The 55,768-nt window shown below is 67.7% G+C and carries 51 protein-coding genes (2 of these 51 only partly in view); 31 read left to right on the forward strand and 20 right to left on the reverse strand.

Annotation, left to right across the window (positions count from 1 at the left end; translation table 11 throughout):
• Positions 1 to 864, reverse strand: partial view of a DUF3422 family protein gene (locus AC1DW0_RS06125; RefSeq protein ID WP_056196325.1) — the 5' portion only. It extends 450 nt beyond the left edge of the window; only the first 864 of its 1,314 coding nucleotides appear in the window; it begins with the start codon at positions 862 to 864; its stop codon lies off the left edge, out of view.
• A 101-nt stretch (positions 865 to 965) separates the two neighbouring features.
• Between AC1DW0_RS06125 and AC1DW0_RS06130 the strand changes: the two genes are divergently transcribed.
• On the forward strand, positions 966 to 2,099 hold the full coding sequence (locus AC1DW0_RS06130; protein ID WP_056196327.1) for a beta-ketoacyl-ACP synthase III: 1,134 nt from the start codon (positions 966 to 968) through the stop codon (positions 2,097 to 2,099).
• On the opposite strand, the gene AC1DW0_RS06135 is transcribed toward AC1DW0_RS06130, so the two are convergent.
• Positions 2,096 to 2,833 (reverse strand): transporter, encoded by a 738-nt coding sequence (locus AC1DW0_RS06135; protein ID WP_056196330.1) that lies wholly within the window; start codon positions 2,831 to 2,833, stop codon positions 2,096 to 2,098. The two genes, AC1DW0_RS06130 and AC1DW0_RS06135, sit on opposite strands and share 4 nt — an antisense overlap.
• A gap of 36 nt (positions 2,834 to 2,869) precedes the next feature.
• Between AC1DW0_RS06135 and sbcB the strand changes: the two genes are divergently transcribed.
• Both sbcB and AC1DW0_RS06145 read left to right on the forward strand, forming a co-directional pair.
• Positions 2,870 to 4,303, forward strand: coding sequence for an exodeoxyribonuclease I (gene sbcB / locus AC1DW0_RS06140; RefSeq protein WP_056196333.1), 1,434 nt, complete (start codon positions 2,870 to 2,872; stop codon positions 4,301 to 4,303).
• Between the two features lie 83 nt (positions 4,304 to 4,386).
• Positions 4,387 to 6,366 (forward strand): MFS transporter, encoded by a 1,980-nt coding sequence (locus AC1DW0_RS06145; RefSeq protein WP_457355125.1) that lies wholly within the window; start codon positions 4,387 to 4,389, stop codon positions 6,364 to 6,366.
• On the opposite strand, the gene AC1DW0_RS06150 is transcribed toward AC1DW0_RS06145, so the two are convergent.
• Both AC1DW0_RS06150 and AC1DW0_RS06155 read right to left on the reverse strand, forming a co-directional pair.
• Positions 6,363 to 7,685 (reverse strand): amidohydrolase family protein, encoded by a 1,323-nt coding sequence (locus AC1DW0_RS06150; RefSeq protein ID WP_056196335.1) that lies wholly within the window; start codon positions 7,683 to 7,685, stop codon positions 6,363 to 6,365. The genes AC1DW0_RS06145 and AC1DW0_RS06150 overlap by 4 nt on opposite strands.
• 1 nt (position 7,686) lies before the next feature.
• On the reverse strand, positions 7,687 to 10,749 hold the full coding sequence (locus tag AC1DW0_RS06155) for an amidohydrolase family protein (protein ID WP_477945171.1): 3,063 nt from the start codon (positions 10,747 to 10,749) through the stop codon (positions 7,687 to 7,689).
• 125 nt (positions 10,750 to 10,874) lie between these two features.
• Here AC1DW0_RS06155 and AC1DW0_RS06160 point away from each other — a divergent pair, with 125 nt between their 5' ends.
• The 5 genes from AC1DW0_RS06160 to AC1DW0_RS06180 all read left to right on the forward strand — a co-directional run bounded on the left by AC1DW0_RS06160 (position 10,875) and on the right by AC1DW0_RS06180 (position 14,812).
• A complete protein-coding gene (locus tag AC1DW0_RS06160) occupies positions 10,875 to 11,816 on the forward strand; it encodes a GGDEF domain-containing protein (RefSeq protein WP_056196341.1) in 942 nt (313 codons plus the stop codon).
• Between the two features lie 116 nt (positions 11,817 to 11,932).
• Entirely contained in the window at positions 11,933 to 12,205 is a 273-nt protein-coding gene (locus AC1DW0_RS06165) for a flagellar hook protein FlgE (RefSeq protein WP_157281445.1), read from the forward strand.
• A 123-nt stretch (positions 12,206 to 12,328) separates the two neighbouring features.
• Positions 12,329 to 13,189: a hypothetical protein gene (locus AC1DW0_RS06170; protein WP_457323238.1), complete on the forward strand. Its 861-nt coding sequence runs from the start codon at positions 12,329 to 12,331 to the stop codon at positions 13,187 to 13,189.
• Positions 13,190 to 13,242: 53 nt separating this feature from the next.
• Positions 13,243 to 13,806 carry a sigma-70 family RNA polymerase sigma factor gene (locus tag AC1DW0_RS06175; RefSeq protein WP_477945172.1) on the forward strand — a complete coding sequence of 188 codons (564 nt, stop codon included), beginning with the start codon at positions 13,243 to 13,245 and terminating at the stop codon, positions 13,804 to 13,806.
• The gene (locus AC1DW0_RS06180) at positions 13,799 to 14,812 is read left to right on the forward strand and encodes an ankyrin repeat domain-containing protein (RefSeq protein WP_477945173.1); all 1,014 of its coding nucleotides are present in this window, start codon (positions 13,799 to 13,801) and stop codon (positions 14,810 to 14,812) included. Before AC1DW0_RS06175 ends, AC1DW0_RS06180 begins: the two co-directional genes overlap by 8 nt.
• Before the next feature lie 69 nt (positions 14,813 to 14,881).
• Here AC1DW0_RS06180 and AC1DW0_RS06185 read toward each other — a convergent pair whose 3' ends face one another.
• From AC1DW0_RS06185 to AC1DW0_RS06205, 5 genes are all read right to left on the reverse strand, one after another.
• On the reverse strand, positions 14,882 to 17,491 hold the full coding sequence (locus AC1DW0_RS06185) for a bifunctional aconitate hydratase 2/2-methylisocitrate dehydratase (RefSeq protein ID WP_056196355.1): 2,610 nt from the start codon (positions 17,489 to 17,491) through the stop codon (positions 14,882 to 14,884).
• A gap of 36 nt (positions 17,492 to 17,527) precedes the next feature.
• Positions 17,528 to 17,950 (reverse strand): type II toxin-antitoxin system VapC family toxin, encoded by a 423-nt coding sequence (locus AC1DW0_RS06190; protein ID WP_056196358.1) that lies wholly within the window; start codon positions 17,948 to 17,950, stop codon positions 17,528 to 17,530.
• On the reverse strand, positions 17,947 to 18,192 hold the full coding sequence (locus tag AC1DW0_RS06195) for an AbrB/MazE/SpoVT family DNA-binding domain-containing protein (RefSeq protein WP_056196361.1): 246 nt from the start codon (positions 18,190 to 18,192) through the stop codon (positions 17,947 to 17,949). Before AC1DW0_RS06195 ends, AC1DW0_RS06190 begins: the two co-directional genes overlap by 4 nt.
• A 104-nt stretch (positions 18,193 to 18,296) precedes the next feature.
• Entirely contained in the window at positions 18,297 to 18,911 is a 615-nt protein-coding gene (locus AC1DW0_RS06200) for a hypothetical protein (RefSeq protein ID WP_157281448.1), read from the reverse strand.
• A 127-nt stretch (positions 18,912 to 19,038) separates the two neighbouring features.
• Entirely contained in the window at positions 19,039 to 20,052 is a 1,014-nt protein-coding gene (locus AC1DW0_RS06205; RefSeq protein ID WP_477945174.1) for an HpcH/HpaI aldolase/citrate lyase family protein, read from the reverse strand.
• A gap of 150 nt (positions 20,053 to 20,202) precedes the next feature.
• Between AC1DW0_RS06205 and AC1DW0_RS06210 the strand changes: the two genes are divergently transcribed.
• The gene (locus AC1DW0_RS06210; RefSeq protein WP_457355113.1) at positions 20,203 to 21,768 is read left to right on the forward strand and encodes a methyl-accepting chemotaxis protein; all 1,566 of its coding nucleotides are present in this window, start codon (positions 20,203 to 20,205) and stop codon (positions 21,766 to 21,768) included.
• 29 nt (positions 21,769 to 21,797) lie between these two features.
• Here the strand turns inward: AC1DW0_RS06210 and AC1DW0_RS06215 are convergent, their stop codons facing one another.
• A complete protein-coding gene (locus AC1DW0_RS06215) occupies positions 21,798 to 23,072 on the reverse strand; it encodes an MgtC/SapB family protein (RefSeq protein WP_457355111.1) in 1,275 nt (424 codons plus the stop codon).
• A 268-nt stretch (positions 23,073 to 23,340) separates the two neighbouring features.
• Here AC1DW0_RS06215 and AC1DW0_RS06220 point away from each other — a divergent pair, with 268 nt between their 5' ends.
• The 3 genes from AC1DW0_RS06220 (at position 23,341) to AC1DW0_RS06230 (ending at position 26,941) form a co-directional block, all read left to right on the forward strand.
• Positions 23,341 to 23,706, forward strand: coding sequence for a TraR/DksA family transcriptional regulator (locus AC1DW0_RS06220; protein WP_082532599.1), 366 nt, complete (start codon positions 23,341 to 23,343; stop codon positions 23,704 to 23,706).
• Entirely contained in the window at positions 23,703 to 24,212 is a 510-nt protein-coding gene (locus AC1DW0_RS06225; protein ID WP_457324725.1) for a c-type cytochrome, read from the forward strand. The genes AC1DW0_RS06220 and AC1DW0_RS06225 overlap by 4 nt, the downstream gene beginning before the upstream one ends.
• A 101-nt stretch (positions 24,213 to 24,313) precedes the next feature.
• The gene (locus tag AC1DW0_RS06230; RefSeq protein WP_457392346.1) at positions 24,314 to 26,941 is read left to right on the forward strand and encodes a cation-translocating P-type ATPase; all 2,628 of its coding nucleotides are present in this window, start codon (positions 24,314 to 24,316) and stop codon (positions 26,939 to 26,941) included.
• A gap of 48 nt (positions 26,942 to 26,989) precedes the next feature.
• On the opposite strand, the gene AC1DW0_RS06235 is transcribed toward AC1DW0_RS06230, so the two are convergent.
• Positions 26,990 to 27,586: an NAD(P)H-dependent oxidoreductase gene (locus tag AC1DW0_RS06235; protein WP_056196377.1), complete on the reverse strand. Its 597-nt coding sequence runs from the start codon at positions 27,584 to 27,586 to the stop codon at positions 26,990 to 26,992.
• Positions 27,587 to 27,710: 124 nt separating this feature from the next.
• Here AC1DW0_RS06235 and AC1DW0_RS06240 point away from each other — a divergent pair, with 124 nt between their 5' ends.
• Entirely contained in the window at positions 27,711 to 28,640 is a 930-nt protein-coding gene (locus AC1DW0_RS06240; RefSeq protein WP_477945175.1) for a universal stress protein, read from the forward strand.
• Between the two features lie 85 nt (positions 28,641 to 28,725).
• On the opposite strand, the gene AC1DW0_RS06245 is transcribed toward AC1DW0_RS06240, so the two are convergent.
• Both AC1DW0_RS06245 and AC1DW0_RS06250 read right to left on the reverse strand, forming a co-directional pair.
• Positions 28,726 to 29,148 carry a universal stress protein gene (locus AC1DW0_RS06245; protein WP_056196381.1) on the reverse strand — a complete coding sequence of 141 codons (423 nt, stop codon included), beginning with the start codon at positions 29,146 to 29,148 and terminating at the stop codon, positions 28,726 to 28,728.
• Between the two features lie 204 nt (positions 29,149 to 29,352).
• Positions 29,353 to 30,339, reverse strand: coding sequence for a malate dehydrogenase (locus AC1DW0_RS06250; protein ID WP_056196384.1), 987 nt, complete (start codon positions 30,337 to 30,339; stop codon positions 29,353 to 29,355).
• 113 nt (positions 30,340 to 30,452) lie between these two features.
• Here AC1DW0_RS06250 and AC1DW0_RS06255 point away from each other — a divergent pair, with 113 nt between their 5' ends.
• The 11 genes from AC1DW0_RS06255 to purL all read left to right on the forward strand — a co-directional run bounded on the left by AC1DW0_RS06255 (position 30,453) and on the right by purL (position 42,949).
• Complete coding sequence (locus AC1DW0_RS06255) at positions 30,453 to 31,172, forward strand: GntR family transcriptional regulator (RefSeq protein WP_477945176.1); 720 nt, start codon at positions 30,453 to 30,455, stop codon at positions 31,170 to 31,172.
• Between the two features lie 93 nt (positions 31,173 to 31,265).
• Entirely contained in the window at positions 31,266 to 31,694 is a 429-nt protein-coding gene (gene sdhC / locus AC1DW0_RS06260; RefSeq protein WP_056196387.1) for a succinate dehydrogenase, cytochrome b556 subunit, read from the forward strand.
• 19 nt (positions 31,695 to 31,713) lie between these two features.
• A complete protein-coding gene (sdhD, locus tag AC1DW0_RS06265) occupies positions 31,714 to 32,073 on the forward strand; it encodes a succinate dehydrogenase, hydrophobic membrane anchor protein (protein ID WP_477945177.1) in 360 nt (119 codons plus the stop codon).
• Positions 32,073 to 33,839 carry a succinate dehydrogenase flavoprotein subunit gene (sdhA, locus tag AC1DW0_RS06270; RefSeq protein ID WP_477945178.1) on the forward strand — a complete coding sequence of 589 codons (1,767 nt, stop codon included), beginning with the start codon at positions 32,073 to 32,075 and terminating at the stop codon, positions 33,837 to 33,839. The genes sdhD and sdhA overlap by 1 nt, the downstream gene beginning before the upstream one ends.
• Before the next feature lie 28 nt (positions 33,840 to 33,867).
• On the forward strand, positions 33,868 to 34,569 hold the full coding sequence (locus AC1DW0_RS06275; RefSeq protein ID WP_457325955.1) for a succinate dehydrogenase iron-sulfur subunit: 702 nt from the start codon (positions 33,868 to 33,870) through the stop codon (positions 34,567 to 34,569).
• Between the two features lie 2 nt (positions 34,570 to 34,571).
• Positions 34,572 to 34,832, forward strand: coding sequence for an FAD assembly factor SdhE (locus AC1DW0_RS06280; RefSeq protein ID WP_056196396.1), 261 nt, complete (start codon positions 34,572 to 34,574; stop codon positions 34,830 to 34,832).
• 33 nt (positions 34,833 to 34,865) lie between these two features.
• Positions 34,866 to 36,176: a citrate synthase gene (gltA, locus tag AC1DW0_RS06285; protein WP_056196400.1), complete on the forward strand. Its 1,311-nt coding sequence runs from the start codon at positions 34,866 to 34,868 to the stop codon at positions 36,174 to 36,176.
• Positions 36,177 to 36,250: 74 nt separating this feature from the next.
• A complete protein-coding gene (locus AC1DW0_RS06290) occupies positions 36,251 to 37,174 on the forward strand; it encodes a ribokinase (protein ID WP_457355101.1) in 924 nt (307 codons plus the stop codon).
• A 19-nt stretch (positions 37,175 to 37,193) separates the two neighbouring features.
• Positions 37,194 to 38,504 (forward strand): TRZ/ATZ family hydrolase, encoded by a 1,311-nt coding sequence (locus tag AC1DW0_RS06295; RefSeq protein ID WP_457355099.1) that lies wholly within the window; start codon positions 37,194 to 37,196, stop codon positions 38,502 to 38,504.
• Positions 38,501 to 38,908 (forward strand): hypothetical protein, encoded by a 408-nt coding sequence (locus tag AC1DW0_RS06300; RefSeq protein WP_457355097.1) that lies wholly within the window; start codon positions 38,501 to 38,503, stop codon positions 38,906 to 38,908. The genes AC1DW0_RS06295 and AC1DW0_RS06300 overlap by 4 nt, the downstream gene beginning before the upstream one ends.
• Positions 38,909 to 38,983: 75 nt before the next feature.
• Entirely contained in the window at positions 38,984 to 42,949 is a 3,966-nt protein-coding gene (gene purL / locus AC1DW0_RS06305; RefSeq protein ID WP_477945179.1) for a phosphoribosylformylglycinamidine synthase, read from the forward strand.
• Here purL and AC1DW0_RS06310 read toward each other — a convergent pair.
• The 4 genes from AC1DW0_RS06310 to AC1DW0_RS06325 all read right to left on the reverse strand — a co-directional run bounded on the left by AC1DW0_RS06310 (position 42,946) and on the right by AC1DW0_RS06325 (position 45,844).
• Positions 42,946 to 43,407: an SRPBCC family protein gene (locus AC1DW0_RS06310; RefSeq protein ID WP_477945180.1), complete on the reverse strand. Its 462-nt coding sequence runs from the start codon at positions 43,405 to 43,407 to the stop codon at positions 42,946 to 42,948. The genes purL and AC1DW0_RS06310 overlap by 4 nt on opposite strands.
• Positions 43,404 to 43,757, reverse strand: coding sequence for an ArsR/SmtB family transcription factor (locus AC1DW0_RS06315; protein ID WP_457322962.1), 354 nt, complete (start codon positions 43,755 to 43,757; stop codon positions 43,404 to 43,406). Before AC1DW0_RS06315 ends, AC1DW0_RS06310 begins: the two co-directional genes overlap by 4 nt.
• Complete coding sequence (locus AC1DW0_RS06320) at positions 43,726 to 44,400, reverse strand: glutathione S-transferase family protein (protein ID WP_477945181.1); 675 nt, start codon at positions 44,398 to 44,400, stop codon at positions 43,726 to 43,728. Before AC1DW0_RS06320 ends, AC1DW0_RS06315 begins: the two co-directional genes overlap by 32 nt.
• A gap of 112 nt (positions 44,401 to 44,512) precedes the next feature.
• On the reverse strand, positions 44,513 to 45,844 hold the full coding sequence (locus AC1DW0_RS06325) for an MFS transporter (RefSeq protein WP_477945182.1): 1,332 nt from the start codon (positions 45,842 to 45,844) through the stop codon (positions 44,513 to 44,515).
• Positions 45,845 to 45,958: 114 nt separating this feature from the next.
• Between AC1DW0_RS06325 and cyoA the strand changes: the two genes are divergently transcribed.
• The 7 genes from cyoA to AC1DW0_RS06360 are packed head-to-tail and all read left to right on the forward strand — an operon-like array spanning position 45,959 to position 52,683.
• A complete protein-coding gene (gene cyoA / locus AC1DW0_RS06330; RefSeq protein WP_477945183.1) occupies positions 45,959 to 47,035 on the forward strand; it encodes a ubiquinol oxidase subunit II in 1,077 nt (358 codons plus the stop codon).
• Positions 47,036 to 47,044: 9 nt separating this feature from the next.
• Positions 47,045 to 49,069 (forward strand): cytochrome o ubiquinol oxidase subunit I, encoded by a 2,025-nt coding sequence (gene cyoB, locus AC1DW0_RS06335; protein ID WP_477945184.1) that lies wholly within the window; start codon positions 47,045 to 47,047, stop codon positions 49,067 to 49,069.
• A gap of 16 nt (positions 49,070 to 49,085) precedes the next feature.
• A complete protein-coding gene (gene cyoC / locus AC1DW0_RS06340) occupies positions 49,086 to 49,709 on the forward strand; it encodes a cytochrome o ubiquinol oxidase subunit III (protein ID WP_477945185.1) in 624 nt (207 codons plus the stop codon).
• A complete protein-coding gene (cyoD, locus tag AC1DW0_RS06345; RefSeq protein WP_477945186.1) occupies positions 49,709 to 50,092 on the forward strand; it encodes a cytochrome o ubiquinol oxidase subunit IV in 384 nt (127 codons plus the stop codon). Before cyoC ends, cyoD begins: the two co-directional genes overlap by 1 nt.
• Positions 50,089 to 50,796 carry an SURF1 family protein gene (locus AC1DW0_RS06350; RefSeq protein ID WP_477945187.1) on the forward strand — a complete coding sequence of 236 codons (708 nt, stop codon included), beginning with the start codon at positions 50,089 to 50,091 and terminating at the stop codon, positions 50,794 to 50,796. The genes cyoD and AC1DW0_RS06350 overlap by 4 nt, the downstream gene beginning before the upstream one ends.
• Positions 50,793 to 52,136, forward strand: a complete 1,344-nt coding sequence (locus AC1DW0_RS06355) for an ATP-binding protein (protein ID WP_477945188.1) — start codon at positions 50,793 to 50,795, stop codon at positions 52,134 to 52,136. Before AC1DW0_RS06350 ends, AC1DW0_RS06355 begins: the two co-directional genes overlap by 4 nt.
• The gene (locus AC1DW0_RS06360; protein WP_457322953.1) at positions 52,126 to 52,683 is read left to right on the forward strand and encodes a response regulator transcription factor; all 558 of its coding nucleotides are present in this window, start codon (positions 52,126 to 52,128) and stop codon (positions 52,681 to 52,683) included. Before AC1DW0_RS06355 ends, AC1DW0_RS06360 begins: the two co-directional genes overlap by 11 nt.
• Here the strand turns inward: AC1DW0_RS06360 and AC1DW0_RS06365 are convergent, their stop codons facing one another.
• From AC1DW0_RS06365 to AC1DW0_RS06375, 3 genes are all read right to left on the reverse strand, one after another.
• Positions 52,684 to 53,979, reverse strand: coding sequence for an NAD(P)/FAD-dependent oxidoreductase (locus AC1DW0_RS06365; RefSeq protein ID WP_477945189.1), 1,296 nt, complete (start codon positions 53,977 to 53,979; stop codon positions 52,684 to 52,686).
• Between the two features lie 102 nt (positions 53,980 to 54,081).
• Positions 54,082 to 54,702 carry a YdeI/OmpD-associated family protein gene (locus tag AC1DW0_RS06370; RefSeq protein ID WP_477945190.1) on the reverse strand — a complete coding sequence of 207 codons (621 nt, stop codon included), beginning with the start codon at positions 54,700 to 54,702 and terminating at the stop codon, positions 54,082 to 54,084.
• Positions 54,703 to 54,834: 132 nt separating this feature from the next.
• Positions 54,835 to 55,768, reverse strand: the 3' portion of a protein-coding gene (locus tag AC1DW0_RS06375) for an LLM class flavin-dependent oxidoreductase (protein WP_056197227.1). It continues 47 nt past the right edge of the window; 934 of the gene's 981 nt are visible here — the last part of the coding sequence; the start codon falls outside the window, past its right edge — the gene reads right to left on this strand; it ends in the stop codon at positions 54,835 to 54,837.

Consider the following 55,768-nt stretch of genomic DNA (forward strand, 5'->3'; position numbering starts at 1 on the left):
CTCGACGATGGCCTGGTAGGCCTGGGTGGCGGCAAAGCGGTACTGGTGCGAGGCGGTGGCGTGCTCGATGCGCGCTGCCGTCGAGATCAGGTCGTCCAGCAGTTCGGCCTCCGACGCGCCGCGCTTCTCCAGCCGCGCGGTGATGCTGGCCAGCGTGGCCTCCACCTCGGCCAGCGTCGAGCCGAGCGACTTGGCGGCGGGCAGGCCGCGCAGGGCCATCAGGCGGTAGGTCTCCAGCTCCAACAGGCGCTGGCAGATGCGGCCGGCGCGGGTCTCGGGCGTGCCGGGCTCAGCCAGCACGACGATGTGCTCGAAGCCGGTCGCGCGCAGGCAGAAGTCGGTGACAACCAGGGAATGGCCGCCGCCCATCGTCGACGCGACCGTTGCATGCGCGCCGAACCAGGCCTGGGCCTCGGTCAAGGCGCTGGGCGCGAAAGTCAGCTGCCGCTCGATCATGACGAGCTTGATGGCCGCAAAGGTGCGCCCCGGGATGCGCCCCAGCCAATCCGGTGCGACGCGCAGCGCCAGCGCATCCAGCGTCTGCGCGCTGGCCTCGGCGTCGGCGGGCAGGGGCTGCACGACCGAGTAGCGCGTGAACTCGGCATGGCGCTCCCACTTCAGCGAGAACTCGCCGCAGCGCAGGCGCAGAAAGTTTGCGTTCAGCGCCTCCTCGGCCAGTTCGTGCTGGCCGGGCAGCTGGCGCAGGTGGGCATGCTCCTGCGCCCGGCTGATGCCGTCGTTGAGCACGGCGATGTGGACGATGACGGCCGGCAGGCGGATGCGCGCCGGCGGCCGGGCATGCACCTCGTTGTGTAAGGCCAGGCGCAGGGCGTCGTCGGGTGGGAGCAGGCTGTCTTCGTGCATGTTTTGTCCAGGGCCCCAGGCTAGTGCCTAGAGAAGGCAGCAAACCGGATCGATAAGATTTCAGCCTTCGTACATCAGCAGCGGCGGCTTCCGTCTTCAATATGCAAGCTTCATTCCCGGCCGTGGTCATCAGCGGCACCGGCCTGTACCGCCCGCCCCATGTCATCACCAATGCCGAGCTGGTCGAGGCCTTCAACGCCTACGCCGACCTGCAGAACGCCGAGCACGCGACGGCGATCGCCGCTGGCGAGCGCTCCGCCTTGACACACTCCAGCGTCGAATTCATCGAGAAAGCCTCGGGCATCAAGCAGCGCTACGTCGTCGACAAGGCCGGCGTGCTGGACCCGACCCGCATGTACCCGCGCTTCACGCCGCGCGGCGACAACGAGGTCTCGCTGATGGCCGAGATCGCCGCCGATGCTGCCCGCAAGGCGCTTGAACAGGCCGGCAAAACCGGCGCGGATGTCGACGCCGTGCTCTGCTCCAGTGCCAATATGCAACGCGCCTACCCGGCCATGGCGGTAGAGATCCAGCAGGCGCTGGGCGCCGGCGGCTACGGCTTCGACATGAACGTGGCCTGCTCCTCGGCCACCTTCGCGCTGGAACAGGCCTTCAACGCGGTGCGTTCGGGCGCCAGCAAATGCGTGCTGGTCGTGAACCCCGAGATCACCTCGGCCCACCTGGAATGGCGCGACCGCGACTGCCACTTCATCTTCGGCGACGTCTGCACGGCCCTCATCGTCGAGCGCGCGGAAGACGCCACCGGCGCCGACCAGTGGGAAATCCTCGGCACGCAGCTCGCCACACAGTTCAGCAGCAATATCCGCAACAACTTCGGCTTCATGAACCGCGCCGAGGACCGCGACCCGAGCGACCGCGACCTGACCTTCTATCAGGAAGGCCGAAAGGTGTTCAAGGAAGTCGTGCCCATGGCCGCGGCCCATATCGAGGCCCACCTGGGCAAGCTGGGCCTGGAGCCAACGCAGATGCGCCGCTACTGGCTGCACCAGGCCAACCAGGGCATGAACCAGCTCGTCATCAAGAAGCTGGTGGGTGCGGATGCCGGCAGCGAGATCGCGCCGCTGATCCTGGACGAATACGCCAACACCGCGTCGGCCGGCTCCATCATTGCCTTCCACCATCACCGGGGTGACCTGAAGGCTGGCGACGCCGGCGTGATCTGCTCCTTCGGCGCGGGCTATTCCATCGGCAGCGTGGTCGTCAAGAAGCGCTAAAAACGCAGCGAGAGGCCGATCGTCCACGCCCAGTCGGGCGTGTTGTGGTTCAGGCCGCGGAAGACGGCCGTGTCGAGCTGAGCGTCGCTTGTGAGCTGCCAGGCCAGCCCCGTGCCGGCCGTGACGACATTGCCGCCATTGCGGGCCGACGCGATCTGCTGGCCGGCGATCTCGGCAAAGCCGTGCAGCTTCTCGCCCAGCGGGATACCCAGGCTCGCCGACAGCAGGGCACCCGTGTAGCGCTGGTCGTTGTCGTTGCGATCGATGAAGACGCCAGCCATCGTGCCGAGCGAGTAGCCGGCCGGCAGCTCCCACTGGGCCAGAAAGTTCAGGCCGGGCCGCAAGCCATGGCCTTTGAACGGCCCGCTGCCTGTCGGTGTCTGCACTTCGAACAGCCAGCCCAGGCCAGGCTTGGCCTCGTCGCCGTCCTGCATCTGCCATTTGAAGCCGACTGCCAGATCTCCTCGGCCGCTGGCGCTCGGGTTGCGCTGGCGCAGCGCGCCGTCGGTCTCCAGCCGCAACTCCAGGTCATGGTCGACGCCCAGGCGCAGCAGCGTCGGCGTCGATCGCAGCCGTGTCGCGGCGTCGCGCTGCCAGGCGCCGCTGGTCTCGACCTGGAAGCGGCCTGCGGCCATCACATCGGGGCCGTTGGTGAAGTCGGGCCGGTCGGGGGAGATCGCGTCGTCGGCGTGTGCCGCGGCGCAAACGGCCAGGAGCAGCAGGGCAAGTCTCATGCGAGCCACTCTATCGGCTGAGCTATCGTGGCGGCCATGTCTTCCCTTTCATTTTTCTGGCACGACTACGAGACCTTCGGCCGCGTGCCACGCCGGGACCGCCCGGCCCAGTTCGCCGGCCTGCGCACCGATGCGGAGCTCAACGAGATCGGCGAGCCGCTGATGCTGTACTGCCAGCCGGCCCCGGACTACTTGCCCGACCCCGAGTCCTGCCTGCTGACCGGCATCCTGCCCCAGCACTGCCTGCAGCAGGGTGTGCCCGAGCATGAGTTCGCCGCCGCCATCGAGACGGTGCTGGCCACGCCCAACACCATTGGCGTGGGCTACAACAGCATCCGCTTCGATGACGAGGTGACGCGTCATCTGTTCTGGCGCAACCTTATCGACCCCTATGGCCGCGAATGGCAGAACGGCTGCGGCCGCTGGGACCTGCTGGACGTGGTGCGCTGTGCCTATGCGCTCCGGCCCGAAGGCTTCGAGTGGCCCAAGCATGAGGACGGCCGCCCCAGCTTCAAGCTCGAGCACCTGACCATCGCCAACGGCGTCGCGCACGAGGCGGCGCATGATGCACTGTCCGACGTGCGCGCCACCGTGGCGTTGGCGCGCAAGCTGCGCCAGGCCCAGCCCAAGCTATGGGACTTCTGCGTCAAGTTGCGCAGCAAGCAGGCGGTGTGGGACGAGATCGGCATCGGCAAGCCCTTCCTGCACATCTCCGGCATGTACGGCCCCGAGCGCGGCTGCATCGCCGTGGTCTGGCCGCTGGCGCCGCACCCGACCAACAAGAACGAGCTGATCGTCTGGGACTGCTCGGTGGACCCGGGCGAGCTGCTGACGCTGAACGCCGAAGCCATCCGCGCGCGCATGTTCATCAAGCAGGAGCTGCTGCCCGAGGGCGTCACGCGGCTGCCCATCAAGACCATCCACGTCAACAAAAGCCCCATCGTCATCAGCAACCTGAAGACGCTCAGCCCGGCGATGGCCGAGCGCTGGAACCACGACGTCGAGGTTCAGCTCGCCAGCGCCCGGTTGCTGGCCGAGAAGGGCCGGCTGCTGGACGGCCTGTGGGCCGACGTCTTCCAGCGTGAGCCCTTCGCGCCGGCCGATGTGGACGAAGACCTCTACGGCGGCTTCATCGGCAACGAGGACCGCCGGGCGTTGAACAAGGTGCGCACGATGGCGCCCGCGCAGCTCGCCGAGCGCGCGGCGCAAGGCAAGCTGGCCTTCCAGGACGGGCGGCTGGATGAGCTTGTCTTCCGCTGGCGTGCGCGCAACTTCCCGTCCAGCCTGTCGGCAGAAGAGGCGGAGCGCTGGCAGGGCCACCTGGCTGCGCGGCTGCATGAGGGCGAGGGCGGCGCGCAGACGCTGGCGGCCTTCATGGAGCGTATCGATGTTCTCGGTGAAACAGCCGACGAGCGAGGTGAGCAGATCCTGTCGGCCTTGTACGACTACGCGGAGCAGATCGCCCCCTGAGGCGGCGTCTCCTCAGTCTTGGTGAAGCGGTGAGGGCCGCCTCGGAGGCACCATGCGTGGACTTCCCGTGAGGAGAGTTCCCCATGACGGTTGCATCCACCTCCGAGCAGCAGACAGCCACGGCCGCATCCATTTCGGACGCCAGCCAGGGCCGCCCGCCGATGGACAAGATCGTCGTGGCCATCCACGGCATTGGCAGCCAGCTGCGCAGCGACACGATACGGTCGGTGGCGCGGCGCTTTGGCGACAGGGCTTCGCCGCCACTGCCGGTCATGCCGCTGGGTTACTTCAACCTTGGCTCGGCGGCGGCAGTGCGCATCAGCCGCCTGGACGCCAAGCCTGCAGACGCCTTGTCGCGCATCGGCTTCGCCGAGATCTACTGGGCCGACATTCCGGGGCAGGTCGTCAAGGCCAATGACACGCTGGAGGAGACCAAGGCCTGGGGACACACGGTGGTCAGCCGCGCCGAGTCGCAGTACCGCAGGGAGGTGCCCAACGGCAATCTGAAGGCCGAGGACTTCCAGCTCGGTACCGGCATCGTCGACGAAATCGTCGAGACCGTGGGCGTGCTGGAGAGCCTGCTGGCCGTGCTCGCCCGCATGGGCATCTTCAAGTTCGAGCTGGCGCCGCTGCTGCGCGACTACGTCGGCGATGTCCAGCTCGTCACCGACTTTCCCTACTACCGCGACAAGATCCTGCACCGCTTCCACAGCGCGCTCGCGCAGGTGGTGGCGACATTCCAGGAGGCCTGCCCGGGGGGCCATCCGGAGATCTACATCGTGGCGCACAGCGAGGGCACGGTCATCAGCTTCCTCGGCCTGCTCGAAGCGCTGTCGGGCCGCCCCATCGTCGACCCGGACAACCGATCCAGTGCGCCGGTTGACGACGGCTGGATCCGTTATGTGCGCGGCTATATGACGATAGGCTCGCCGATCGACAAGCACATCGTGCTGTGGCCGGCGCTCTGGCAGGGCCTCAAGCTGAAATCCAGCTGCTCCGGCCAGCAGGTGCTCTTTGGCGACAGCGAGGCGCCGCGGCTGACGCTGGCCCAGCAGATCAAGTGGCGCAACTACTACGACTTCGGGGACCCCATCGGGTTCAAGCTCGATTCCGCCATGGGCTTCCTGAAGGACAGCGGCTGCGAGGCCTTCGAGTTCGGCAGCAAGCATGACCATGGCTTCAGCCGCTACTGGTTGCCCGGCAAGGCACACAACGACTACTGGAACGACGCTGAGGTGTTCGGCCATTTCATCGACGACGTGGTGCTGCCGGACCCGACAGTCCAGCCGAAAGTTCCGGCCAGCAACGGGCTTGTCGACCGGGTGAGCCTGGCCATCCCCTATGTGGCGAGCCTGCTCTTGCACGTGGCCGCGGTCTTCCTGCTCTACAAGGGCGTCACGCCGACGGGCGCGACCTTCGATCGGCTGCCGCTGCAGATCCTGTTGATGAGCGGCCTGATGATGGGCATCACCGCCGCCGCCCGGCTGCCGCGGCTGGTGCATACCGGTGGCCTGCGCTGGCATCTCGCGGCCACGCTCGTCTTCCTGATTGGCGCCTGGCCGTTTTACCTGTGGCTGCCGGACGGGCCGGCTGACTTCCTCGGCAGTCCGTTCACGAGCAGCGCCGCTCCCGCCCACGTGGCGGAACTCGCCGGCCGGCTCGCTCCGATCGCCGCTGCCGCGCTGATTGCCCTCAGCGGCTGGCTGCTGCCGCGCAAGCCCAACTGGGGGCGACGCTGCCTGGTCGGCGTCGGCACCCTCGTCATCGCCTTCATCGTGCTGTCGCGGCTGCTGGGCGCCGACGGCCCGACGGCGCCACCGCCACCCGCCGCCTGGCCCGTGCTGCTCGCCGGCGCTGCCTTCCTCTATCTGTGGTGGCTGGCCATCCTGATCTTCGACCTCAGCTTCATCTGGCATCGCTACATCCGCCGCTCGGTGGCGGTCGACACCATGCGGCAGTGGAAGCGCGGCCACGACGCGCGGCCAAATGCGCAGATGGGCCTGGGCGCGCCGGCCGCGCCCACTTCGCCGGCAGCCACGCCGCCGGCCAAGACGGCCGGCTAGTTGCGCTTCAGATACTTGTCGCGCAGCGCCGTCTGCCGGTCGCTGAGCTCCACCTCGCGGCCCTGGATGAACACCCGCTCGATGCGCGTGCTGGGCTCGAGGGGGTCACCATCGGCCACGAAGAGGTTGGCCAGCTTGCCGACCTCGATGGAGCCCAGCCTGTCGGCAATGCCGAGGATCTGCGCGGGGTAAAGGGTCACGGCTTTCAGCGCCTCGTCGTCGGACAGGCCGAAGGCGCGGGCGCTCGCGGCCTCGAAGGGCAGGTTGCGCGCATTGGTCGAGTCGCGGCCGCCATCGGCGATGCAGTAGCGCACGCCGGCCGCGGCGAGTTGGGCGGGCAGGGCGAAAAGGGCGTCTGGCGGGTCGTCGCGGCGCATCGGCAGGCGCAGCAGGCCGTCGATGATGACGGGCACCTGACGTTCGCGCAGCGTGTCGGCCAGGCGCCAGGCATCGGCGCCGCCGCTGATGATGAGCTTGAGGCCATGGCGGGCCGCGAAGTCCAGCGCAAAGCGGATCTGCGCAAGGTCATCGGCATGCATGACGACGGGTCGGGCCGGCGCCGCACCGGCTGTAGCGGGCAGCACGGGGCGCATCGCTTCCCAGCGCGTGTCGATGGGCGTGCTCGGGTCGGCAGCGCGCGCCAGCGCATAGGCCCGGGCCGATTCGAAGGCGTCGTCGAGCAGCTTGAGCCTGGCCTCGGTCGAGCGGCGCATCTCGGCCAGGCGGGCTTCGGGCTGGTTGGGGAAGAGGGCGCTGTTCAGGCGCAGCCGCGGCACGGCGATGTGCAGGCCGACCTCGGGCAGCAGGGCCATGTCCTGCCAGTTCCAGCCCTCCAGCTGCAGCAGCGCCGACGTACCGGCGATGAGGCCGGTGCGGCCGGCCTCGGGCACGGACAGCGCGGCCAGCACGCCGCCGCCGCGCGTGATGGGCAGCAGCTCGCTGTCGGCATTGAAGGCGACCAGGGCGCGGGCATTCGGGTTCAGCGGCCCGGTCTCGACGCTGTCCATCGAGGCGTTGACCGAGCGGATCTCCGCCAGGCCCAGGCTGGTGTTGGCCGCCACCATGCCGGGGTAGAGATGCCGGCCGCCCAGATCGACGGTCTTGGCGCCAGCGGGCGCGGCCAGCTCGGTGCCACCGATCGCGCGGATCTTGCCGGCCTCGATGAGCAGGCTGCCGTTGGCGATGACCGGGCCGCTGACCGGGTGGATGACGGCATTGCGCAGCAGCAGCGGTTCGCGCTGTGGCGGGGGTGGCGTGTTGGGCGTGGCTTGGGCGGTGAAGGCGGCAGCCAGCAGGGCCGTGATGAGTGCGAGCTTCATGTCAGTACGCGTCCACGGTGCATTCATGCCAGGCGTCACCGCCGAAATAGCTTTGGCGATCACGGTTTGCCTCGTGCAGCCAGCGTTGCAGTTCGAGCTGGTCCAGCGCTGCGGCCAGCGGTGTGGCCGGCCGCCCCTCGGGCGGCGCGGCGGCTTTGGCGCGCTCGGGTATCGCTAGCGCCACGAGGCGGGCGCGCTCGGCGCTATCACGCTCGCGCAGCTGCGTGTCCTCGCCGCGGTCGAAGTAGCGCCGCCCGTCGATCCAGGTCTGCTCGGCGCGTGCCGCGCTCGACAGCGGGCTTGCGCTCCAGATGACGAAGTCGGCGTCCTTGCCCACTTCCAGCGAGCCGACGCGCCTGTCGATGCGCAACTGCTTGGCCGAGTTGATGGTCACGAACTTCAGCGCCTCGGCCTCGCTCATCCCCCAGGCCTTGCCGCCATAGCGCAGCGCCTTGGCCGCCTCGGTGTTGAGGCGGCGCGCCAGCTCGTCGCTGTCGGAGTTGAAGCTGGTCAGCACACCCGCCTTCTGCGTCATCGCGCCGCTGTAGGGAATGGCGTCCTGCACCTCGACCTTGTAGCCCCACCAGTCCGAGAAGCCGGAGGCGCCGGCGCCCAGCGCCGCGATCTCGGGCGCGACCTTGTAGGCCTCCAGCACATGCTGGAAGGTGGCGACCTCCAGGCCGAAGTCCTTGGCCAGGGCCACGAACATCAGGATCTCGTCGGCGCGGTAGCTGTGGATGTGGATGACGCGCTTGCGTTCCAGCAACTCGACCAGCGTGTCCATCTGCAGGTCGCGGCGCGTGTTCGGGTCGGCCTTGCGCCGCTCGCGGTAGGCCTGCGCAGCCAGGAAGGCATCGCGCATGACCTGCTCGACACCCATGCGCGTCGTCGGATAGCGCGGGTCGCCGTCGTTGGGGGGAAAGTTGGCGCGCTTGACGTTCTCGCCGAGCGCGAACTTGATGCCGGGGCGCGCGCCTTCGAACTTCAGGCCTTCCGCGTCCAGCCCCCAGCGCAGCTTGATGACCTGATTCTGGCCGCCGATGGCATTGGCCGAGCCGTGCAGCAAGTTGGCGCTGGTCACGCCGCCGGCAAGCTGACGGTAGAGGCTGATGTCGGTGGCGTCGACCACATCGCCAACGCGCACCTCAGCCGTCACCGAATGCGCGAACTCGTTGGTGCCGCGGTTGATGGCCGTGTGCGAGTGGGCATCGATGAGGCCGGGCGTCAGGTGCTTGCCTGCAGCGTCGATGACGACGGCGCCAGCAGGCGCTGCCAGACCCTTGCCGATGGCGGCGATGCGGCCGTCGCGCACCAGCAGATCGGTGGCTTCGAGATTGCCGGCAGCGGCACTGGTCCAGACCGTGGCGTTGCGCACCAGCACGACGGCCGGGCGCTCGGGTGGCGCCGTACGGCCGAAGACGCCCGCCGGGAACGTGGCGGGCGACAGGGGTGGTGGGGCGACAACCTGGGCCACAGGCGGCTGGTAGGGCACGATGCGCGTGGCCGTCCAGGGCTGGGTGCGGCCATCGGCCAGCGTCATCGCGCCGGCCATTGACGGGTCACGGCCCTCCAGGCGCAGGCTTTCCTTCGCGCCGACCTCGCAGGGCCAGCGCAACAGCAGTTCGCGGCCGCGTTGCTGCAGCTCGCAGGTCTTGCCATCGACCTGCAGCGTGGGTTTGGCCCGCGTGCCGGCGATCTGCCAGGTTTGCTCGGCTCCACCAGCGGCCTTCACCGTCCAGCGGCCGCGCGCGTCGAAGCGCTCCCAGGCTTCGGTCGGCAGCGGCTGGCCGTCGACGAAGGCGATCTCGACCTCGGCCTGCTCGTTGATGAAAAGATCACCGCTGGCGACGATGACGTGGGCCAGCTGGCCCGGTGCGAGGCGCCCCAGCCGCGGTTGGCTCAGCAGCTTGGCCGGCGTGGTCGTCAGTGCTGCCAGGGCGGCTTCGGGCGTGAGACCGTGCTGCACGGCCTGGCGCAGCCGTGGCCAGAATTCCTTCCTGACGTCCTTCAGCCCTTGCGTCGAGATCGCGAACTCGACGCCCGCCGCCTGCAGGGCGGCAGCGTTGCCGGGCGCACGCTCCCAGTGCTGCAACTGGTGCAGGGGCACGTCCAGCGCGCTCTCGGGCTGCTCGACTTCGGGTGCCGCGGGAAAGGCCAGCGGCAGCAAGAGGGGCAGGCCCAGGGCCTTGAGCTGGGCCGCCTTGCGGTATTCATGGCCGGTGCCTTGGGCGATCAGCTTGAGCCCGAACTCGTCGCGCAGCCTGGCGACGCGCAGCAGGTCTTCTTCGTCCAGCACCTCATGGACGATGGGCTGCTTGCCGCTCAGGGCCGGGGCGAGGGCGCCGAGGCTGGCGTTGAATTCGCGCCGCTCGCCGGCGGGCGCCGGCCCGGCAGCCCAGCGGGCGTTCAGCAGCGTCTGGCGTTCCAGCGCGATGCTGCCCATCAGCGAGGTCGGGTAGCTCAAGTTGCCCGGGCGGGCGCCGCTCTCGAAGTCGAAGGTTGTGTACTCATGGGCCAGGTGCTGGGCCACCTCGGCCGCCAGCACGAGGCTGCGTGCATCCGTGCCGTCGCGCAGGCTGATCAGCGCGCTCTGGCCGCGGAAGACGGCGCCCACGGGCGGCAGGGACAGGGCCGTCGTGAAGCCCTGCTCGCGCGCAGCTCGCACGTCCTCGGGCTTGATCTCCAGCGCCGTGGCCTGGTGGAATTCGCTGCGCACCCAGCGCTGTCCCGGCGTCAGGCCCTTGGCCTTGGAAGCTTCGATGCGCCCCTGGCCGACGCTGCTGGCAGCGTCGATGAAGCCGGCATAGACGGTGCGGCCCTGCAGCGCCCAGACCCGGGCGCCGGCCGGCGGCTTCACGTTGGCACCGACGGCGACGATGACGCCGTCCTTCATGACCAGGGTGCCGTTCTCGACGATCTGGCCCGGCGCCAGCACCAGCCGCGCGCCCGTCAAGGCGTGCCAGCGTGGCGTTGCATCGCGCAGACCCTGAGGGATTTCACTGGGCTGCTGGGCCTGGGTCAGGCCGGTCAGCAGGGCGAGCAGGGAGACCGGAAGCAAGCGCATCGTCTCGTCTTGTGATGGCGCCGTGGTACGGCAAGGACGCGGACTCTAACGCCGTGATCTGCGTCATGGCCGAAAGCCTTCAGTCCTGCGATAGTCGGGCCTAGAAGATCGACTCGGAGACCCCCATGAGCAGCGCTACTTCCGGCACGCCCGCTTCCGCCGAGGACCCCATCGCCGCCCGCCTGCGAGCCTTGCTGGTACGCGCGCCAACGGCCGTCGCCTTCGTTTCCGGCCAGCGCTTCGAAGTCGTCAGCGAGGAGTTCAACCACCTGTTCGGTTTCAACGACGACGGTGAACTGGCCGGACAGCCTACGCGCCTCGTCCACACCACCGACATGGCCCACACAGCGCTGCAGGAACGCGCCGCCGCCGCCTTCGCCGCGGGTCGACCGCTGGACGAGGAGATCGAATACGTCAAGCGCGACGGTCACCGGTTCTGGGGCCGCCTGCAGGCCACGCCGGTGCACTGGGAAGCGCCCGCTGGCGAGTCGCTGTGGATCGTCGAAGACGTCAGCGCCGCCCGCGCGCTGCGCCTGCAGCCCACCTGGACGGCCAAGCACGACGCCGTCACCGAGCTGGCCAACCGCCGGGAGTTCGAGCGCCGCCTGGGCGAGCATGTCGGCAGCCGGCGCAACGAGCCGGTGTCGGTGCTGTGGGTTGACGTGGACCGTTTCGGCGAGGTCATCAAGGACATGGGCGCCGAGGTGGGTGACCATTTCCTCTACGGCCTGGGGCAGATGCTGATCAGCAAGGTGCGGGCTTCCGACCTGGTCGCGCGCCTGGAGGAAGATCATTTCGCCATCCTGCTGCCCGACTGCGACCAGCATTACGCCCAGATCATCGCGGAGAAGGTGCGCTCGTCCATCGCCAGCTACCGCCTGCGCTGGGGCCTGCACCGCACCCGCGTGAAAGCCTCGCTGGGCGTCGTGCAGATCCAGCCGACGCTGGTAACGGTGGACGCCGTGCTCGGCGGCGCGGCGCTGGCCTGCACGGAGGCCAAGGCAGCCGGGGGCGACAGCGTGCGCGTCTTCGTTTCGGCTGGCGGCTACGAAGAGCTTGCGGGCTGATTTCACGTTTGACGCCAGGGCGAACCCCGGAAATGCGGGGTTTTTCGCCAAATGTTCTAAAGTTCACCTACAACGCGGTCGATGTAGCGGCCAGCGCGCCTGAGAACTGAATCCCGATGAACGTCCCCTTGTCCACCGCCATGTCCGGCATCTCGTCAGCGAACGAGCGGCTGCGCGCGTCGGCGGCCAATATCGCCAATCTGGCGAGCAGCAACCAGGCCCGCCCCAGCGTCGAGCCGACCAATGTTGACAAGGTGCCCGAGCGCGAGATCAACCCGGCCAACGAGATCGTCGAACAGCAGTCCGCGGCCTACTCTTTCGTCGCCAACCTGAAGGTGCTGCAGACGCAGATCAACACCACTGGTGCACTGCTGGACATCAAGGCCTGAGCGGCCTTCCTCCTGCGACAGAAGCGGCCTCGGGCCGCTTTTTCTTTGGCCGGCCGGCTTTTTCACCCCGTTTACCGAGCGGCTCCGTACAAGCAAAGGTCCCATCCCTGCGAAGGATCCGCCATGAGTTCCCTGCTTCCGCTGCGCCGCCGCACCGCCTTGCTCCAGTTAGCCGCTTTGACGGGCCTGGCCGGGCTGCACGCCAGTTGTGCCGCCGTCGTGTCGCCGCCCCTGCTCGACATGCAGCTGATCGACCGCGACAGCGGCGCCTCGCTGGCCCAGTACGCCAGCCGTGGTCGCCGCTTCAGCCCGGGCATGCCCGGCTCGCGCTACGCCATCCGGCTCAGCAACCGCAGCGCCGAGCGGGTGCTGGTGGTGCTGTCGGTGGACGGCGTCAACGCCATCACCGGCGACACCGCGGGTTTCAACCAGTCGGGCTATGTGCTGAGCCCGGGCGAGAGCCATGACATCACGGGCTGGCGCAAGAGCGATGAGCACATCGCGGCCTTCGAGTTCACCTCGCTGGGCGATTCCTATGCGGCGCGCACCGGGCGGCCGGCCAATGTCGGCGTGATCGGCGCGGCGGTGTTCCGCGAGGTCTACGTGCCGCCGCCGGTCTACGACGCGCCGCTCGTGTCGCCTGCTGCGCCAGTGGCGCCCAGCCCATTGAGCCGACTCAACAGTGGGACAGCGGACGCTGCAGTCCAGGCAGCTCCAGCGCGCGAAGGCGCGGGGCGGGCTGAGGCGGAGCGCTCGGTGCGGGCCAAGCTGGGCACGGGGCATGGTGCGTCGGAGTGGTCGCCCATTGCGCACACCGGCTTCCAGCGGCGCACATCACAGCCCGAGCAGTTGCTGGAGATCCACTACGACAGCCAGGCCAATCTGATGGCGGCGGGCATCATGCCCCGACCCATGGCGCAGTTGCCGCGGTCCTTCCCCAACAGCAGCGGCGGCTATGTGCCCGACCCGCCGCCGCGCTGGTGAGGCCTCGCCCGATGCCGCAAACCCACCTCTGGCCGGCGTAGCATCCGCGCCGCATGCCTGCGAGTGAACCCGCTGATGAAGAGCTCATCGCCAGCTATCTGCGCGGCGACATGGGTGCGTTCGACCGGCTCTACCGCCGCCATGACCGCAAGACCTTTGCCTTCGTTCGCCAGATGCTGCACCCCACGGATCGCGCCACGGTGGAGGACCTGCACCAGGAAGGCTGGCTGGCCGTTGCAGCCAAGGCCGCCAGCTTTGCGCCCGCAAAAGCCAGGTTCTCGACCTGGCTCTACACCGTGCTGCGCAACCGCGTGCTGGACCATGTTCGGGCGCGTCCGCCGCAGGGAGACGACGAGGCCGACCCGGATCAACTGGCCTCGGCCGCCGCCGGGCCGGAGCAGCTGCTGGCGTCCAAACGCCTGGTCCAGGCCGTTGAGGGTGCCCTGCTGCGCCTGTCCGTCGAGCAGCGGGAGGCATTCTTGCTCTTCACCGTGGTCGAGCTCAGCCTCGCCGAGATTGCCGACGTGACCCAGGCCCATCCCGAAACCGCCAAGACCCGGCTGCGCTATGCGCGCGAGGCCCTGCGGCACCGTTTGAGCGAGTGGCGCGATGGCTGAGTTCGATCCCACCACGCCCAACGACGCGGCCGAGGCTGCGTATCGCGAAGCCCTGCTCGGTGACGACGCGGGCCGCGAGCAGCGACGTGCACGGCTGATGGCGGCGCTGCCCCGGCCGGATGTGGCCGCTGCCGTGCCCGTCGCCGAGAACGCCTTGGCCTGGCGCTGGCAACCCTATGCGCTGGGCCTGCTCATGATGGGGCTGCTGGTGGCGGCAGCACTGGTCTTGAAAGGACGAAACACCGAGCCGCGACCGGAAGCCGATCCGCGGCTGGCCGCGGCCGCGCCCGCATCGACGGCGGCCGTGGTGGTGGCCCAAGCCAGCCCGGCCGTCGAGCCCCAGCCCGCGCCTGCCGCTGAAGCGCCCCGCACAATGGCCAAGGCCAGCCTTGCCAAGCCGCGTGCCGAACGGTCTGCTCCTGCCATGATGGCGGATGCGACGCCGCCGCGGTTGCAACGGCAGGCGGAGGTGAGTGCGGGCACGGCCAAACCGGAGCCACCTGTGATGCCGTCGCCACTGGCCGAGCCGGTGATGGCTGCCGCGCCACCACCCGCTGCACCGGCGGTAGCTGCCGCGCCGTTGCCGCCCCGAGCTGTGGCCGACGCGTCCAGCCAGGCCGAGATGCTGGCGCGGTCGGAAGCAGTTTCAAGCGGGGTCGCGGCCAGGTTTCGAGCGGCGCCGCAGATGGCCCAAAGCCTGGCCGCCTCCGACGTCGCCGAATCGGCGAAAGCCACCATGCCGGCCAATGCCTTCCTGTTGGCGGCTGCCGATCACGCTGACCTGGCGACGGCACGCTCGGCGCTGAAGGCCGGCGCTTCGGTCCACCTGCGTGACAACCAGGGCCGCACGGTTCTCATGCTGGCCGCGCGCACCGGGTCGCGCGAGATGGTGAACCTGTTGCTCGCTGCCGGCGCCCGCAAGGCAGACCGCGATCCCCAAGGCTGGACGGCCGCAGACCATGCCGACGCTCAAGGGCATGGCGATCTGATGCACGTCCTGCGCTAGGCGCCCCACAGGGCGCAAAAAAGCCCGCCGGGCTGGCGCGCGGCGGGCTGGCTTTTGAAGCCTTCAGCCTCAGGCCGCCACGGCCTTGGCCGTGTCCGCGTACTCCTCGATCTGGTCGAAGTTCAGGTACTTGTAGATCGAGGCGCCGTCCTTGTTCACGACGCCCATCGCCTCGTGGTACTCCTGCACCGAGGGGATGTGGCCCAGCTTCGAGGCAATCGCCGCCAGCTCGGCCGATGCCAGGAACACGTTGGTGTTCTTGCCCAGGCGATTCGGGAAGTTGCGGGTGGAGGTGGATACGACGGTCGCGCCTTCGCGCACCTGGGCCTGGTTGCCCATGCACAGGCTGCAGCCCGGCATTTCGGTACGCGCACCGGCCGTTCCGAAGGCGGCGTAGTGGCCTTCCTTGATCAGCTCGCTCTGGTCCATCTTGGTGGGCGGAGCGACCCACAGCTTGACCGGGATGTCGCGCTGGCCGCCCAGCAGCTTGGCCGCGGCGCGGAAGTGGCCGATGTTGGTCATGCACGAGCCGATGAAGGCCTCGTCGATCTTGGTGCCGGCGACTTCGGACAGGAACTTGGCGTCGTCCGGGTCGTTGGGGCAGCAGAGGATGGGCTCCTTGATGTCGGCCAGGTCGATCTCGATGACGTGGGCGTACTCGGCGTCCTTGTCGGCTTCCAGCAGTTCCGGGTTGGCCAGCCAGGCCTCGACCTTCTCGATGCGGCGTTGCAGCGTCTTGGCGTCGGCATAGCCGTCGGCGATCATGTTCTTCATCAGCACGACGTTGCTGGTGAGGTACTCCTTGATCGGCGCGGGGTTTAGCTTGATCGTGCAGCCGGCGGCCGAGCGCTCGGCGGAGGCGTCGCTCAGCTCGAAGGCTTGCTCGACCTTCAGGTCAGGCAGGCCTTCGATTTCCAGGATGCGGCCCGAGAAGGCGTTTTTCTTGCCGGCCTTGGCAACCGTCAGCAGGCCGGCCTTGATGCCGTACAGCGGGATAGCGTGCACGAGATCGCGCAGCGTCACGCCGGGCTGCATCTCGCCCTTGAAGCGCACCAGCACCGACTCGGGCATGTCCAGCGGCATGACGCCGGTGGCGGCGCCGAAGGCCACGAGGCCGGAGCCGGCGGGGAAGGAGATGCCGATCGGGAAACGGGTGTGCGAATCGCCGCCGGTGCCAACCGTGTCGGGCAGCAGCAGGCGGTTCAGCCAGCTGTGGATGACGCCGTCACCCGGGCGCAGCGACACGCCGCCGCGGTTGCTCATGAAGGCGGGCAGCTCGCGGTGGGTCTTGACGTCCACCGGCTTGGGATAGGCGGCCGTATGGCAGAACGACTGCATGACCAGGTCGGCCGAGAAGCCCAGGCAGGCCAGGTCCTTCAGCTCGTCGCGGGTCATCGGGCCGGTCGTGTCCTGCGAGCCGACCGTCGTCATCTTGGGTTCGCAGTAGGTGCCGGGGCGAACGCCCTGGCCCTCGGGCAGGCCCACGGCGCGGCCGACCATCTTCTGCGCCAGCGTGAAGCCGGCCTTGGTCGCCACGGGCGGCGAGGGCAGGCGGAACAGCGTGGACGCGGGCAGGCCCAGGAACTCGCGCGCCTTGGCGGTCAGCGAGCGGCCGATGATGAGGTTGATGCGGCCACCGGCGCGCACTTCGTCGAAGAGCACATCGCTCTTGAGCTTGAACTCGACCAGCGTCTCGCCGTTCTTCACCAGCTTGCCGTCATAGGGCAGCACGTCGATGACGTCGCCCATTTCCAGCTTGGACACATCCACCTCGATCGGCAACGAGCCGGAGTCTTCCTGCGTGTTGAAGAAGATCGGTGCGATCTTGCCGCCCAGCGTGACGCCGCCGAAGCGCTTGTTCGGCACGAAGGGGATGTCCTGGCCCGTGGCCCAGATGACGCTGTTGGTGGCGGACTTGCGCGAGGAGCCGGTGCCGACGACGTCGCCCACGTAGGCGACCAAGTTGCCCTTCTTCTTCAGGTCCTCGATGAACTGCATCGGGCCGCGCTTGCCGTCTTCCTCGGGCTTGAAGGCCGCACCGCCAGCAGAACCAAAGTCCCCACGGGTGTTCTTCAGCATCGCCAGGTAGTGCAGCGGGATGTCGGGGCGGCTCCAGGCATCGGGCGCCGGCGACAGGTCGTCGGTGTTGGTCTCGCCGGGCACCTTGAAGACGGTGACGGTGATCTTCTTCTCGACCTCGGGGCGGCTGGTGAACCACTCGGCATCGGCCCAGCTCTTCATCACCTCCTGCGCCTTGGCATTGCCGGCCTTGGCCTTGGTGGCCACGTCGTTGAAGAAGTCGAACATCAGCAGGGTCTTCTTCAGGCCTTCAGCGGCCACACCGGCGACTTCGGCGTCGTCCAGCAGCTCGATCAGCGGATGCACGTTGTAGCCGCCCACCATGGTGCCGAGCAGCTCGGTGGCCTTGGCCTTGGAGATCAGGCCGACCTTGATGTCGCCGTGCGCGACAGCGGCCAGGAAGCTGGCCTTGACCTTGGCGGCGTCGTCCACGCCCGGGGGCACGCGGTGGGTCAGCAGGTCCAGCAGGAAGGCGTCTTCACCGGCGGGCGGAGCCTTGATCAGCTCGATCAGCTCGGCGACCTGCTTGGCATCCAGGGCGAGGGGCGGGATGCCGAGGGCGGCACGTTCGGCGGCGTGTTGGCGGTAGGCGGACAGCATGGGGGAACTCCTGGCGGAACGGGGATGGAAAAGGAATCAGGCGGCTCCAGGCACGATGACCTTGAGACCCTTGAAGTAGTCGCGGAAGAAACCTTGATCGCGGCTGATCAGTGCCTGGCATTGCAGCAGGGCGTGGGCGCCGATCAGGAAGTCGGGAACGGTGCGCGGACCGGTGGGTGCCTGGCCGGAGGCCTTGCGGCGCTCCTTGTAGCGGCGCTGCATTTCGCCGGCACGAACGGCCGCGCGGGATTCGATGGGAGAGTAGACGATGCCGACGCCTTCCAGCGCATCCAGCAGCTCGGCGCCAAAGCCGAGGCCGGAGACGACTTCGCTGAGCACGACGTCGCAGGCGACGACCGGCCCGCGCGCCAGCGCCTGGCGAAGACAGTCTTCAGCGGATTCGGCGCCCACGTCACCGCCCAGCAGGTCGATGAGAACGGAGGAATCGATGGCGATCACGGCTCGACCGGGTCGCCGGGGGCGCGGCCACGCAGCTCGCGCATGACGTCGTCGGTGGTGACGCCTTCAGGCAGTTTGAAGCGCCCGCGCAGCTTGGCCAGCGCGTCGTCGACGTTCTTGCGCAGGATGATGCGCCCGCCATCAAGCTCGACCTTGAGCGTCGTGCCCTTGGTCAGACCGAGGGCATCTCGGACGGCTTTGGGCAGGGTGATCTGCCCGCGTTCGGCAACGGTGGCTTCCATGGCGCCTCCAGCGGCTGAGCGCCGCGGAGGCGGTGGCTCAGGTATGCATCGAAAAGTATGTATTCATTCTACATACCCAAGCCACGGGTTTCAACAGCAATGACTCACTTGGCCTTGGCTGGCTTGGCCGGTTTCGCAGCCACCGGGGGCGCTGCGGGTGTTTCGGCCGCCGTGGGCGTGATGCCCAGGCCGCTGCGTGCTGCCTCGGCGGCTTCGGCCTCGGGGTCGTTGATCTTGGCAGCCTTGGCGGCTTCGATCAGCTTGATCTGCTCGGGGTGGACGCAGTCGTCGATGAGGCGCTGGCCGATCTTGGTGTCCAGCAGCATGGACTTGTTGGCGATCTGGATCATCAGCGTGCGGCCGGTCACGTCTTCCAGGCGCAGGGCGCCGGTTGACGACAGCACGGGCTTCATCGTGAAGACCTGCTTCTTCCAGGCCACGTTGATGTAGCCGGCCACCTTGGGATGCTTCTCGATCTGCACGGTCTCCTTGAACTCGCAGGCGTAGTCGCCCAGGTAGGCGCGCTCCGCAGCGGCAAGCTGGGCCTCATCGGCATCGACCAGCACAGGCTCGGGCGGCGGCGGCGGTGCCTTCTTGGCGGGCGCGGGCTTGGCCGCGGCCTTGGTTTTTGCGACGGGCTTGGCCGGAGCGGTCTGGGCCAGGGCGGGCAAGGCGGCGCAGAGGATCAGGGCGGCGGCACTGGCACGGAGCGAAGTCATCGGCATCTGGAATCGGGGTGGGAAAGGAGGGTGGAAAAAGCTGGCGAATCATGGCTGCAATGCGGCCGCGCAGCGGTGAAAAGATGTAGGCATTGTCCGCGTGACGGACTGCACGCCGGTTCGTGCCTCACTCGGCGATTACCCCGATGGCTACGGGGAAAAACGCCGATCGCGCTGCGTCGGGCAAGGCGCGCCCGGTGCGCTCGGCGCGCTCCAGCACAGTCCAGAAGTAGCGGTAGCTGGCGCGGTCGTGCAGGCGGTCGTGGAAAGAGATGGGAGCCCATTGCGCGGCTCGTGCGGCAAGCAGCAGCTCGGCCGCTTCGGCCACTTCGTCGGCGGCCGGCGCGAACGCCTCGACGATGGGACGGATCTGGTCGGGATGGATGCTCCACATGCGCGTGTAGCCGAACTCGCGCGCGGCGCGCCGCGCGGCCGCCGCGAGCCGTTCGGCATCGCGGAACTCGGTGACCACGCAGTGCGAAGGCGTCTTGCCAAAGGCATGGGCCGCGGCGGCAATCTCGAGCTTGGCGCGCACGACCAGCGGATGCTCGAACTGGCCGGGCAGCTCCATCGCCGTCTTGGGGATGGCGCCGCCATGGGCCGAGACAAAGTCCATCAGCCCGAAGGACAGCGACTCGATGCGCGGATGGGCGGCGATGCGAAAGACCTCGCGCAGCGCGCCGTGCGTTTCGATCAGCACCTGCAGCGGTAGCCTGGGCTGGGCGTGGCGCTCGCAGGCGGCATCGATGGCGGCCACAGCGCGCTCGACGTCCTCGGCGCTCTCTGGTTTGGGGATCATCAGATAGGCCAGCCTGTCGCCGGCCTTGGCGATCAAGGTGTCGACGTCGGCTTCGAAGGCGGCGTGGCAGAAAGGGTGCACGCGGGCGCCGACGCGGCCGAAGCGGTTGGCCGAGCTCGTTGCCAGTTCGGCGATCAGCAGCGCATGCTCGGCCTCGCCGCCGACCGGGGCGCCGTCCTCGGCGTCCAGCGTGATGTCGAAGACGGGGCCGAGTTCGGCCTGCAGGGCCAGGCTCTTGCGCATGCGGGCCTCGACGCCGCAGTAGTGGTCGACGACCGGCAGCGAGGGCCGAGCGGCTTCGTGGCCGAACAGGGCCTGGCGGGGGTGCAGGAGTGCGCTCATCGCGCCACTGTACCCAGGCCGGCGGCGGCGCCAGATGTGACGCCGGTCGCGAAATCGCGACGTTTGCGGGAACAAGAGGGTGCTTACGCACTGTCATATCTGACCCAGGCGTGACAGCATCTGCGCACAACGATCTCCGGAGACAAAGCCATGCTCAAGCTCGAGTCGCTCAGAGTTTCCCGCCGCTTGGCCCTGCAGACCTTCGGCGCTGTTCTTGGCGTGCTGCTGGTTGCGGCCATCCTGCTGTTCTCGGAGCGGGAATTGATCCTGAACGAGCGCCAGCAGGCGGTGCGCCAGGCGGTCGAGGCGGCGCATGGCGTCGTCTCGCATTTCCACGCCCAGGTTGCGACAGGCAAGCTGTCCGACGAGGACGCCAAGAAGGCGGCCCTCGCCGCCCTGCGGGGACTGCGCTACAGCGGCAACGAGTATTTCTGGGTCAACGACATGAGCCCGATCATGGTCATGCATCCCATGAAGCCGGAGCTGGAGGGCAAGACGCTGAACAACAGCAAGGACCCGACCGGCAAACCGCTCTTCGTCGCGATGGTCGACATCGTCAAGGCCAGTGGCGCAGGCTTCCTGCCCTACATGTGGCCCAAGCCGGGCAGCGAGCAGCCGGTGCCCAAGGTGTCCTACGTCAAGGGCTTCACGCCCTGGAGCTGGATCATCGGCTCGGGCGTCTATGTGGACACGGTCGACGCGGCCATCTGGCAGCGCGTCTGGAAGGTGGGCCTGGGGGTGGGGGTGCTGGCCGGCGTGCTGCTGGTGCTGGGCCTGGCTATCACGCGCAGCATCACGCGCCAGTTGGGTGGCGAGCCCGCGCGCGTCAATGAGATCACGCGCCAACTGGCCGAAGGCGACCTCAGCGTTGACATCGACCTGCAGGGCAGCAGCCATGAGAGCGTCATGCAGGGCGTGAAAGCCATGCGCGACAGCATGGCAAGCATCGTGCAGCAGGTGCGTGACGGCTCGGAGTCGGTGGCCAATGCGAGCTCTGAGATCGCCTCTGGCAACCAGGACCTGAGCGCCCGCACCGAGAGCCAGGCCAGCGCGCTGCAGCAGACGGCGGCCTCCATGGACGAACTCGGCGCCACCGTGCGCAACAACGTCGACAACGCCCAGCAGGCCAACCAGCTGGCGCAGAACGCTTCGCATGTCGCTGCAGAAGGCGGCCAGGTCGTCAAGCAAGTTGTCGACACGATGAAGGGCATCAACGACAGCTCGCGCCGCATCGGCGACATCATCTCCGTCATCGACGGCATCGCCTTCCAGACCAACATCCTGGCGCTGAACGCCGCCGTGGAAGCGGCACGCGCCGGCGAGCAGGGCCGCGGCTTCGCAGTCGTCGCCGGCGAGGTGCGGCTGCTGGCCGGCCGCAGCGCGGAAGCCGCCCGGGAGATCAAGACGCTGATCTCGCAGAGCCTGGAGCGCGTCGACCGCGGCAACACGCTGGTCGATCAGGCGGGCGCGACGATGGACAGGGTGGTCAGCAGCATCCAGCGTGTGACCGACATCATGGGCGAGATCAGCTCGTCCAGTGCCGAGCAGAGTTCGGGCGTGAGCCAGGTTGGCGCGGCCGTCACGCAGATGGACCAGGCCACGCAGCAGAACGCCGCGATGGTGGAGCAAATGGCCGCCGCGGCCGACGGCCTCAAGGTGCAGGCCCAGCAGCTGGTGGAGACGGTGTCGACCTTCCGGCTGCCGGCCACGCGCTGACGCCGTGGCGGGCGTGGCCCAGTTTCGGTTCAGAGCCAAACCCAGGCCGAGGTGCCACCCACCAGGCAGATCGCCACACTCGCGATGGCCATCTCCCGGCGCACCGTGCCGCGCGCGACAAGCAGCACCATCGCGATCTTCACCACCGTGTTGGCAAGCAGGGCCGCCAGCAGCGCCCACGCGGTCCCGGCCGTCGTCAGCGAGCCGTCCTTCTGGCCGCTGAGCGAAAGCACGATCGCGTCAACGTCTGCCGCGCCAGCGAGCGCCGAGATCGCAAGCAGGCCGCCGCTCGGGAATTGCTGCTGGGCCAGCTTCGTCACGACGAGGACGACGGCGAACAGGATGCCGAACCGGATCGCCGCGCCCAGGCTGAATGGGTTCTTCAGAGGTGTGGCTGCCTGGGCGGAGCTGGTTGCGGCGGCCGCTCCGGCGAGATAGTGCCGCAATGCCAGCGCGCCAGTGGCCAGGGCCATGGCCGACAGCGGGGGCCACAAGGCGCCCAGCAGCTGCCGATTGAGGATGGCGATGATCGTCGTCACGCGCAGGAACATGACGAACCAGGCACACAGGATGCCGGCGGCCGCCGCGCTGGCGTTGGCGGAGCTTTCGGCCTTCCGGCTGTCACGTGCGAAATTCAGCGTGGTGGCCGTCGAAGAGACCAGGCCTCCGGCAAGGCCGGTGATGGCAGCGCCTCGCGCCGGCCCCAGCCAGCGCATGCCGATGTAGCCGGCCAGGGAGAGTGCGGAGATCAGCACCACCAGCAGCCACAGCTGGTAGGGGTTCAGTGCGTGCCAGGGGTCCACCGTCTCATTCGGCACGAGGGGCAGCACGATGACCGACGCAATCAGCAGCTTGATGCCTGCAAGGATGTCATCGAGGCCGACCCGCTCCACCAGGGCGTGCAGGGGCTGCTTGAAGGCGAGGACTGCCGACAACGCCACGGCCAGGGCCACGGCCAGCGCCTGATTGCCGGTCGCCGCCATGCCGCCCAGAAGCACGACGAGCAAGGCGGCGATCTCGCTGGTCATGCTGGGAGGTGCATCCTTGCCATCCCGGCGCCACAGCGCGTGGCTGGCAATTGCCATTGCGCTCGCGCACACGAGCACTGCCACGAAGAGCCACTGAAGCTGCAACTGCTGCCCGAGCCAGGCCGACGCCGCGCCGGACAAGGCCAGCAGGGCATGGGTGCGGATGCCGCCGATCGTGTGGGAAGGCGCGGCCGGCCGTTTCTTCTCCCGTTCGATGCCGACCAGGATGCCGATGAGGAGGGCGACGAAGAAGCGGCCGGCGAGATCAGGCGTCATGCCCGCTGCCTTTGGCGCCGCCCGGCCGGCCTTGCGAGGCTGAATTCATTGGCATGCGTGTCCCTCGATTGGCGGCTGCCTCGCAGCCCTGACGACGAGTCAATCTATTCGGCCAGTGCAGCGCAGGCGTTGATCCCAGTCAATCCGCAACGTGCGGCGATCGATGCAGCGGCCAGGTCGGGGCTTCAGTCGTCCGGCTTGATCCAGCGCAATCCATTTGCCGGTGGGCTGCCTAGCATGGCTCTTCGCCGACCAAGGATTGCCCAAGATGGAAACTCAGACTCAAGCGCACCTGCCCATGCTGCGCCAACTGCTGCTGTACCGCCAGACCGAGCTGCGAGCCGAGGTTCATGCGGCGCAGCTGGCACGTCAAGCGGTGCAGACGCAGTCCCAGGAGGTGCGGGATCTCAAGGACGACGCTGAACTCATGCAGCGCCAGCAGACCGAGGACTTCCAGGCCGCCCGGGACTTGCGGGAGCTGCAGGACGTTGACGACGCGCTGGGTCGCCTGGCCGCGGGAAGCTATGGCGACTGCGCCAACTGCGGCGAGGCTATTCCCGTGGCGCGCCTCACGGCCCTGCCGTCCGTGCGGCTGTGCGCAGGCTGCCAGGCGGTCCGGGAGCATCTGTCATGAATGCGAACGGCGTGGGGCGGTACCGTCTGGCCCTCGCGTCACTCGCCGCGGCCGCACTGGCCGCCGGTTGCGCCGTAGAGGTGCAAAACGCCAAACCCGCCCGGGAGCTGGCGCGCCGCGCCTTGCCGGAAGGCGAGGTCTATATCGGCTGGCGGGTGTTCCAGCAGAAGTGCGCGACCTGCCACGGCCCGGCGGCGACCGGTACGGCGGCCGGCCCCGACCTGCTGCCCAGACTCCGCGAGATGGGCTCGCACCAGTTCGTGAGCCTGGTGCTCAGGCGCTATGACTGGATCCTCGCGGCGGCGGAGTCCGACCCGCAAGGCGCCTCGCAGAGCGCCCTGGTTGAAAAGGTTCTGCAGGGCCGGGAAGCGGCGCTGGTGATGCCTGCCTGGCAGGGCGACCCCACCGTGACGGCCCACATCATCGACCTCTACGCCTATCTGTCGGCCCGGGCCGACGGTGTGCAGGGCGCGGGCCGCCCTTCGCGGCCGCGGGCGCCCGACTGAGGGGCCGCTTTCAGGTCCTTCGCGGCAGGGGAATGCCATGCTTCAAGAAAATGTCGCTCTGATGACGGGCTGCACCTCGGGGATCGGTCTTCCAGCCTTCGATGGTGGCCGCCTTGCACGCTGAGAGCGAGGCGCCGACCGGCGCAGGCATCCCCGCGTCACCGCCACAGGCAACCCAGTCCACGCCCACGCTGCCTCGAGGACTGAGCGACGCGCAGGCCCGCCAGCGCTTGTCGCTCCATGGCCCCAACGAGGTGGGCGACACGCAAAAGCGGGGCCTGGCACGCACGCTTCGCGGTGTGTTCAGCGAGCCCATGTTCCTGCTGCTGCTGGCTGCTGCGGCCATCTACCTGCTGCTGGGTGATCTGGGCGAGGGCCTGCTCCTGGCTTTCTTCGCTGTTGTCACGGTGGGCCTCGTCGTCATGCAGGAGCGGCGCAGCGAGCATGCGCTGGCTGCCTTGCGCACGCTGTCTGCACCGCAGGTGCGCGTCGTGCGTGACGGGCGCATGGCACGCATCCCGGCGCGTGAGCTGGTGCCTGGCGACATCTTCCTGGTCGGGGAGGGCGAGCGGGTCGCGGCCGACGGTATCGTTCGCGAGGCGGTCGGGCTGCAGGTCGACGAGTCGCTGCTGACCGGGGAATCGGTGCCGGTGGACAAACGGGTGTGGCAGGTGCAAGACGGCCTGGCCATGGCGTCGCCCGAGCGCAATGCCAGTGCTTTCGTGTACGCGAGCACCCTGGCCATCACGGGCCACGCCGTCATCGAGTCGGTGGCCACCGGCGCAGGCACGCAGGTCGGTCGCATCGGCGCATCGCTGGCCGCCATTGAAACGGCACCAACGCCCCTGGAGCAGCATCTGCGCCGACTGGTGCGTGTCTTTGGCCTGGCTGCCGCCGCCATTTGCGCAGTGATCGTGGTGGTTTACGGCCTGGTGCACGGCGACTGGATGCAGGGGCTGCTGTCGGCCGTCGCCATCGGCATGGCGATGCTGCCCGAAGAGTTCCCGATGGCGCTCGCCGTCTTCCTTTCGCTGGGCGCCTGGCGGCTGGCTCGCATCAAGGTGCTGGCGCGTCGTCCCGCGGTCATCGAGGCGCTGGGTGCAGCCACGGTGTTGTGCGTGGACAAGACAGGGACCCTTACCGAAAACAGGATGCAGCTGTCCCGCCTGGTGACCGACGAGATGGAGGTCGGGATCGAGGCTGGCAAGGACCTGCCCGAGGCGGCGCATCGGCTGCTCGAGTTCGGCATGCTGGCTTCGCGGCGTGATGGCAGCGACCCGATGGACCGTGCGCTGTTCGCGCGAGGCGATGCCTTGCTGGCAGGCACTGCACACCTGCACCCCGACTGGACGTTGACGCGCGAGTTTCCGCTCAGCCCCGAATTGCTGGCGATGTCGCATGAATGGACGGACGCAGCCGGCCGGCTTCGCGTCGCCGCCAAGGGTGCGCCGGAAGCGGTGTTCGATCTGTGCCACCTCGACCCGCAACGCAGTGCCGATCTCTTGGCCCGTGTGAAGCGCCTGGCCGCACAGGGACTTCGCGTGCTGGCCGTGGCCGAGGCGTGCCCGCCGCGTGGTGAAACGGTGGCGCATCAGCATGACCACGACTTCACGTTGCTGGGCCTGGCAGCCTTCGAGGATCCGCTGCGCGACAGCGTGCCGGATGCGGTCGCGCAGGCGCGGGAAGCCGGCATCGCGGTGGTGATGGTCACCGGCGATCATGCGGCCACGGCACTGGCCATTGCCGAGCAGGCCGGCCTCGACGTGCGTGGGGGCGTCCTGACCGGGGCCGACATCGCCGGTTTCGGAGAGGCCGAGCTCGCCGAGGCCGTGCGGCATGTGCGCGTCTTCGCCCGCGTGATGCCGGAGCACAAGCTCAGGCTGGTGCTGGCGCTGCGGCGCAACGGCGAGACCGTGGCCATGACGGGCGACGGCGTCAATGACGCACCGGCGCTGAAGGCGGCTCACGTCGGTATCGCGATGGGGATACGTGGGACGGACGTCGCGCGCGAGGCCGCCGGCCTGGTGCTGCTGGACGAAGATTTCGGACGCATCGTCGGCGGTGTTCGCATGGGCCGGCGCATCTTCGACAACCTCCGCAAGGTCATGACCTACATCACCGCCATCCATGTCCCGGTGGCCGGACTGGCGCTGCTGCCCCTGCTGCTCGGGCTGCCGCCGCTGATGCTGCCGGTCCATGTGGTGCTGACCGAGATGGTGATCGATCCGGTGTGCTCGCTGGCCTTCGAAGGTGCCGCCGAAGCGCCGGGGCTGATGCGGCGGCCGCCGCGGCGCACAGACGACGGCATCGTGGGCTGGTCGATGTTGTGGCAGGGCTTGGCGCAGGGAAGCTGCCTGCTCGCGGCGACCCTTGGCGTTTACATGCTGGCGTTGCAGGCCGGGCGTGACACCGACGTGGCCCGCACGCTGGCGGTGGTCGGCCTGACGTTCGGAAACCTGATGCTGGTGGCGGCCAACATGGCAATCGGCAACGGGCTTCGCGCCTTGTCCGGTCGCAGCGCCCGGGCCTTCTGGGCAGTCGCTGCCGTGGCGGCGTCGGCGCTTGCGACCGCCGTGCTGGTGCCAGGCCCGAGGCGCCTGCTGCATTTTGGCGTTCCGGCGCCCGGGGACCTCTTGCTGGCCTGGGTGACGGTGGCGCTGGCAGTGGGTGCCGGGATCACATGGAGCGGATGGCTGCGCAGCGCCTCGGCGTCAAGGCGGCCAAGCTGAAGCCGGCGGCAGTTGGCATCGGGCGCCCCTGGGCCTGCGAAAGGCGGCTCAGTCGGCGCTCGCGCCGATCTGGCGCATCCGCTTGAGCCACTTCGCCACGCCGGCTTCGCCCAGGGACTCGACCCCGCCCACCAGCGTTTCGTGAACCGGAGCGAAGCCGACGAAGCCCAGGATGTTGCGTTCCAGTGATTTCAGGCTGTGGGCACGGAAATACCAGCGGTAGACGAGTGCCGGCATGCCCATGGTCACGACCACCCTCGCGGAACGGCCCTTGAGCAGCTTGCCGCCGGCCGCCCCATCGCCCGCCTTGCCCAGCGCAAAGCCGGGGCGCGCCACCTGTTCGAGAAAGGCCTTCAGCAAAGCCGGCATGTCGCCCAGCCACAGCGGGAAGAACAGCACCACGTGGCTGGCCCAACGGATGTGCTCCTGTGCGGGCAGCAGCGAAGCGGGCAGGGCGCCGTGGTCCCATTCGTCTTTGCTGCGAAGCAGCGGGAAATCCAGCGTCGCCACGTCCATGAGGCGCACGTCATGGCCCGCTGACCGCGCGCCCTCGGCATAGGCATCCGCCAGCGCGTGGCAGAGGTGGCCTCGGGTGGCGTCAGGGTGCCCGAGGATGAGGAGAACGCGTCGCGCATGGGTATTCATCACCCAAGGCTAGCGAGGTGGAGCTTGCGCCGCGTTGCGCGGGATCAATAGGCTCAGCTTCCAGGGCGTCACCGACTGAAGAACGGAAGCCCGACCCGGCGGCAGCGAGAAACCCCTGCTTTCATTGACCGGGGTCAACCACGCCACCGTCGCCGTCGAGAAACATCTGGCGCACGCAACGGCGCCACGGCGTCAATGGAGAAACAGCATGGGAATCAAGAGCATCCTCGTTCACCTCGACAGTGGAGTGAACGTCCAGGGCCGCGTGGACGCTGCCGCGGCGCTGGCCCTGCGGTACGAGGCTCATCTCATCGGCCTTGCGCCGGCCGGGTGGTACGCCCTGCCGCCCGAAGGCGCCGGAGGCGGGGGGCTTGCCGCCTATCAGCAGGCGGCGATGAATGAACTGCGCAGCCGGGCACTCGACTGCGCGCGCCTCTTCCAGGAACGGGTCTCGCTCCTGGGTGTGACCTCCTATGAAGGCCGCGTCGAGATGGGCTATGCAGGTGAAGTGATGACGCTTGCAGCGCGCTACTGCGACCTGGCCGTGGTCTCCCAGCTGAATCCCGATGACGCGTGCAACGGCCAGTCGGCGCAGATGGCGCAGGAAATGCTGCTGCGCTCGGGCCGGCCGCTGCTGGTGCTGCCGTTCGCGGGCGAGTGCGAGGTGCCGGCCGCGTCACGGGTGCTGGTCGGGTGGGACGGCAGCCGCGAAGCCGCACGGGCCATGCGTGATGCGCTTCCTCTGCTGAGGCAGGCGGCGAGTGTCGAGGTGGCCGTGTTCGAGACGCCTGAAGACGTGGGGCGCAATCACGGCCAGATGCCGGGCGCCGACATCGGGCTCTGGCTTGCGCGTCATGGGCTGAAGGTGAAGGTCAGCTATGTGCCCATCAAGGTGGCGGCGGGCGAAGCGCTGTTGTCGCACGCGGCGGACATGGGTGCCCAGCTGATCGTCGCCGGTGGCTACGGCCATTCGCGCCTGCGCGAGGCTGTGCTCGGCGGCGTGACGCGCACGTTGATGGCCAGTTCGCCCGTGCCGGTGTTGCTTTCGCACTGAGCATGCTGGGCGGCATTGCGGCCGCTCAGTGCTGCTGTCAGGCCGTGACCGGCAGTAGGACGCCGGCGGCACCTTCGCCGACTAGCTAGCGAACCAGCAGCACGGGCGCCTTGGTATGGGCCAGCAGGCGCGCGGACACCGAGCCCAGCACGGCACCGGCGAAAGCCCCGTGACCATGCGAGCCCATGACCAGCAGGTCCGGAGCCTCTTCATTGACGATCTCGGCCAGTACCTCGGCGGGATGGCCGACCGCGTGGTGCTCACGCAGGCTCCAGCCCTGCATGGCAGCGAACTCGCGCACCGGCTTGAGCACCTTCTCGCCTTCGTCGGCGTAGTACGTCTGCAAGGTGTCGTGCGGCAGGAAGCGGGCCGCATGCGGCGGCACCTGGGCCGTCACATTCAGGGCGACGAATTCGTGGTGTTTGCCCACGAGTTCGTCGTGGGCGGCGAGGTAGCTGAGCATTCGCTTGGTGTACGCGCTGCCGTCGACTGCAAGAACGATCTTCATGGCGGCTCCTGGGTGAATCCGGGGCAGGGCAGATCCTGCGCGCCCGGGCCGGGGGCCGACTTGCGCTTTGTCAATCGATCCGGCTGACCCGGCCGCGCTTTTTGGGCAGCGCGGGGCTGTCGCAGCGAGCGAAAGCAAAAAAAAGACACCCTCGCAAGGGTGTCTCGCAGCTGGCTGACGGGCGAGCCCGCCGTCGATGCCGCCTCAGAGCAGGTGCTTGACGCCGTCCTGCTCGTCCGTCAGTTCCTTCAGCGTCTTGTTGATGCACTCTTGCGAGAACTCGTCGATGCTGATGCCCTGCACGATCTTGTACTCGCCGCCTTCGCAGGTGACGGGGTAGCCGAACATGACTTCCTTGGGGATGCCGTATTCGCCGCCCGAGGGGATGCCCATCGTCACCCACTTGCCGTTGGTGCCCAGCGCCCAGTCGCGCATGTGGTCGATGGCGGCATTGGCGGCCGAAGCGGCCGACGACAGGCCGCGAGCGGCAATGATGGCCGCGCCGCGCTTGCCGACGGTCGGCAGGAAGGTGTTGCGGTTCCAGTCTTCGTCGTTGATCAGCGCCTTGACCGACTGGCCGTCGATGGTGGCGTTGCGGTAGTCGGCGTACATCGTGGGCGAGTGGTTGCCCCAGACGGCCAGCTTCTCGATCGAGCCGACCGGCTTGCCGGTCTTGGAGGCGATTTGCGAGGCAGCGCGGTTGTGGTCCAGGCGCAGCATGGCGGTGAAGTTCTTGGCCGGCAGGTCCGGGGCCGACTTCATGGCGATGTAGGCATTGGTGTTGGCGGGGTTGCCGACCACCAGCACGCGCACGTTGCGCGAGGCGACGGCGTTCAGGGCCTTGCCCTGCACCGTGAAGATCTGGGCGTTCGCGGCCAGCAGGTCGGCGCGTTCCATGCCGGGGCCGCGCGGGCGGGCGCCGACGAGCAGGGCGTAGTCGGTGTCCTTGAAGGCGGTCATCGGGTCGCTGTGGGCCTCGATGCCGGCCAGCAGCGGGAAGGCGCAGTCTTCGAGTTCCATGATCACGCCCTTCAGCGCGTTCTGAGCCTTCTCGTCGGGAATCTCCAGCAGCTGCAGGATGACGGGCTGGTCCTTGCCCAGCATTTCGCCGGAGGCGATGCGGAACAGCAGGGCGTAGCCAATCTGGCCAGCTGCGCCGGTGACGGCGACGCGAACGGGTTTCTTGCTCATGGAGATCTCCGGGGACAGTTGATGAAGCTGGTGTCTAGGCGGCGCCGCGCGCATCGCCTGAAGGCGGGGAAGTGTACGGGCATACCCTGTGCTGCAATGCGCGCATGCCCCCAATGAAGCCAAGGCCGCCCGCCCCCCTGTACGAGCAAATCCGCCAGCTGATCGTTGCGGCGCTGGCAGCGGGCGAGTGGCGGCCGGGCGACGCCCTGCCCAGCGAGGCCGCGCTGGCCGAGCGCTTCCATGCCAGTTCGGGCACCGTCAGAAAGGCGATGGACGAACTGGCAGCGGCCCATGTCGTCGAGCGCCGCCAGGGCGCCGGCACCTTTGTGTCGACGCATACCGCGCCGCGCGACGCCTACCGCTTCCTGCGCCTGGTGGCCGACGATGGCACCACCGGCCTCACGCGCGAGCTGCTGCATTGCCGGCGGGCGCGGGCGACAGCCGAGACGGCGCGGCCCCTGCATCTGCGCACGTCCGAGCCCGTCCTCGAGGTCAGGCGGCTGCTGTTGCGGCGCGGCCGCGCTGTCGTGCTCGACGACCTCTGGCTGCCGGAACGGCACTTCCGCGGGCTCAGCAGCGAAGTCATCAACGCCTACCCCGGCACGTTGTACGCGCTGTTCGAGGAGCGCTTCCAGGTGCACATGGTGCGCGCCGAGGAGAAGCTGCGTGCAGTGGCGGCCACCGCCGAGGCCGCCGAACTGCTGGGTGTTGCCGACGGCGCACCCCTGCTCAGTGTCGAGCGCGTGGCGTTCACCTATGGCGACCGACCGGTCGAATTGCGTCGCGGGCTTTACCACACCGAAGCAGACCACTACCTCAATGAGTTGAACTGAATCTGACAATGCCGCAGTGCAGCAAGTGCGAAGGTTGACGGGGATCTAGGCCCTAGAATCTTTCGGTTTCACATTGATTACGCAGGCTCGACCATGACGGACAGTGTCAAGAAAAGACCGGTCTATACCAATATTCACGTCACACAGATCGTCAGCTACCGCCTCCCGCCTGCCGGCATCGTCTCCATCCTGCATCGCATCAGCGGCTTTCTGATGTTCCTGCTGCTGCCCTTCGTGGTCTGGATGCTGGACAGCAGCCTGAGCACGGAAATCTCCTTCGAGACCTTCACGAACGTGTTCGTGGCCGGCTTCGCAGGCATCCCGGGCTGGTTCGTCAAGCTGGTGGCGCTGGGCCTGATCTGGGGCTATCTGTTCCATTTCATCGCCGGCGTGCGCCACCTGTGGATGGACGCGACGCACAGCGTCAGCAAGGCCCAGGGCCACAACTCGGCAATGGTCACACTGGTCCTCAGCACGCTGCTGACGTTGCTGCTGGGCGCCAAGCTGTTCGGTCTGTACTGAGCCCTCGAGGACAACAACAATGAGTACTTTCGGCTCCAAGCGCATCGTCGTCGGTGCGCATTACGGCCTGCGTGACTGGCTCGCGCAACGCGTCACCGCCGTGCTGATGGCCCTGTTTACCGTCGTGCTGCTGGTGCAGGTGCTGATGCCCGGCGCCCTCGGCTATGACCGCTGGGCGGGGATCTTTTCCCAGCAGTGGATGAAGGTCATCACCTTCGTGACCATCCTGTCCCTGGCCTATCACGCCTGGGTCGGCATGCGTGACATCTGGATGGATTACGTGAAGCCTGTCGGCGTGCGCCTGGCACTGCAGGTGTTCACGCTCGTTTGGCTTGTGGGTTGCGCTGGTTGGGCGATCCAGGTTCTGTGGAGACTCTGATGGCGCAGCTTGCGACCCGTAAGTTTGATGTGGTGATCGTCGGGGCCGGTGGCTCCGGCATGCGCGCCTCGCTGCAACTGGCATTGGCCGGCCTGAACGTGGCCGTGCTGTCCAAGGTCTTCCCGACCCGCTCGCACACCGTCGCCGCGCAAGGCGGCATCGGCGCGTCCCTGGGCAACATGTCCGAGGACAACTGGCACTACCACTTCTTCGACACCGTCAAGGGTTCGGACTGGCTGGGCGACCAGGACGCCATCGAGTTCATGTGCCGCGAGGCGCCCAAGGTCGTCTACGAGCTTGAGCACTTCGGCATGCCCTTCGACCGCAATGCCGACGGCACCATCTACCAGCGCCCGTTCGGCGGCCACACCGCCAACTACGGCGAGAAGCCCGTGCAGCGCGCCTGCGCCGCGGCCGACCGCACCGGCCACGCGCTGCTGCACACGCTCTATCAGCAAAACGTCAAGGCGCGCACGCAGTTCTTCGTCGAGTGGATGGCGCTGGACATCATCCGCGACGCCGAGGGCGATGCCGTCGGCGTGACCGCGCTGGAGATGGAGACGGGCGAGGTCCAGATCCTGCACGCCAAGACCGTGCTGCTGGCCACCGGCGGCGCCGGCCGCATCTTCGCGGCCTCCACCAACGCCTTCATCAACACTGGTGACGGCCTGGGCATGGCGGCGCGTGCCGGCATCCCGCTGGAAGACATGGAGTTCTGGCAGTTCCACCCCACCGGCGTGGCCGGCGCGGGCGTGCTGCTGACCGAGGGCTGCCGCGGTGAAGGCGCGATCCTGCGCAACAGCAACGGCGAGCGCTTCATGGAGCGCTATGCCCCGACGCTGAAGGACCTGGCGCCGCGCGACTTCGTGTCCCGCTCGATGGACCAGGAGATCAAGGAAGGTCGCGGCTGCGGTCCCAACAAGGACCATGTGCTGCTGGACATGACCCACCTGGGCGCCGAGACGATTGCCAAGCGCCTGCCGTCGGTGCTGGAGATTGGCCACAACTTCGCCAACGTCGACATCACCAAGGAACCGATTCCTGTCGTGCCGACCATCCACTACCAGATGGGTGGCATCCCGACGAACGTCCATGGCCAGGTCGTCATCCCCAAGAACGGCAAGCCCAACGACATCATCAACGGCCTCTACGCCGTCGGTGAGTGCTCCTGCGTGTCGGTGCACGGCGCCAACCGCCTGGGTACCAACTCGCTGCTGGACCTGCTTGTGTTCGGCCGCGCGGCCGGCAACCACATCGTCGACTTCAACCTGAAGACCAAGTCCCACAAGGACCTGCCCAAGGACGCTGCCGACAAGACCCTGGCGCGCCTGGCGCGCCTGGACTCGGCCACCAATGGCGAGTACTCGCAGGACGTCGCCAACGACATCCGCGCCGCCATGCAGCAGCACGCCGGCGTGTTCCGCACCCAGGCGTCGATGGACGAAGGTGTGGCCAAGATCAAGGAAATCGCCAAGCGTGTCGGCAGCATCGGCCTGAAGGACAAGTCCAAGGTCTTCAACACGGCCCGTGTCGAAGCGCTGGAAGTCGAGAACCTCATCGAAGCCGCCCAGGCCACGATGATCTCGGCCGCCGCCCGCCCCGAGAGCCGCGGTGCCCACGCGCACAACGACTACCCGAACCGCGACGACGCGAACTGGATGAAGCACACGCTGTGGTACTCCGAAGGCAACCGCCTGGACTACAAGCCTGTCAATCTCACGCCGCTGACGGTTGAGTCGGTGCCCCCGAAGGTCCGTACCTTCTGACGCCGCGCCGAGCAAGGATCAAGACATCATGAAGCGCACCTTCCAGATCTACCGCTACGACCCCGACAAGGACGCCAAGCCCTACATGCAGACCCTCGAGGTCGAGCTGGATGGCCATGAGCGCATGCTGCTCGACGCGCTGGTCAAGCTGAAGGCCGTCGACCCGACGCTGTCCTTCCGCCGCTCCTGCCGCGAAGGCGTCTGCGGCTCGGACGCGATGAACATCAACGGCAAGAACGGTCTGGCCTGCCTGACCAACATGCTGACGCTGCCGGGCACCATCACGTTGAAGCCGCTGCCGGGCCTGCCCGTCGTGCGCGACCTCATCGTCGACATGACGCAGTTCTTCAAGCAGTACCACTCGATCAAGCCCTATCTCGTCAACGACAACATCCCGCCCGACAAGGAGCGGCTGCAGTCGCCCGTCGAGCGCGAGGAGCTGGACGGCCTGTACGAGTGCATCCTGTGCGCGAGCTGCTCGACGAGCTGCCCGAGCTTCTGGTGGAACCCCGACAAGTTCGTCGGCCCGGCCGGCCTGCTGCAGGCCTACCGCTTCATCGCCGACAGCCGCGACGAAGCCACCGCGGAGCGCCTGGACAACCTCGAAGACCCGTACCGCCTGTTCCGCTGCCACACCATCATGAACTGCGTGGACGTCTGCCCCAAGGGCCTGAACCCCACGAAGGCCATCGGCAAGATCAAGGAATTGATGGTCCGCCGCGCGGTCTGACGATGGCTGAAGTGATCGGTGAACGGGAACTCTCCAAGCTGCGCTGGCGCTGCCGTCGGGGCCTGCTCGAGAACGACATCTTCATCGAGCGCTTCTTCAACCGTCATCCCGAAGGCATCAGCCTCAGCCATGCCGAAGGCCTGACTGCGCTGATGGACCTGGCCGACAACGACCTTTTGGATCTGTTACTGCGCCGCAAGGAACCCAGTGGTGAAATCGACACCATTGCCGTGCGAGGCGTGCTCGCCGATCTGCGCACCTGACACCAGTTTTTCAAAGCCTCAAAGGACTGCACCATGACCCCGTCCGACGTGAAAGCCACCCTGTCGTTCTCCGACGGCAGCCCCTCGATGGACCTGCCCCTGTACAAGGGCAGCATCGGCCCGGATGTCATCGACATCCGCAAGCTCTACGCGCAGACCGGCAAGTTCACCTACGACCCCGGCTTCCTGTCGACGGCGTCGTGCAACTCGACCATCACCTACATCGACGGCGACAAGGGTGAGCTGCTCTACCGCGGCTACCCCATCGAGCAGCTCGCGGTGAACTGCGACTACCTTGAGACCTGCTATCTGCTGCTGTACGGAGAGCTGCCGAACGCGGCCGAGAAGGCCAATTTCGAAGACCGTGTGATGCACCACACCATGGTCAACGAGCAGATGCAGTTCTTCCTGCGGGGCTTTCGCCGGGACGCCCACCCGATGGCCGTCATGACCGGCCTGGTGGGTGCGATGTCCTCGTTCTATCACGACAGCACCGACATCAATAACCCCGAGCACCGCGAGATTTCGGCCATCCGCCTGATCGCCAAGATGCCCACGCTCGTGGCCATGGCCTACAAGTACACCGTCGGCCAGCCCTACATCTACCCGAAGAACGACCTCAGCTACGCCGGCAACTTCATGCGCATGATGTTTGCCACGCCTTGCGAGGACTACAGCCCCAACCCGGTGCTGGTGCGCGCCATGGACCGCATCTTCACGCTGCATGCCGACCATGAGCAGAACGCGTCGACCTCGACCGTGCGCCTGTGCGGTTCGTCGGGCACCAACCCGTTCGCGGCCATCGCGGCCGGCGTGGCCTGCCTGTGGGGCCCCGCGCACGGCGGCGCCAACGAGGCCTGCCTGAACATGCTGGGCGACATCCAGAAGCAGGGCGGCGTTGCCCGCATCGGCGAGTTCGTCAACAAGGTCAAGGACAAGAACTCCGGCGTCAAGCTGATGGGCTTCGGCCACCGGGTCTACAAGAACTACGACCCGCGCGCCAAGCTGATGCGCGAGACCTGCCACGAAGTGCTGAGCGAGCTGGGCCTGGAAAACGACCCGCTGTTCGAGTTGGCCATGAAGCTGGAAAAGATCGCGCTGGAAGACGAGTACTTCGTTGCCCGCAAGCTGTATCCGAACGTCGACTTCTACTCGGGCATCGTGCAGCGCGCCATCGGCATCCCCGTGCCGCTGTTCACCGCCATCTTCGCGCTGGCCCGCACGGTCGGCTGGATCGCCCAGCTCAATGAGATGATCGGCGACCCCGAGTACAAGATCGGCCGCCCGCGCCAGCTCTTCGTCGGCGCCACGCCGCGCGACGTCAAGCCCATCGCCCAGCGCTGATCGCTGAACGACACTTAGCGCCTCATGCGAACCCCTCGGTCTTCCCGAGGGGTTCTTTCGTTTTGGGAACCCTGATGACCCGTCCTGAGATCCTCGTCCTCGGCAGCGTCAACCGCGACCTCATCGTGCATGCGCCGCGGCTGCCGCTGCCGGGCGAGACGCTGCGCGGCCAGCGCTTCGGCTCCTGCCTGGGCGGCAAGGGCGCCAACCAGGCCGTGGCCGCGGCGCGCCTAGGTGCCCGCGTGGCACTGGCTGCACGGGTGGGCCTGCTGGAGAACGGCGCGGCCATGGTGACCCAACTGATCGCGGAAGGCGTCGACACGCGCGCGATTGCCCAGCCAGCCGACGAGGTGCCCGGCGTGGCGCTCATCGTCGTCGGTGCCGAGGACGCAGAGAACCAGATCGTCACCGTCGCCGGCTCCAACGGCACGCTGCCGCTGGAGCAGGTCGAAGCCCTGGACATGGCGGGTCTGCGCTGGCTGGTCGCCCAGCAGGAGCTACCGCTGCAGAGCGTCGCCCGAGCCTTCGAGCGCGCCCGCGCGGCCGGTGTGAAGACCGTGCTGAACGCCGCACCTTTTCGCGCCGGTTGTGAGGCTTTGTTGCCGCTGGTCGACCTGCTCGTCGTCAATGCGCTGGAAGCCCAGGCCCTGATCACGACGCTGGGCGGTGGCGCCGCCGAACCCGAGACGCTGGCCCGGGCCTTGCGCGCCAAAGGCCCGGCGGCGGTCCTCGTGTCGCTGGGCGCCGAAGGCCTGTGCTGGATCGACGCGGAAGGTGTCCGCCGCGTGCCCGCCCGTGTCGTGAAGGCCGTCGACACCGTCGGCGCTGGCGATACCCTCGTTGGGGCCCTCATCACCGCGTTGGCCGAGGGCCAGCCCATCGAGAACGCGCTCGCCTTCGCCCAGGCCGCAGCGGCCCTGGCCGTGTCCCGCGCCGGCGTGCAGGACGCGATGCCGCGCCGCGCGGAAGTCGAGCAACTCCTCACGCAAACAAACTGAATCCCACAAGGAGAACAAGATGCCCCAGACCCTGCTGCTGCCCCGCTGGATCCTGACCATGAAGGCCGGCGAAGACACGCTGGAAAACCACGCGCTGCTGATCGACGGCGAGCGCATCGCGGCCGTCGGCCCGCGCGAGACGCTGCTGGCCCAGTATCCCCAGGCCGAGCGCGTCGAGCTGCCCGAGCAGATCCTCATTCCCGGCCTCATCAACGCCCATGCCCACTCGGCCATGACGCTGCTGCGCGGCGTGGCCGATGACGTGCCGCTGATGGACTGGCTGCAGAACCACATCTGGCCGCTGGAGAAGAAGTGGGTCAGCGAGGAGTGGACGTATCTGGGCTCCAAGCTCGCGGCCGCCGAAGGCCTGCGCAGCGGCACGACCTACATCAACGACATGTACTTCTTCCCGACCGCGATGGCCCGTGCCGCCGTGGACTCGGGCGTGCGTGCCGCCGTGTCGATGAACGTCATCGACTTCCCCACCGGCTATGCCTCGGGCCCCGACGACTACATCGCCAAGGGCATCGCCGCCTACGAACAGTACAAGGGCGAGAAGCTGCTGGACTGGACGAGTGCGCCGCACGCGCCCTACACGGTGTCCGACGAGACCTTCATCAAGCTGCGCGACCTGGCCGAGAAGCTGGACATCCAGATGCATTGCCACATCCACGAGACGGCGGGCGAGGTGGAAGACGGTTTGAAACAGTTCGGCGTGCGGCCGCTGGAACGGCTGACTAAGCTGGGACTGATGAACGAACGCATGATCGCGGTCCACATGGTCCACCTGAATAACGCCGAGATCGAGCTGATGGCCAAGAACGGCGTGCACCTGGTGCACAACCCCAACTCCAACCTGAAGCTGGCTTCGGGCGTCATGCCGCTCCAACGCCTGGAAGCCGCTGGCGTCAATACGGTGCTTGGCACCGACGGCGCAGCGTCCAACAATCGTCTCGACATGTTCGGTGAGATCCGCTCAGCAGCGCTGTTAGCCAAGGGCATCACTGGCGACCCGACCGTGGCCACGGCGCGCACCGCTTTGGAGATGGCGACCATCCGTGCCGCCAAGGCCATGGGCCGCGCCGACGACCTCGGTTCGCTGGAGGTCGGCAAGCTGGCCGACTGCGTCGCCGTGTCGCTGGACAGCGTCGAATGCCAGCCCGTGTACAACGCCGCGGCGCAGCTTGTCTATGTTGCCGGCCGCGAGCACGTCAGCAATGTCTGGATCGGCGGCCGCCAGGTGCTGCGTGAGCGCCAACCGGTCACGATCGATGTGCCGGCACTGATGGCCGAGGTGCGCGACGTCGTCGGCCGAATGAAAGCGCCATGACCAGAGCGTGGAGCCAGCACGGCCGCTTCAGCCTCAATTGGCGTGGCGATGTGCTGGTTCTGCGCCTTGAAGGGACCTGGAACGAGGTGGCCGCCACGCGGCTGCGCCAAGAGGGCGGCCGCCTGGCTCGTGAGCGTGCCGGCCGTCCCTGGGGCCTGCTGAGCGACACCGCCGCCTGGGAAGGCGCCACGCCCGAGGCGCTGGATGGCATCTGGGCCTTTTTCGAAGACGCCCTGGCCCATGACCTCGCCGCGGCGGCCACGGTCATCCCCGACAGTTTCCAGGCCCTCATCATCCAGCCGATGGCAGCCCGCGCCGCCACGCTGACCAACTTCCACGGGTGCGCCAGCGTCGCCGAGGCCGAGGCCTGGTTGCGCAGTCGCGGTCTCAGTCTGGGCGCGTAGCCGGCGCGGCGCTTGCGGCCGCCTAGAATGCTGGTTTCCCCTTACGCCGGCCGCGCGGCCCCGCCTCCCGACGCCATGACCCGCACCCTGCATCTGCAATGTTTCGAGGGCGGCAACGCCTTGTCCGCCTTCCGTGCCCAAGCCCTGCTGGGCCGGCTGCAACAGGTCAACGAGCGCATCAGCGCCGTCAGTGCCCGCGCGGTGCACTGGGTCTGGACGGACACGGCGATGGCCGGCGATGCGCTCCAGCGCTTCGAGGCGCTGCTGACCTATGGCGAACCGGCCGCAGCTGCAGCCACCGGCGACCTCGTCGTCGTCGCGCCGCGCTTCGGTACGGTCAGCCCCTGGGCGTCCAAGGCCACCGACATTGCACGCAACTGCGGCCTGGCGCTCAAGCGCGTCGAGCGCGTCGTTGAATACCGCGTCGCCCTCAAGCCCGGCCTGCTCGGCGGCGCCAAGTCGCTGAGCGAAGCCGACCTGCAGGCCTGCGCCGAACTGCTGCATGACCGCATGACCGAGTCGGTGTGCTTCACCCGCGAAGCCACCGCCCATCTGTTCGACGAACGCACGGCCGAGCCGCTCGCGCATGTCGACGTACTCGGCCAGGGCCGCGCGGCGCTGGAGAAGGCCAATGTTGAATTCGGCCTGGCGCTGTCGGCCGACGAGATCGACTACCTCGACACCAACTTCAGGAAGCTCGGCCGCAACCCCAGCGACGTCGAACTGATGATGTTCGCCCAGGCCAACAGCGAGCACTGCCGTCACAAGATCTTCAATGCGAGCTTCATCGTCGATGGCGAGGCCCAGCCGCTGAGCCTGTTCGGCATGATCCGCAACACCGAGAAGCTGAACCCGCAGCACACGGTCGTCGCCTACTCGGACAACGCCGCCATCATGGAAGGCCACGCCATCCAGYGCTGGATGGCCGCCGACGCGCCGGGCTCGGCCTACACGGCCCGCGCCGAGCAGGCCGAGGTGCTGATGAAGGTGGAGACGCACAACCACCCGACGGCCATCTCGCCCTTCCCGGGTGCGTCCACGGGCGCTGGCGGCGAGATCCGCGATGAAGGCGCCACCGGCCGCGGTTCCAAGCCCAAAGCGGGCCTGACCGGCTTTTCGGTGTCCAACCTGCATCTGCCGGGTTTGAACGAGCCCTGGGAGCAGAACCCCGTGGGCAAGCCGGCGCATATCGCGTCGGCGCTGCAGATCATGATCGAGGGCCCGCTCGGTGGCGCGGCCTTCAACAACGAGTTCGGCCGGCCGAATCTGGCGGGTTATTTCCGCGTCTACGAGCAGACCGTGGACGGCGTGCGCCGCGGCTATCACAAGCCCATCATGATTGCCGGCGGCCTGGGCACCATCCGCTCGGACCTGACGAGGAAGATCGAGTTCCCGGCCGGCAGCCTGCTGATCCAGCTGGGCGGCCCCGGCATGCGCATCGGCATGGGCGGCAGCGCGGCCAGTTCGATGGCGGCGGGCACCAACACGGCCGACCTGGACTTCGACTCCGTGCAGCGCGGCAACCCTGAGATCGAACGGCGTGCGCAGGAGGTCATCAATCACTGCTGGGGCCTCGGGCAAGAGAACCCGGTGCTGGCCATCCACGACGTCGGCGCGGGCGGCATCTCGAATGCCTTCCCGGAACTTGTCAACGACGCCGGCCGCGGCGCGCGCTTTGACCTGCGCAAGGTGCCGCTGGAGGAGTCGGGTCTCGCGCCGAAGGAAATCTGGTGCAACGAGAGCCAGGAGCGCTATGTGCTGGCCATCGCGCCGGGCAGCCTGGATCGTTTTGCGGCGATGTGCGCGCGTGAGCGCTGCCCCTTCGCCGTCGTCGGCGTCGTCACCGAAGAGCGCGACCTGAAGCTGGTCGATGGCGACACGGAAGTGACCGACCACCCCATCGACATGCCCATGGACGTGCTGCTCGGCAAGCCGCCCAAGATGCAGCGCGACGTCAAGCGCGTGGCCCGCAGCGGCGGCGCGCTGGACCTGTCCGGTGTCAAGCTGGAGCAGGCGGCGTTCGACGTGCTGCGCCACCCGACCGTTGCAGCCAAGCGCTTCCTCGTCACCATCGGCGACCGCACCGTGGGCGGCCTGAACCACCGCGACCAGATGGTCGGCCCCTGGCAGGTGCCGGTGGCGGACTGCGCCGTCACGCTGGCCGACTTCAACGGCTTTGCCGGCGAAGCGATGAGCATGGGCGAGCGCACGCCGCTGGCGTCCGTCAACGCGCCGGCTTCCGGCCGCATGGCCGTGGCCGAGGCCATCACCAACCTGCTGGCCGCGCCCTTCGAGCTGCCGCGCGTGAAGCTCAGCGCGAACTGGATGGCCGCCTGCGGCGAAGCGGGTGAAGACGCTGCGCTGTTCGACACGGTCAAGGCCGTCGGCATGGAGCTGTGCCCGGCGCTGGGCATCTCGATCCCGGTCGGCAAGGACTCCTTGTCGATGCGCACCAAGTGGGATGGCCAACAGGTCACCGCGCCGGTGTCGCTGATCGTCACGGCCTTTGCCAGCATCGCCGACGTTCGCGGCACGCTGACGCCGGAATGGCAGCGCGAGGACTCGTGCGCCATCCTCATCGACCTCGGCCAGGGCCAGCACCGCATGGCCGGATCGATCCTGGCGCAGACGCTGAACCAGTTCGGCGCCGATGTGCCCGACCTGGACGAGCCCAAGCTGCTGGTTTCGCTGGTCAATGCCATCAACGAACTGCGCACCGAGAGCAAGCTGCTGGCCTATCACGACCGTTCGGACGGCGGCCTGTGGGCGGCTGCCTGCGAAATGGCCTTTGCTGGCCAGACCGGCCTGAGCCTGAACGTGGACATGCTGGTCACCGAAGGGGACGGCATCAGCGACAGCCGCGCCGACATGGGCGACTCCAAGAACTGGGCCGCCCAGGTCAGCGCCCGTCGCGAGGAGCTGACGCTGCGCGCGCTGTTCAGCGAGGAACTGGGCGCGTTGATCCAGGTGCGCGCGGCCGACCGCGACGCCGTCATGCAGGTGCTGCGCGCGCATGGCCTGTCCAAGCATTCGCATGTCGTGGCCAAGCCGAATGCGGCGCGACAGATGGAAGTCTGGCGCGATGCGAAGAAGGTCTTTGCTGCTGACCTCTCGGCGCTGCAGCAGACCTGGGATGAGGTGAGCTGGCGGATCGCCAAACTGCGCGACAACCCGGCCGGCGCCGATGCTGAACACGCGGCGGCTGGCAAGGCGGATGACCCTGGTCTGCACGTGCACCTGACGTTCACGCCGGAAGCACCGTTCGTCTCAACGGGTGCCCGCCCCAAGGTCGCCATCTTGCGCGAGCAAGGCGTGAACTCGCATGTCGAGATGGCCTATGCGATGTCGCTGGGCGGCTTCGACAGCTTCGACGTGCACATGAGCGACCTGCAGTCGGGTGCCGTCAAGCTGGACGCCTTTGCAGCCTTCGTCGCTTGCGGCGGCTTCAGCTATGGCGACACCCTGGGCGCCGGCGAAGGCTGGGCGCGCAGCATCATGTTCAACCCGGTGCTGACCGAGCAGTTCCGTGCCTTCTTCTCCCGCTCCGACACCCTGGCCCTGGGCGTCTGCAACGGCTGCCAGATGCTGGCCGCACTCGCGCCCATCATCCCGGGCGCCGACGCCTGGCCGCGCTTCACGCGCAACCAGAGCGAGCAGTACGAGGCCCGCCTCGCGTTGGTCGAGGTGCTGGATTCGCCCAGCGTCTTCTTCAAGGGCATGGCCGGCAGCCGCGCGCCCATCGCCGTCGCTCACGGCGAGGGCTTTGCGAACTTCGCGCGCCAGGGCGATGCGAGCAAGGTCATCCAGGCCATGCGCTTTGTCGATAACCACGGCCAGGCGACCGAGGCCTATCCGTTCAACCCGAACGGCAGCCCGGGCGGCTTGACCTCGGTGACGACGGCCGATGGCCGCTTCACCGCGCTGATGCCTCACCCCGAGCGTGTCTTCCGCAACGTGCAGATGAGCTGGACCAGCGGCGACCGCGCGCTGCACAGCCCTTGGTTGCGAATGTTCCAGAACGCGCGCAAGGCGTTCGGTTAAGCGGCGTCGACTTCGAGCAACAGCCGGTCGAGGCCTTCTTCGGTGCCACGCCGGCGCTGCTCCAGGTCCATATGCCCGTCGAGATAGGCGAGCTGCTCGGTCAGCTTCAACGTCGAGCCAGCCGGGCTGTTGGAGAACTCCACGGTGACCAGTGAGGCCGACAGCGCGCGACCGTCCGCCGCCATCGAGTAGGCAAAGACGATGCGCGCCTGCGGCACGATGTCCAGGAACACCTTGTCGACGGCCAGCTGGGTACCGTCGGGCAGGGCGCTGCGGTAGATCTCCTGCCCGCCGGGGCGGAAGTCCATGCTGAACTCCGTGGCGTTCGTCTCGGCATGGCAGTCGGACCAGCGCTGCTTGGTGGCCGGGTCGGCCCAGGCGGCGAACACGCGGGTGGCCGAGGCCTTGAAGCGGCGCTCCAGCACGAAGCTGGTGTGGGCAGCGGGAGTCGTCGTCACGGTTGTTTGTCCTGTTCTTCGAGAAGGGCGTCGAGGGCGTCGAACTGGCGATGCCACATCGCCTTGCGCGTGGCCACCCAGTCCTCCAGGCCGCCAAAGGCATCGGGCGCGATGCGGTAAGTGCGCACGCGACCGGCCTTGTCCGATTGCACAAGGCCGCCCGCTTCCAGTGCCGCCAGGTGCTTCAACGCCGAGGGCAGGGCGATGCTCAAGGGCTTGGCGAGGTCCGACACCGAGGCCGGCCCGCGGCTGAGCTGGTCGACCATCGCGCGCCGGTTGCCGTCCGCCAACGCCGCGAAAAGGCGGTCCAGGCGCGCGTCAGTCGGCGAGGAAGCGAGCGGGGAGGGCATGGCGCAGAGGGTAGTACTGGAAGACGGGGCGAGCCTCGACGATGCAGCGCCAGACCGAGGGGCGGGCGAGCAGGCGCTCGAAATAGGCGCTGAGCTTGGCGTGTGCGGGCGAGAAGGGCCGCACGATGGCGGCATAGAACAGAGCCGGTGCAGCTGCGCAATCGGCCATCGTGAAGGACTCGCCTGCTGCCCACTCGCGGTCGCCGAGGCGGCGTTCGATGAGGTCGTAGGCCAGCCCCAAGTCGTTGACAGTGCCGGTCAGCGTGGCCGCGTCGCGCTCGGCCTCGGGGCGCAGCTGTTGGGCGATGAAGCGCTGCATGGGCGTCATCACATGCAGGTCGAAGACGCGGTCCCACAAACGCACTTCCAGCTGCGCCTCGAAGTCCTCGGGCAGCAGTTGCACGCGGCCCGGATGGTGGTGGTCCAGGTATTCGATCTGGATCGAGGTTTCGGGCACCACCCGCTCGCCATCGACCAGCAGCGGGATCTTGGCCGTGGGCCAGAGCGCTGCATAGGCCGTGCGTGCCACCGGGTCGCCGAGATTGACATTGCGGGCTTCGAACGGCGCACCGTTCTCGTAGAGGGCGATCAGGACCTTCCAGCAGTAGGAGGACAGCGGGTGGTAGTGCAGGGTCAGGGACATGGCGGCTCTAAAGTTTCCGTGATGGCTAAGTGTACGGAAACTTTCCGATAATGGAAACTGTTGGGGCAAAACAAAGGCGGGCCTGAGCCCGCCTTTGCCGGAGCGCGGGTCCTCAGTCTTGAACGACGGCCGCAGCCTGCAGCCGCTTGTTCACCCGCAGCGCCACCAGCGTGCAAACCACGCCCGACAGCAGGTAGAGGCTGAGCGACACCAAGCCGAAGCGTGAGGACAGGAAGAGGGCCACGACGGGCGCAAAGGCCGCGCCCAGCAGCCAGGCCATGTCGGCCGTCAGCGCCGCGCCGGTGTAGCGGAAGTGCGGCAGGAAGTTGGACGTCACCGAGCCGGCAGACTGGCCATAGGACAGGCCCAGCATCACGAAGCCGATCAGGATGAAGGCCGCCTGGCCCGGCTTGCCGCCGCCCAGCATCAGCGGCGCGAACAGCGCGAACACGCCGATGGCGATCGCCATCGTGCCGAGATAGCTGCGTCGGCCGATCTTGTCGGCGATGAGCCCGGACATCGGCATGGCGGCGGCGGCGAAGGCGGCGCCGAGCAGCTCCATCTTCATGAAGTCCTCGATGCCCTGCGCATCGGACAGAGCCACCCAGGACAGCGGGAACACGCTCACCAGGTGAAAGAGGGCATAGCTGGCCAGGGCTGCAAAGGCGCCGATGACGATGTGGTGGCCTTGGGCCGGCAGCAGCTCACGCAGATAGGCGGGGTCAAGCTCCTGCTCCTCCATGCGCTTCTCGTACTCATGCGTGACGACCAGGCGCAGCCGGGCGAACAGCGCGACGACGTTGATCGCGAAGGCCGTGAAGAAGGGGAAGCGCCAGCCCCAGGACAGGAAGTCCTTGGCATCGAGGTTGCCAAAGACGTACAGGAACACGCCCGAGGCGACAAAGAAGCCCAGTGGCGCGCCGAGCTGGCCCAGCATGGCGTACCAGCCGCGGCGGTCGGGCGGCGCGTTCAGCGCCAGCAGCGAGGGCAGGCCGTCCCAGGAGCCGCCCAAGGCCAGGCCCTGGCCGACGCGGGCCAGCGCCAGCAGCCAGATGGCCGCGCTACCGGCTTCGGCATATCCGGGCAGCAAGCCCATGCCGACCGTGGAGCAGCCGAGCAGGAAGAGGGCGGCGGTCAGCTTGGCGGAGCGGCCGAAATGGCGCTGGATGGACATGCCAATCAGCGTGCCGACCGGTCGGACGACGAATGCCAGCGCAAAGACCAGGAAGGCGTAAAGCGTGCCGGTCAGGCGGTCGGCAAAGGGGAAGAAGACCTGCGGGAAGACCAGCACCGAGGCGATGCCGAAGACGAAGAAGTCGAAATACTCCGACGCGCGGCCGATGATGACGCCGACTGCGATATCGCCGGGGGCGAGGTCCTCGTCCGTCCGGGTGGTCACGGGACCGGAATTGGGGTGATGGAAAGTACTACCTGCAACTGCCATTTCGGGCTTGTCTCCGTCTGTGCCTTGGACAAAATGTCCAATCGTTGATTTACCTCAATCAACTTACATTCCATCGCTGCGAGCAAGATCGTTAACCCTTGCGCGCGCCTCAGGATGTACCCCAACAAGTCTCTCCTCAACAGCGCCCTGGTCTTGTCAGCCAGCTTCGCTTTGTCTGGCTGCGATTGGATCGTGATGAAGCCGCATGGCGACATCGCGCAACAGCAGGCCCAGCTCATCGTCACATCCACGCTGCTGATGCTGCTGATCATCGTCCCGGTGATCGCGTTGACGCTGCTCTTTGCATACCGTTACCGCCAGTCCAATGAGGAGGCGACGTACGCGCCGGACTGGGACCATTCCACGCGTCTGGAACTCGTCATCTGGGGTGCGCCGCTGCTGATCATCATCGCGCTGGGCGCCATCACCTGGATCAGCACCCACAAGCTCGACCCCTTCCGCCCGCTGGACCGCATCGCCGAGGGCAGGCCCGTCGCCGCCGACGTGAAGCCGCTGGAGGTCTATGCGGTGTCGATGGACTGGAAGTGGCTCTTCATCTATCCCGAGCAGGGCATCGCGACCGTCAACGAACTGGCCGCGCCGGTGGACCGCCCCATCCACTTCCGCTTCACGTCCACCTCGGTGATGAACACCTTCTACGTGCCGGCCCTGGCCGGCATGATCTACGCGATGCCGGGCATGCAGACCCAGCTGCACGCCGTCATCAACAAGGCCGGCGTGTATGACGGCCTGTCGGCCCAGTACAGCGGTGCCGGCTTCTCGGACATGCGCTTCAAATTCCACGGTCTGACGGACGAAGAATTCGCGCGCTGGGTCGACGGCAACAAGGCCGGCGGCAACACGCTGACCCGTGCCGACTACCTCAAGCTCGAGCAGCCCAGCACCAAGGAACCCATTCGCCGCTTCGCCAGTGTCGAGCCCGGCCTTTGGAGCGCCATCGTCGACCGCTGCGTCGACGGCAAGAAGATGTGCGCCAGCCAGATGATGGCCATCGACGCAGCCGGCGGTGCCGGCAAGGGCGGCGTGGCCAGCACGATGCGCAGCCCCTGGCGCGATGCCGAAGGGAACAAGCGCGACCGCATGGTGGTGGCCGCGCTGTGCACGCCGACCAACCTGCAGGGCCTGCCTGTCGAAGCCCCCGAGGCTTCACCCGTCGCGCTGAAGAACTGAGACCGACCGATGTCCAATCCCGTCGTTGCCCAACACCAGACGCTCGATCAGCTGCATCCCATCCTCGGCCGCCTCGGCTGGGACTCGCTGCCGCTGCACGAGCCCATCCTCGTCGCCACCTTCATTGCCGTGGTGCTGGGCGGCGCGCTGGTATTCGCGCTGATCACCAAGTTCCGCCTCTGGGGCCATCTGTGGACCGACTGGATCACCAGCATCGACCACAAGAAGATCGGCATCATGTACATCATCCTGGGTGTCGTGATGCTGCTGCGCGGCTTCGCGGACGCGCTGATGATGCGCGCCCACCAGGCCATGGCCTTCGCCGACAACGCCGGCTTTCTGCCGCCGCACCACTACGACCAGGTTTTCACGGCCCACGGCGTCATCATGATCTTCTTCGTCGCGATGCCCTTCGTGACCGGGTTCATGAACTACGTCGTGCCGTTGCAGATCGGCGCACGCGACGTGGCCTTCCCCTTCCTGAACAACTTCAGCTTCTGGATGACGGCCGGCGGTGCCGTGCTGGTCATGCTGTCGCTGTTCATTGGCGAATTCGCCAAGACCGGCTGGCTGGCCTACCCGCCGCTGTCGGGCATCCTGGCGAGCCCCGATGTCGGCGTGGACTACTACCTGTGGTCGCTGCAGATCGCGGGGGTGGGCACGACGCTCTCGGGCATCAACCTGATCGCCACCATCATCAAGATGCGCGCGCCCGGCATGACCATGATGAAGATGCCCGTCTTCACGTGGACGTCGCTGTGCACCAACGTGCTCATCGTCGCGACCTTCCCGGTTCTCGCCGCGACGCTGGCGCTGCTGACGGCCGACCGCTACCTCGGCACCAACTTCTTCACCAACGACCTTGGCGGCAACGCCATGCTCTATGTGAACCTGATCTGGATCTGGGGCCACCCCGAGGTCTACATCCTGGTGCTGCCGGTGTTCGGCATCTTCTCGGAGGTCGTGTCCACCTTCAGCCGCAAGAAGCTGTTCGGCTATGCGTCCATGGTCTATGCCACGGTCGTCATCACCATCCTGTCCTACCTCGTCTGGCTGCACCACTTCTTCACGATGGGCTCGGGCGCGAGCGTGAACAGCTTCTTCGGCATCACGACGATGATCATCTCGATCCCGACGGGCGCCAAGATCTTCAACTGGCTGTTCACGATGTACCGTGGCCGCATCAAGTTCGAGGTGCCGATGCTGTGGACGGTGGGCTTCATGATCACCTTCACCATCGGCGGCATGACCGGCGTGCTGCTCGCCGTGCCGGCGGCCGACTTCGTGCTGCACAACAGCCTGTTCCTGATCGCCCACTTCCACAACGTCATCATCGGCGGCGTGGTGTTCGGCGCCTTCGCCGGCATCAACTACTGGTTCCCCAAGGCCTTCGGCTTCCGCCTCGACGCCTTCTGGGGCAAGGTCTCGTTCTGGTGCTGGTTCATCGGTTTCTGGGTCGCTTTCACGCCGCTGTACGTGCTGGGCCTGATGGGCATCACGCGCCGCGTCAGCCACTTCGATGACGTGACGCTGCAACCCTATTTCGTCGTCGCCGCCATCGGTGCGGGCATCGTGGCCTGCGGTATCGGTGCCTTCCTGGTGCAGATCGCCGTCAGCATCTGGCGTCGCAAGGAACTGGCCGACACGACGGGCGACATCTGGGGTGGCCGCACGCTGGAATGGTCCACATCCTCGCCGCCGCCGGACTACAACTTCGCCTTCACGCCCGTCGCCCACGAGATGGACGCCTGGCACGACATGAAGCAGCGCAATGCCGAGCGCCCTCGCCAAGGCTTCGTGGCCATCCACATGCCCAGGAACACCGGCGCCGGATTCATCATCGCCATGCTGGCCACGGCCATGGGCTTCGCGCTGATCTGGCATATGTACTGGATCGCCGCGGCGACCTTTGCCGCCACCGTCATCGCGTCCATCGTCCACACCTTCAACTACGACCGTGACTTCCACATCCCGGCCGATGCGGTGACCCGCACCGAGGACGAGCGCACCCGCGCGCTTGCTTCCGCCGCCTGACCGGGAGACAGCTGACATGACTGCAACTGTGACCTCTCACGTCAACGGCGCCGCGCCCGTCTTCTACGACACCGGTGACCACCACCCGCAGCCCAGCACCATGCTGGGCTTCTGGCTCTACCTGATGAGCGACTGCCTCATCTTCGCGGTGCTGTTCGCCGTCTACGCCGTGCTGGGCCGCAACTACGCGGCCGGCCCGTCGGGCGCCGACCTGTTCGACCTGCCGCTGGTGGCCGTCAACACCGGCCTGCTGCTGTTCTCATCCATCACCTATGGCTTCGCGATGATCGCGATGCAGGCCAAGCGCAAGAACCAGATGCTGGCCTGGCTGGCCATCACCGGCCTGTTCGGCCTGGGGTTCCTGGGCATCGAGCTGTTCGAGTTCCACCACCTCATCCACGAGGGCGCCGGCCCGGGCCGCAGCGCCTTCCTGTCCAGCTTCTTCACGCTGGTCGGCACCCACGGCCTGCACGTCACCTTCGGCTGCATCTGGCTGGTCACGCTGATGGTGCAGGTGCAAAAGCTCGGCCTCACGCCGGCCAACCGCCGCCGCCTGATGTGCCTGTCGATGTTCTGGCACTTTCTGGACGTCGTCTGGATCGGCGTCTTCACCTTCGTCTACCTGATGGGAGTGCTGTGATGGCCGACCACGCTCACGCTCACCACGACGACCATCACGACGACGGTGACTTCCACGTCAGCTTCAAGGGCTACGCCATCGGCTTCGTCCTGTCGGTCATCCTGACTGCCATTCCCTTCTGGCTCGTCATGGGCAAGGTGCTGCCCACGCCCAAACTCACGGGCCTGGTCATCCTCGGCTTCGCGGCCGTGCAGATGGTCGTGCACATGATCTATTTCCTGCACATGAACGCCAAGGTCGAGCAGGGCTGGTCCCTGCTGGCGCTGCTGTTCACCGGCGCCCTGGTCGTCATCATGCTGTCCGGCTCGGTCTGGGTCATGTATCACATGAACGCCAACATGATGCCGACGCCCGACCCCGCCGCGATGCGCAACATGCCGTGATCCGCGCGGCGCGCCTGGCACTGATCGTCGCCACGGCGCTGGCCAGCGTGGGCTTCCTCGCGCTGGCCGTCTGGCAGTTCCAGCGCCTCGGCTGGAAAGAAGACCTCATTGCCCGCGTCGAGCGCCAGGTTCATGCGGAGCCGGTGTCTCCGCCAGCCGCATCGGTTTCGGTATCGAAGGCCGACGAATACCGCCGCCTGCGCCTGCGCGGCCGCTTCGAGCCGCGTGAGGTGCTGGTGCAGGCCACGACCGAACTGGGCGGCGGCCATTGGGTGTTGGCGCCGCTGCGCCTGGACGACGGCACGGCCGTCCTCATCAACCGCGGCTTCGTGCCGCCCGAGCAGCGCGCGCCCGACCGGCATGCCGCGCCCGCCGGCGCCGTCGAGCTGACGGGCCTGCTGCGCCTGACCGAAACCGGCGGCGGCCCGCTGCGCCAGAACGTGCCCGCCGAGGGGCGCTGGTATTCGCGAGATGTCGCCGGTATCGCGGCCCAGCTTGGCGTCAGCGGTACGGTCGCGCCTTTCTTTGTCGACGAGTCCGCCGATCCCGCCCAGCCGCTGCGTTATCCGCGCCCCGGCCTGACGGTGATCCGTTTCGCCAACAATCACGCCGTCTACGCCATCACCTGGCTGGCGCTCGCGGCCATGTCTGCGGCTGCCGCCATCTATCTGCTCCGCGAAGAGCGCCGCCGCTCCCTGCCTTGAACCCCACGCCGCTGACCCCCACCGCCGAGCCCGCTGAGCCGGTCATCGTCGCGCCCGAGCGCCGCGCCGGCCGCGCCAACCTGCGCCAGCTCATCGAGCTGCGCTGGCTGGCCGTCGTTGGCCAGCTCGCCACCGTGCTCGTCGTGCATGTCGGCCTGGCGATCACGCTGCCCTGGGCCGAGATGCTGAGCCTGCTCGGCATCCTGGTCGTCTTCAACCTGTTCAGCATCTGGCGCAGCAAGCTCACGCAGCCGGTGTCCCAGATCGAGCTCTGCATTGCGCTGCTGGTCGACGTCGGCGTGCTGACCGGCCAGCTCTATCTGGCCGGCGGCAGCGACAACCCCTTCATCTACCTGTATCTGCTGCAGGTCGCCGTGGCCTCGGTGCTGCTGCGGCCGGCTTATCTGATGGGCGTCATGCTGAGCGCGGTGTCGGGCTTCGTGCTGCTGACGCAATGGCACCGCCCGCTGCTGCTGGATGCCTCATCGCCGACGACGTTGTCGCCCAACTACCTGGGCGGCCTGCTGCTGTGCTTCGTGCTCAATGTCGGCCTGCTCAGCGTCTTCATCGTGCGCATCAACCGCAATCTGCGCCAGCGCGACGCCGAGCTGGCCGAATTGCAGCAGCGCGCGGCCGAGGAGGTGCACATCGTGCGCATGGGCCTGCTCGCCAGCGGCGCCGCGCATGAGCTGGGCACGCCGCTGGCCACGCTCAGCGTCATCCTGGGCGACTGGGCCCATATGGCCCCGTTTGCGGGCGAGCCCGAGCTGCGCGAGGAAATCGAGGAGATGCAGCGCCAGATCCTGCGCTGCAAGGCCATCGTCACGGGCATCCTGATGTCGGCCGGCGAGATGCGCGGCGAGGCACCGCGGCTGACGACGCTGCAGGCCTTCACCGACAGCCTGGCCAAGGACTGGCGGGCCGCCCACGCAGGCGCGGATCTGGCACTGCGCAACAAGGACCTGCCCGAGGTCGAGATCATCTCGGACAGCGCATTGCAGCAGGTCGTCGCCAACCTGCTCGACAACGCTCTCGAGGCGGCGCCAGGCATGCCGCTGACCCTCGTCGCCACCTGCCCGGACGAAGCCACGCTGCACTTGAGCGTGCGCGACAACGGCCCCGGCTTCGACGCCGACCGTCTCAAGCATTTCGGCGAGCCCTACCAGAGCAGCAAGGGCCAGCCGGGCCGTGGCATGGGCCTCTTCCTGTCGGTCAACGTCGCGCGCACCCTGGGCGGGCGGCTGGAGGCTCGCAACCGCGAGGGCGGCGGCGCAGAGGTCGTGCTGACGCTGCCCCTGGCTTCGCTGCTGCCGCGACAATCCGACACTCATGCCCGCTGAAGCAGACCGTTTGCTGCTCATCGTCGAGGACGACGACAGCTTCGCCCACACGCTGACGCGCTCCTTCGAGCGCCGCGGCTGGCGTTGCCTGCGAGCCACCGGCCTGGACGACATGAAGACCCTGCTCGACGAGCTGCCCGAGGACGAGGAACTCGGCCATGCCGTCGTCGACCTCAAACTGGCTGGCGGCGCTTCGGGCCTGTCCTGCGTACAGGCCTTGCATGGCTGGGACCCGGAGGTGCTGATCGTCGTGCTGACCGGCTATGCCAGCATCGCGACGGCCGTCGAGGCCATCAAGCTCGGGGCCTGCCATTACCTCGCCAAGCCGGCCAACACCGACGACATCGAAGCCGCCTTCGCGCGCAAGCAGGGCGATGCCGACGTGGAAGTGACCGAGCGCCAGACCGCGTCCATCAAGACGCTGGAATGGGAGCGTATCCACGAGGTGTTGGCCGAGACCGACTTCAATATCAGCGAGACGGCGCGGCGCCTGGGCATGCACCGGCGCACGCTGGCGCGCAAGCTCGAGAAGCAGCGCATCAAGTGATCAGCCGGGCAGCCTCTCCTTGAGCGCGTCGCGAAGCTCGGCCCAGCTGTAGGTGGCCTGGGCCGCCAGCAGACCCGCCTGGCCGAAGACCGGCGTCAATCCGTAGCGCTGCAAGGCGGCGGGCAGGTCCGCGCGGCCGCTGATGGCGTCCGCCAGCCATTCGCCGGCCACCGTTGTCGGCGCCACGCCATGGCCGCCAAAGGCCTGAGCGAACCACAGGCCCGGCGCCAGCTGGCCGATCTGCGGCATCTTGTGCCGGGCATAGCTCATGAGCCCACCCCAGGCATGCGAGACGCGCACCGCGGCGAGCTGCGGATAGACCTTGAGCAGGTCCGCCTGCAGCATCTGCGCAATGCGCGCGGGGTCGCGCTCCTGGATGGAGATGCGGCCGCCCCACAGCAACCGGTGATCGGCGAGCGCCCGGTAGTAGTCGAAGGCGAAGCGGTTGTCGTAGAGGGCGGCGGGCGTGCGGATCGGTCGCAGGTTGGGCGGCAACGGTTCGGTCGCGATGACATAGGTTGCGATGGGCAGGCGCGCGCCGGTCAGGGCTGGCAGCATGGCCTTCAGATAGGCACCACCGGCCACGACGACCTGGGCCGCGCGGATCGAGGCGTCATGTGAGGTGCGCAGCACAAAGCCACCGGCGGCAAGGCGCTCGATGCTCATCACGGCACTGTGCTCGTGCACCCTGCCACCGGCATGCTCGATGACGCGAGCGAGCCCCAACGCGTACTTGAGCGGATGGAAATGGAAGGCATCGCGCTCCAGCAGAGCGCCGCCATAACGCTGCGTGTCCAGCCACTGCCGGACCTGGGCAGGCTCGATTTCGTCCCAGGTGACGCCGAAGTTCTCGCGCAGCCAGCGCGCCTGATCGCGCAACTGGCGCTCGGCGCGTGCGCTGTGCCTGAACCAGTTGAGCAGCAGAGCGCCGCCCTCTTGCCGATCGCAGTCGATGGCGTGGGCCTCGATGCGCGAGCGAATCAGTGCGATGGCTTCGCGGCTATGAGCGTAGAACTCACGCGCCGCTGCCAAGCCCAGGTCGCTCACCAAGTCCGCCGCGTCGCGGCTGTAGCCGCCGAACACGAAACCGCCATTGCGCCCTGACGCGCCATGGCCGATGGTCTGCGCCTCCAGCACCGCCACGCTGGTGATGCCGCGCTCCTGCAGCCCGCGCGCCGCGGCCAGGCCCGCAAAACCGCCGCCGAGCACGGCCACTTCCACGTCAGTGGACGAGTCGGCCAGCGGCTGGAAGGTCAGGCGCGGGGCGGTGACGGCGTAGTAGGTCTGGGTTTGCATGCGCTCGCATCGGGCTCAGATCTGCCGCACCCACTGCGTCTCAGCTATCGGCTGTCGGAACTGCAACTCCGTGCGTTGGCCGGTGGGGGCAGCGCTGATGGCCTAGCCGGGTTTGGGCTTGGGCTTGAAGATATGCACCGTTTCGCCGCGGGCGAGCATGTCCACCAGTTGCGCGATGCGCCTGGCACGCGTCTCGGGCTTGACGGCGGTCTGGATGCGCCAGAGCACGGCGTAGCGGTTGCTCGCGTTGACGGTGGCGAAGAAGGCCTTGGCCGGCGGATTCGCATCCAACGCTGCCGCCAGGTCGTCGGGCACGGTGGACGTCTTCGCGCCGTCGTAGGCCTGGGCCCAACGGCCGTCGGCCTTGGCGGCCTCGACCTGCGCCTGGCCGGGTGGCTGCATGCGGCCCGCCTTGATCAGCGCGGCCACTTTTTCGACGTTGATCTTGGACCAGACGCTGCGCGCACGCCGCGGCGTGAAGCGCTGCAGGAAGTGCTGGTCGTCCAGCCCCTTCTTCTGGCCGTCGATCCAACCCCAGCACAGCGCGATCTCCACCGCCTCGGGGTAGGTGACGCTGGGCTCGGCCGCGCCGCGCTTGGCGATCATCAGCCACAGGCCGTCGGACTTCGCGTGGTTCTTCTTCAGCCAGGCCTCGAAGGCCCTGGCGTTCTTGAACAGCGTCGGGGCGACCTCGGCCGGGGCGGCGGGCTGGGCGGCGGGCATGCGCGCAGTGTGCCGCAAGCCCGGATGGCGTCGATGGGGCAAGGGCCGCTTCAGGCGAAGCTTCCCTATGAAATTCCAGACTGGCTGGACGCCGAGGCACTTATTCACGGTGACTCGGACAGCGCGCGCAACTCAGAGCCGCGCCAGCAGCTCGTACGAACGCCTGCGCAGTGCATGGTCATGCACTGCGCAGGCGACGATGAATTCATCCGCCTGCGTGCGCTCGCTCGTTTCCGCCAGCCCGGCGCGCACGGTCTCCGGCGAACCGACGATGGATTCACTCAGCATGCGCTCCACCTGCATGCGCTCAGCCGGTGACCACAGCGCATCCATGCTCGGCACCGGCTCGGGCAGCTTGCCGCGCCGGCCGCGCACCATGCCCAGGAAGCGCTGCTGAGCCGACGTGAACAGGTACTGCGCCTCGTCGTCGGTTGGCGCCACGATGATGTTCAGGCCCACCATCGCATGCGGCTTGGGGTGGCGAGCGCTGGGCTTGTAGGTGGAACGGTAGATCTGCAGCGCCTGCATCAGCATCTCGGGCGCGAAGTGCGACGCGAATGCGAAGGGCAGGCCGAGGTGAGCGGCGAGCTGGGCCGAGTACAGGCTGGAGCCCAGCAACCAGATCGGCACCTCGGTGCCCTGGCCCGGCACGGCACGCACTTGCGCCTGCGCGGCCAGTGGCGCGAGGTAGCTCTGCAGCTCCAGCACATCGTTGGGGAAACCGTCCTCGCCGCTGCTCTCCAGGCTGCGCCGCAGCGCGCGCATCGTCGGTCGGTCGGTGCCGGGCGCGCGGCCCAGGCCGAGGTCGATGCGGCCGGGGAAGAGTTCGGCCAGCGTGCCGAACTGTTCGGCGATGGTCAGCGGCGCATGGTTGGGCAGCATGATGCCGCCGGCGCCGACGCGGATGCGCTGGCTCGCCGCGGCCAATTGGCCGATCAGCACCGCAGTGGCCGAGCTGGCCACGCCTTCCATGTTGTGGTGCTCGGCCACCCAGTAGCGCGTATAGCCCAGCGTGTCGGCCAGGCGCACGAGGTCCAGGCTGTTCAGCAGGGCTTCACGCGTCGTG

The organism is Roseateles sp. P4_D2, assembly GCF_056401875.1.

Excerpts from the sequence above, each read along its gene's own strand:
- AC1DW0_RS06205 (WP_477945174.1), bottom strand. The coding sequence starts at position 20,052 with ATGAGCGCACTCCTGCACCCCCGCCAGGCCCTGTTCGGCCACGAAGCC.
- AC1DW0_RS06170 (WP_457323238.1), top strand. The coding sequence starts at position 12,329 with ATGAGTTCCCTGCTTCCGCTGCGCCGCCGCACCGCCTTGCTCCAGTTA.
- sbcB (WP_056196333.1), top strand. The coding sequence starts at position 2,870 with ATGTCTTCCCTTTCATTTTTCTGGCACGACTACGAGACCTTCGGCCGC.
- AC1DW0_RS06220 (WP_082532599.1), top strand. The coding sequence starts at position 23,341 with ATGGAAACTCAGACTCAAGCGCACCTGCCCATGCTGCGCCAACTGCTG.
- AC1DW0_RS06165 (WP_157281445.1), top strand. The coding sequence starts at position 11,933 with ATGAACGTCCCCTTGTCCACCGCCATGTCCGGCATCTCGTCAGCGAAC.
- AC1DW0_RS06315 (WP_457322962.1), bottom strand. The coding sequence starts at position 43,757 with ATGCCCTCCCCGCTCGCTTCCTCGCCGACTGACGCGCGCCTGGACCGC.
- AC1DW0_RS06365 (WP_477945189.1), bottom strand. The coding sequence starts at position 53,979 with ATGCAAACCCAGACCTACTACGCCGTCACCGCCCCGCGCCTGACCTTC.
- AC1DW0_RS06135 (WP_056196330.1), bottom strand. The coding sequence starts at position 2,833 with ATGAGACTTGCCCTGCTGCTCCTGGCCGTTTGCGCCGCGGCACACGCC.
- sdhC (WP_056196387.1), top strand. The coding sequence starts at position 31,266 with ATGACGGACAGTGTCAAGAAAAGACCGGTCTATACCAATATTCACGTC.
- AC1DW0_RS06150 (WP_056196335.1), bottom strand. The coding sequence starts at position 7,685 with ATGAAGCTCGCACTCATCACGGCCCTGCTGGCTGCCGCCTTCACCGCC.
- AC1DW0_RS06180 (WP_477945173.1), top strand. The coding sequence starts at position 13,799 with ATGGCTGAGTTCGATCCCACCACGCCCAACGACGCGGCCGAGGCTGCG.
- AC1DW0_RS06195 (WP_056196361.1), bottom strand. The coding sequence starts at position 18,192 with ATGGAAGCCACCGTTGCCGAACGCGGGCAGATCACCCTGCCCAAAGCC.
- AC1DW0_RS06250 (WP_056196384.1), bottom strand. The coding sequence starts at position 30,339 with ATGAGCAAGAAACCCGTTCGCGTCGCCGTCACCGGCGCAGCTGGCCAG.
- cyoB (WP_477945184.1), top strand. The coding sequence starts at position 47,045 with ATGTCCAATCCCGTCGTTGCCCAACACCAGACGCTCGATCAGCTGCAT.
- AC1DW0_RS06215 (WP_457355111.1), bottom strand. The coding sequence starts at position 23,072 with ATGACGCCTGATCTCGCCGGCCGCTTCTTCGTCGCCCTCCTCATCGGC.
- AC1DW0_RS06275 (WP_457325955.1), top strand. The coding sequence starts at position 33,868 with ATGAAGCGCACCTTCCAGATCTACCGCTACGACCCCGACAAGGACGCC.
- cyoD (WP_477945186.1), top strand. The coding sequence starts at position 49,709 with ATGGCCGACCACGCTCACGCTCACCACGACGACCATCACGACGACGGT.
- AC1DW0_RS06200 (WP_157281448.1), bottom strand. The coding sequence starts at position 18,911 with ATGACTTCGCTCCGTGCCAGTGCCGCCGCCCTGATCCTCTGCGCCGCC.
- AC1DW0_RS06255 (WP_477945176.1), top strand. The coding sequence starts at position 30,453 with ATGAAGCCAAGGCCGCCCGCCCCCCTGTACGAGCAAATCCGCCAGCTG.
- AC1DW0_RS06235 (WP_056196377.1), bottom strand. The coding sequence starts at position 27,586 with ATGAATACCCATGCGCGACGCGTTCTCCTCATCCTCGGGCACCCTGAC.
- AC1DW0_RS06160 (WP_056196341.1), top strand. The coding sequence starts at position 10,875 with ATGAGCAGCGCTACTTCCGGCACGCCCGCTTCCGCCGAGGACCCCATC.
- AC1DW0_RS06155 (WP_477945171.1), bottom strand. The coding sequence starts at position 10,749 with ATGCGCTTGCTTCCGGTCTCCCTGCTCGCCCTGCTGACCGGCCTGACC.
- AC1DW0_RS06320 (WP_477945181.1), bottom strand. The coding sequence starts at position 44,400 with ATGTCCCTGACCCTGCACTACCACCCGCTGTCCTCCTACTGCTGGAAG.
- AC1DW0_RS06290 (WP_457355101.1), top strand. The coding sequence starts at position 36,251 with ATGACCCGTCCTGAGATCCTCGTCCTCGGCAGCGTCAACCGCGACCTC.
- AC1DW0_RS06245 (WP_056196381.1), bottom strand. The coding sequence starts at position 29,148 with ATGAAGATCGTTCTTGCAGTCGACGGCAGCGCGTACACCAAGCGAATG.
- AC1DW0_RS06280 (WP_056196396.1), top strand. The coding sequence starts at position 34,572 with ATGGCTGAAGTGATCGGTGAACGGGAACTCTCCAAGCTGCGCTGGCGC.
- cyoC (WP_477945185.1), top strand. The coding sequence starts at position 49,086 with ATGACTGCAACTGTGACCTCTCACGTCAACGGCGCCGCGCCCGTCTTC.
- sdhA (WP_477945178.1), top strand. The coding sequence starts at position 32,073 with ATGGCGCAGCTTGCGACCCGTAAGTTTGATGTGGTGATCGTCGGGGCC.
- AC1DW0_RS06185 (WP_056196355.1), bottom strand. The coding sequence starts at position 17,491 with ATGCTGTCCGCCTACCGCCAACACGCCGCCGAACGTGCCGCCCTCGGC.
- AC1DW0_RS06370 (WP_477945190.1), bottom strand. The coding sequence starts at position 54,702 with ATGCCCGCCGCCCAGCCCGCCGCCCCGGCCGAGGTCGCCCCGACGCTG.
- AC1DW0_RS06360 (WP_457322953.1), top strand. The coding sequence starts at position 52,126 with ATGCCCGCTGAAGCAGACCGTTTGCTGCTCATCGTCGAGGACGACGAC.
- AC1DW0_RS06145 (WP_457355125.1), top strand. The coding sequence starts at position 4,387 with ATGACGGTTGCATCCACCTCCGAGCAGCAGACAGCCACGGCCGCATCC.
- AC1DW0_RS06300 (WP_457355097.1), top strand. The coding sequence starts at position 38,501 with ATGACCAGAGCGTGGAGCCAGCACGGCCGCTTCAGCCTCAATTGGCGT.
- cyoA (WP_477945183.1), top strand. The coding sequence starts at position 45,959 with ATGTACCCCAACAAGTCTCTCCTCAACAGCGCCCTGGTCTTGTCAGCC.
- gltA (WP_056196400.1), top strand. The coding sequence starts at position 34,866 with ATGACCCCGTCCGACGTGAAAGCCACCCTGTCGTTCTCCGACGGCAGC.
- AC1DW0_RS06325 (WP_477945182.1), bottom strand. The coding sequence starts at position 45,844 with ATGGCAGTTGCAGGTAGTACTTTCCATCACCCCAATTCCGGTCCCGTG.
- AC1DW0_RS06225 (WP_457324725.1), top strand. The coding sequence starts at position 23,703 with ATGAATGCGAACGGCGTGGGGCGGTACCGTCTGGCCCTCGCGTCACTC.
- AC1DW0_RS06210 (WP_457355113.1), top strand. The coding sequence starts at position 20,203 with ATGCTCAAGCTCGAGTCGCTCAGAGTTTCCCGCCGCTTGGCCCTGCAG.
- AC1DW0_RS06295 (WP_457355099.1), top strand. The coding sequence starts at position 37,194 with ATGCCCCAGACCCTGCTGCTGCCCCGCTGGATCCTGACCATGAAGGCC.
- AC1DW0_RS06230 (WP_457392346.1), top strand. The coding sequence starts at position 24,314 with ATGGTGGCCGCCTTGCACGCTGAGAGCGAGGCGCCGACCGGCGCAGGC.
- AC1DW0_RS06130 (WP_056196327.1), top strand. The coding sequence starts at position 966 with ATGCAAGCTTCATTCCCGGCCGTGGTCATCAGCGGCACCGGCCTGTAC.
- AC1DW0_RS06175 (WP_477945172.1), top strand. The coding sequence starts at position 13,243 with ATGCCTGCGAGTGAACCCGCTGATGAAGAGCTCATCGCCAGCTATCTG.
- sdhD (WP_477945177.1), top strand. The coding sequence starts at position 31,714 with ATGAGTACTTTCGGCTCCAAGCGCATCGTCGTCGGTGCGCATTACGGC.